Here is a 56,709-nt window from a genome sequence, read left to right on the forward strand (position 1 = left end):
CCGAACGCGTTCCACGACTCGCCGAGGGCGAGGCTGCGGGTGGCCCGGCTCAGCAGCTCCGCGTCGAAGCCGGCCGGCAGGGCCTCGGCCGGCCGTGAGGTGGACGGTGCGGCGGGTACGGGTTCCGGAGCCCGCTCGACGGGCGGCACGGTCGCCCGCGCCACGCCGGCGTCGGCCGGCTCCGCCCGGCGGATCACCAGGGAGGCGGCCGGGATCTCCACGGCGGCGGTTACCCCGCCGCCGCCGGTCGCGGCCAGCCGGACGGTCCAGCCGTGCCGGCGGGCCAGCCGCCCCACCACGAAGAGCCCGAGCACCTCGGTCGGCGCGAGGTCGAGCCGCTCCCGCCGGGTGAGCCGGGCGTTCTCCTCGGTGAGCCGTTCCGCGGTGAGGCCGATGCCGTGGTCCACCACGGTCAGCCGGGCGCCGTCGTCGGTCAGCTCGCCGGCCACCACCACCCGGGTGTGCGGCGGCGAGAAGGAGGTCGCGTTCTCCATCAGCTCGGCCAGCGCCAGCACCAGGTCACCGACGATGGCGGGCGCCGCCGAGAGGCCGGGCGGCACCTGCACGTCGACCCGGGTGTAGTCCTCGATCTCGCCGAGCGCGAGCCGGACCACGTCGGCCAGCGGGACCGGCGCGACGTGGCCGTCCGAGCCGGTGGCGCCGGAGAGCACCACCAGGCTGCCGGCGTTACGGCGCAGCCGGCTGGAGATGTGGTCCAGCCGGTAGAGGTGCTCCAGCCGGCCCGGGTCGGCCTCCTGCCGTTCCAACCGGTCGATGAGGGCGATCTGACGGCCGACCAGGTTCTGCGTACGCCGGCCGACGTGGCCGAACATCTGGGCCACGTTGCGTCGGCCGACGACCTGCCGCTCCACCAGCCGGGCGGCGGTGTGCTGCACCCGCTCGAACGCACGCGCCAGGTCGCCGATCTCGTCGCGGGCGCCGACGTCCACCGGGTCGAGACGTACCGGCGGCACCGATTCGGTCTCGTCGTCGGCCACCCGGGTCAGCTCCGCCTCGGCGACCCGGGCGACGCGCTCGGCGGAGCGGGTGAGCCGACTCAGCGGCCGGGACACCGTACGGGCCACCGTCATGCTCAGCACCACCACCAGGAGCAGGACCACGGCGGCGGCCACGGCGACCAGCCAGGCCGTGGTCAGCGCGTCCCGCTCCTCGGTACGGGTCTCCGCGATGACGTCCGCGACGACCTTCTTCTCCACGAACTGGCCCAACGTGATCATCGAGCGGACCGAGGGGAAGAGCGTGTCCAGGGTCAGGGGGGCGATCGCCTTGACCGGGTTCTGGACGCTGTCGACGAGGAAGGTCGGGCTGGTCCGCGCGGCCACCGCCGCGTCGTCCAGCAGGGCCACCTTGAGCTGCTCCGGCGTGATCAGCTTGCGGAACCGGTTGTTGTCCACGTCGAGCGCCGCCATGCAGGCGATGAACGAGCCGGACACGCGCGGGTCGCCGGTCGCCTTGACCAGCACGATCAGGGTGGCACACGAGCTGAGCGACTCGTCGGTGCGCAGCAGCGCGTCGAGCGCCAGCACCTGCCGCCCGGCCGCGGTGTCGGTGTCCACCTGGAACGGCAGCCGCAGCGCGTCGATCAGGTCGGTGTCGACGGCGGCGAAGCTGGTGAGGATCTGCTCCGGGGTGGCCCGGCCGGCGAGCACCGCGGTCCGGACGTCGGCCAGTCGGCGTACCCCGTCGAGGGCCTTGCCGACCGGCGCCGGCAGCGGCTCGGCGCGCAGGTCGGCGACCTGGTCGTCGGCGGTGGCGGACTTCTGGATCAGCTCCGTGCGGGTCACCCGCCCGAGCAGCAGCCCGACCGAGAGCAGGCGTTCCTGTTGGAGATTCTGGACCAGGCTGCCGATCCGGCTGGCGACGCGGACGGTCTCGGCGGTGTCGGCGGCCCGCTCGGCGGCGGCCACCCGGTCGAGCACCACCGGCACGGCCAGTCCCACCATGCTGAGCAGCGGAATGATCACCAGCAGGGCGAGCTTGCCCCGGATCCGCAACCTACCGAGCAGCATCGAACGGTCCCCACCCCTCGGTGTCGACGCCCCGGCCCACCGGGACCGGTCGGCGGTCGACGCCCCGGGGGACCACCGACGGGTCCGCGTGCGCCGTCGCGGGCTGTCCGGGGCCGGCCGGCGGGCGGTGCGCCTCGGTGGCCCGGCTCCGGTGCAGCGCCACGGTCAAGCCGATGAGCAGCGCCACCGCCACCCCGGCCGCGACCCGGGCCAGCAGCCGGTCCCGGTCCAGTGCGTCCAGCCGCTCCCGGAGCAGCGTGTCGAGCTGGTCGAGGATGACCGTGCGGAGCTGCTTGGCGGCGGCCTGCGCGGCGAGCCCGGCACGGCTGAGCTGGTCGGTGCTCGGCGTGGCCCGCGCGGCGCCCGGGGCGGAGAACGCGGTGAACGCCTCCAGGGAACGCTGGTAGGTGTCCAGCGGAGTGAGCACGTTGGCGCCCAGGTCGGTGCTCTCCGAGCTGTCCACCGCCGCCCGCAGGTCGGCCACCAGGTCGTTGGCGGGACCGAACGCGGACACCCGCAGCTCGGCCAGCTCGACGCCGGTCTGCACGCGCTGGGCGGCGGGCCGGGCGGGGGCCAGCCGGACCAGGTCGGCGAGCCGGCCGGCCAGCACCATCGCGGTGGGCAGGTCGCCACCGATGCCGTCCTGGAGGAAGAACGAGTCGGAGCGGGGATCGCGGATCAGGCCGGAACTTTCCCGTACCTTCCGGTAGAGGGCCAGCAGCAGGTCGTTGGCCTCGCCGTACGCCCGGTAGGCGGCCTCGGGGTCGCCGAGCCCGCGGTCCGGCAGCCCCTCCAGCTTCGCCCGCAGCCCGGCCCAGCGCTCGTGGCTGCGCAGTTCCTCGCCGACGGCGCTGTCCACCTCCGCCACCTGCTCGATGGCGGCGTTGAGCGCCGTTCGGGAGACCGGCGCCCCGTTGACCGCGGTGGACTGCGCCTCCACCAGGGCGTCGGTCACCGGNGGGCGACGACACGCCCCGGTACGGAGGGCCGCCGACGGACCCGCGGCGCGGGGACTGTCATGGTCTGTCTCCTCCGGCGACGGCGGGGCTGTCGGTGCCGGAAGGTCGCCGTACGCAGTCCCGTGCACCGGACCGGAAAAGTAGTCGAACCGGACGGCGCAGGAGCATCGGTCGTCGAGTCGGCTTCGCGTCTGTTCGGCCGGAATGACGCATCGTCGCGACGTTGAACACGCAGCGTCCGATCGGATCGTCGAGACGTGACTTCGACGATGATTTGCGCCTGTAGATGTGAATGCACGGGATCCGAACACGTCCCGCTGGGACGCTCTGGACCTGCCACGGATGACGGACGGCCCGCACCGAACGGCGCAACCGGACGGACGTACGGCGGATCTCAGGGAACGCTCAGCCGACGGGCCGTAGCGTGTGCCGCATGAGATCACCCGTCGCGCGGGCCCGGCGCGCCCTGGCCGGCCGTCCGCGCCGGATCGTCGCCGCCGTGGCGGTGGTCGTCCTGGTCGCCGCCGCCCTGGTCTGGGCGGTCCGACCGCAGCACCCGGACTTCCGGACCGAGTCGGCGGTGGTGACCGTCCGCTCCGGCCCGGCCGGGAACGAGCCGGTCGACCTGGACACCACGCTCTACCTGCCCGGCGACGCCTCCGAGGCCAACCGGGTGCCGGCGGTGCTGCTGGCGCACGGGTTCGGCGGCACCAAGGAGTCGGTGCGCTCCGACGCGGAGGACCTGGTGGCCCGGGGTTACGCGGTACTCACCTGGACCGCGCGGGGCTTCGGCCGCAGCGGCGGCCAGATCCACCTGGACAGCCCAGACTACGAGGTGCGGGACGCGCAGCGCCTGCTGGACCGGCTCGCCGCCCGCCCGGAGGTGCGCCTCGACTCCGCCGGCGATCCGCGGGTCGGCGTGGTCGGCGGCTCGTACGGCGGCGGCCTGGCCCTGCTGCTCGCGGCGCAGGACCAGCGGGTCGACGCGATCGTGCCGATGATCACCTGGAACGACCTGTCCCGCGCGTTCCTGCCGGAGAGCACCGGCAAGCCGCCCACCGAGGGTGTGTTCAAGAAGGGCTGGGCCGGCATCTTCTTCGGCGGCGGCGGCAACGCCGGCTCCGGCCCGGCCGGACTGTCCGGTGCGACCGCCGCCGTGCCGGAGGGCGCGCCCGCGTCGGCCGGTCCCGCGAGCCCGCGGCCGGGCGCCGGGCCGGGCAGCGGGTCCGGCCGGGCGCCGGGCGGTGCCGCCGACCCGTCCTGCGGTCGGTTCGCCGCCGACGTCTGCGCCGCGTACCTGCGCATCGCCACCACCGGCCGGGCCGACGCGGCGGCGGTCGAACTGCTCCGCCGCTCCTCGCCGGCCGGCGTGCTGGACCGGATCACGGCGCCCACCCTGCTGGTGCAGGGCGAGGCGGACACGCTCTTCCCGCTCACCGAGGCGGACGCCAACGCCCGCGGCATCGCCGCCGCCGGCACGCCGGTCCGGGTCGCCTGGTTCACCGGCGGCCACGACGGCGGGGCCGGGCCGACGTCCGACTCCGACCGGGTGAAGTTCCTGACCGCGCAGTGGCTCGACCACTACCTGGAGGGCGAGGGCGCGGCGCCAGGCGACACGTTCACGTTCTCCCGGATCGCCGGCTTCGACGCGCTCGACCGGGGGCTGGTCGCCACCGGCTACCGCACCGACGACTACCCGGGCGTGACCGGCCAGGACCGCCGCGAGGTGGCGTTGACCGGGCCGGCGCAGCCGGTCGCCGTTCCGCCGAACGGCAACCCGGCGGCGATCTCCGCGGTGCCGTTCGCCGGCGCGCTCGGCTCGCTGCTGGACGGCGTGGCCGGCGACATCCCCGGCCAGCACGCCCGCTTCGAGTCCGCGCCGCTGGACGACCCGGTGGACGTGGTGGGTGCGCCGACCGTACGCATCCGGGCCGCCTCCGCCACCGGCGAGGCGGTGCTCTTCGTCAAGCTCTACGACGTCGACCCGCAGGGCGCGTCGACGCTGCCGTCCGGCCTGGTCGCGCCGGTGCGCCTGACCGGACTGCCGGCCACGCTCGACGCCGCGGCGCCGGTGACCGTCACGCTGCCGGCGATCGTCCGGCGGGTCGAGGCCGGGCACCGGCTGCGGCTCGTGGTGGCGACCTCGGACCAGGCGTACGCCACGCCGGCCGACCCGGCGGTGCACACCGTGGCGCTCGCCGACGGCCCGCTGGCGCTGCCCACCGTCGACGCCGAGCCGATCCCCACCTCGGCCACGGTGTGGCGCTGGGTGCTCGTCGGTCTGCTCGCCGCGATCGTGGTCGGGCTCGTCGTGGTCGTCCTGCTCACCCGCCGCCGGCACCGTCGCCAGGACCGCTCGATCCACCCGGAGTACGCGGGCGTCCCGCTCGCCGTGCGCAACCTGCGCAAGGCGTACGCGGACGGCTTCGTCGCGGTCTCCGACGTCGACTTCGAGGTGCACCCCGGCCAGGTGGTCGGCCTGCTCGGGCCGAACGGCGCCGGCAAGACCACCACCCTACGGGTGCTGATGGGGCTGACCCAGCCGACGGCCGGGGAGATCTACGTCTTCGGCCACCGGCTGGTGCCCGGCTCCCCGGTGCTCTCCCGGATCGGCGCGCTGGTCGAGGGGCCGGGTTTCCTGCCGCACCTGTCCGGGCTGGACAACCTCAAGGCGTACTGGCGGGCCACCGGGCGACCGTGGGCGGACGCGCACTTCGACGAGGCGTTGGAGATCGCCGGCCTGGGTGCCTCGGTGCACCGGCGGACGAAGAAGTACAGCCACGGGATGCGGCAGCGGCTCGCCATCGCCCAGGCCATGCTCGGCCTGCCCGAACTGCTGGTGCTCGACGAGCCGACGGACGGGCTCGACCCGCCGCAGATCGCCGAGATGCGCCGGGTGCTCCAGCGCTACGCCACCGACGGCCGCGCGGTGCTGGTCTCCAGCCACCTGCTCGCCGAGGTGGAGCAGACCTGTACGCACGCGGTGGTGGTGAACAAGGGGCGGATCGTGGCGTCCGGCCCGGTCGAGGAGATCGTCGGCGAGTCGCCCAGCGTGTTGTTCGACGTCAGCGATCCGGACGCGGCGCGTACCGTGCTCGACCGGCTCGACGGCGTCCGGGTGCTGCCCGACGGCGACGGCGGCCTGGTGGTCGACACCAACGGCACCGCCCGCAGCGAGGTGGTGGCCGAACTGGTCCGGGCCGGCATCGGGGTGGACCGGGTGGTGCCCCGGCGTCGCCTGGAGGACGCGTTCCTCGCCCTGGTCGGCGACAACTCTCGGGGAAGCGGGGACCGGTGATGGCGGATTCTTCGACGGCGTCGACGTCGGGTGGGGCGGCGGTCGGCTACCGGCCATCGGCCACCCTGCCGTTCGGGGCGGAGTTCCGGCGGCAGGCGTCGCGGCGGCGTACCCAGCTCGGGCTGGGGTTCATGGTGCTGCTGCCGCTGATCATCCTGGTGGCGTTCCAGTTCGAGTCCGGCGGCGACGACGGCGGCGGGCGGGGCGAGTTCGCCAGCCTGGCCGACCTGGCCACCTCGGGCGGGCTCAACTTCACCCTGTTCTCGATCCTGGTCTCGGCGTCGTTCCTGCTGGTCGTGGTGGTGGCGCTGTTCTGCGGCGACACGGTGGCCAGCGAGGCGAGCTGGGGCAGCCTGCGCTACCTGCTGGCGGTGCCGGTGCCCCGGGCCCGGCTGTTGGCGGTGAAGCTGCTGGTCGCGCTCGCGTACTCCGGGTTGGCGCTGCTGCTGCTCGCGGGCACCGCGCTGCTCGCCGGCACGCTGCGCTACGGCTGGGAGCCGCTGAGCAGTCAGGTCTCCGCCGAGCTGGCCCCGGCCGACGGGTTGCTGCGGCTGCTCGGGGTGCTCGGCTACCTGGCGGTGGTGCTGCTGGTGGTGGCCGGCCTGGCGTTCCTGCTCTCGGTGACCACGGACGCCGCGCTGGGCGCGGTCGGCGGGGCGGTGCTGCTGTGGATCCTGTCCAGCATCCTGGACCAGATCACCGCGCTGGGCGGGCTGCGCGACCTGCTGCCGACCCACTACAGCAGCGCGTGGCTGGGGTTGCTGTCCACGCCGGTGCAGACCGACGACGTGGTGCGGGGCGCGATCTCGGCGATCGTCTACGCCACGCTCTTCTGGGGCCTGGCTTTCTGGCGCTTCACCCGCAAGGACATCACCAGCTGAGGCGTAAGGAGGGGGCCCCGCTTAACGCATTCGGTAGAGGAAGGGGCCCCTCTTAACCTCTTGCGCCCATATCATGGGAGCGTTCCCATGAGATTGTCCCGCTAGCAAAGAATTGATTACCTTCTATCCTGTCGAGCGCCATCCTGGACGGCGTCCCACTCTCGCCCAGGAGGTTTCCCATGGTTCCCGCACAGTTGAACGGCCCCGTGCTCTCCCTGTTCCGCATCGTCACCGGCGCGCTCTTCGTTTGCCACGGCCTGGCGTCGATCTTCGGCATATTCGGCGGCAACCCGGCCACCGGCGGGTCCGTCCCGGTCGGCACCTGGCCCGGCTGGTGGGCCGCGTTGATCCAGCTCGTCTGCGGCGTGCTGGTGCTCGTCGGACTGCTCACCCGACCCGCCGCGCTCCTCGCCTCCGGCTCGATGGCGTACGCGTACTTCGTGGTGCACCAGCCGAAGGACCTGCTGCCGATCGGCAACGGCGGCGAGCTGGCGGCGCTCTTCTGCTGGTCGTTCCTGCTGGTCGCGGTGCTCGGCCCCGGCACCTGGGCGCTCGACGCCCTGCTCTCCCGCCGCCGTGCCCCCGCCGAGGAGGACCTCGCCGCCGAGCGCGCCTCCGTCCCCGCCTGACGGCCCCCTCGCCCCTCGCCCGCTGAGATCTTGGTACGGGAGCGCCCCGCAGAGGGCGGCCCCGTACCAAGATCCGGCGCGGCAGGGGCCGCGATGCGCGGACTGGCGATCCTCCTCGGACAGCGTCGTCTCCCCGAAATCGATGGCGAGCACATGACCGAGTGAGCGGCGTAGCGCCGCGGCCTCGTCGACGCCGGTCAGGGTGGTGGGCAGGTGGATGATCCAATGCGGGTCACTCATGGCCCGGGCCGGACAAACTGCCGATGTACGACGGCCGACGTCAGGCCCTCCGTCATCGCGATAGTGCCGTTCCGGTGGGGCGCGTCGAGCAGGCAACCCGACATCGCCGTTCAGAGCGGGTTGTCGGGGACCACGACCGAGGAGGGCGGGCCGCTCGGCGTGGCCGGTTCCGTGGTCGGATCGGGATCGCGGCGTTTCCAGGCGCTGACCCCCAGCCGGCCGGTGTTGCCCAGGTCGATCGGCCCGTCCAGCTCCACCGGGTACGCGGGTCGGCCGGCCACCGGGGCGGCATCGAGTCGGGTGCCCTCGGTCGGCGTCGCGGTGGGGTCGGTGAACAGGTTGCGCCAGATCAGGGCGGCGCCGGCGTGTTCGCCGGGGCGCAGCACGAGCCGGGTGGGCGGGTCGTCGAAGCCGGAGGTGATCGGCTTGGCGCCGGGGATGATCCGCACCACGATCGGCTGCCCGTCGGCGTCGCGCAGGGCGACCGCCGGATAGCCGCGCAGCTCGTACGGTTGGTTGCCGCAGTTGACCAGGTCCAGGCCCATGGCCCGCAGCCCCATCGCGGCGCTCACCCCCAGGCCGGTGATCCGGATGCCCTCGGGGGTGCAGGCCGGGGTGGGTGACGCGGCGGGAGCATGCTCGGGTGACGTGGCCGGATCCGGCATGGGCGCGCAGGCGGTCGTCAGCGTCAGAGCCGCGAGGAGTACGGCCGGGGCCGCCGCGTTCCGCATCCGGCGATCATGTCACCCGAGCGTTGTGCGGGTTGGCCCACAGCGTGGGATCCCGGGGTGGCGCGGCGGTGAGCAGGGCATAGACTCGACCGCACAACTGCATACCTCATCCAGAGGGGCTGAGGGATACGGCCCGACGACGCCCCGGCAACCACCCGCACGCTCGATGACGAGCGACCTGCGGGCAGGTGCCAATTCCGTCCCCGCCGCACCCGGCGATGCGGGGAAAGATGAGAGGAATTTCCTCGACATGACGTCGACGCTTCCCGCCGTCTCCGGCATCGACACCACGCACAGCCCGGCCCGCGCCCTGGTCTGCCGTGCCTGTTCCGCGCGTTACCCGCTGGCCGCGCAGCACGCCTGCTACGAGTGTTTCGGCCCGCTGGAGGTCGACTACGACACCGCCGCTCTGGCCACCGTCACCCGCGAGCAGATCGAGGCCGGCCCGAACAGCATCTGGCGCTACGCCGCCCTGCTTCCGGCCGGCCAGGACCCGGCCACCCGGGTCACCCTCGACCCGGGGCTGACCCCGCTGGTGGCGGCCCCGCACCTCGCCGCCGNTCGTTCAAGGATCGGGTGGTCTCGGTGGCGCTGACCGCCGCCCGGGCGCTCGGCTTCACCCGCTACGCCTGCGCCTCCACCGGCAACCTGGCCAACTCGGTCGCCGCGCACGCGGCCCGCGCCGGCGTACCGTCGGTGGTCTTCATCCCCAGCGATCTGGAGCAGGGCAAGGTCGTCACCACCGCGGTCTACGGCGGCGACCTGGTCGCCATCGACGGCTCGTACGACGACGTGAACCGGCTCTGCGGCGAGCTGGTGGAGACCGACGAGTTCGAGGACACCGCGTTCGTCAACGTGAACGTCCGGCCGTACTACGCCGAGGGGTCGAAGACGCTGGGCTACGAGGTGGCCGAGCAGCTCGGCTGGCGGATTCCGGCGCAGGTGGTCATCCCGATGGCCAGCGGCGAGCTGCTCACCAAGATCGACAAGGCGTTCGCCGAGCTGGTGGAGATCGGGCTGGTCGAGGCGCCGGCCGACGGGTGGAAGGTGTTCGGCGCGCAGTCCGCCGGCTGCAACCCGATCGCCACCGCACTACACGACGGCAGCGACACCATCGTCCCGGTCAAGCCGACCGGCATCGCCAAGTCGCTGAACATCGGCGACCCGGCCGCCGGCCTCTACGCGCTGGAGGCGGTGCGCCGCACCGGCGGCTGGATGGAGTACGCCGACGACGACGAGATCCGCGCCGGCATCCGGCTGCTGGCCCGGACCACCGGCGTGTTCGCCGAGACCGCGGGCGGCGTGACGGTGGCGGTGCTGCGCAAGCTGGTCGAGTCGGGGAAGCTCGATCCGACCGCCGAGACGGTGGTCTTCAACACCGGCGAGGGCTTGAAGACGCTGGACGCGGTCGCCGCCGAGTCCGGCCCCACCCACCGCATCAAGCCCAGCCTCCGCGCCGCCCGAGACGCCGGCCTCCTCTCCTGACAGACCTTTGGGTGCGTCTGTCGTCGCCCCAGCGACAACAGACGCACCCGAAGTCGCGCACCGCGGCGGGCGTCACCGCGGCGGCGGGGCACGGGCGGCTCGCGTGACGCGGCACGCCCGGGCGGGGGATCGGGGACCACCAGCGGGTGACGGGAAATGTACGGGGGGTGTTGGGAAAGTGGCGGCGAGGACTTGACGGCAGGAATCGGACGGCGCAAGATGCTCGGTGCGGGAGGGCATCCGCCGGAGACTTTTCTAAGTTTTGCGACCCAACGCCGGAGGCGTTGTGCGGACGTCCCTCCCGACCAACCTCGGACAGGGCCAGCGGAAAATCGCTGGCCCTGTCGCCGTTTCCGGCCCAGGCTCGCCCTCATGAGCCTGACCGTCACCCCGCTGGACTCCGCCGACACGCCGATGCTGGACGCGGTGCACCGGATCGCGAGCGCGGCGCAGGCCGTCGACGAGCCGGACCTGCCGCCGATCTGCCGGCGGCGGTTCGAGGGCCCGCTCGGGCACCCGATGCCCGGCATCGACACGCGCTGGGTGGTCGCCCGGCTCGACGGGGTGCCCGCCGGCTGGCTCCGGCTCTACCTGCACACGATCGACAACACCGAGAACGCCAGCGTCGAGCTGGTGGTGGATCCGGCGTACCGGCGTCGGGGGGTCGGCCGCGCGTTGCACGCGCACGGCGTACGTCTGCTCCGGGAGCACGGCGGCAAGCGGCTGGTGGGCTCCGCCGCCGCGCCGCTGCCCGGCGAGGAGGGCGGGGCGTTCCCCGGCGCGGCGTTCGCCGCCGCCACCGGCGCGAAGCCGGCCCTCGCCGACGTCCGCCGCCGGCTCGACGTGGCCGCGCTCGACCGGTCCCGGCCGGTCGCGCTGCTGGCCGACGCCCAGGTGGGAGCTCCCGGCTACCGTGCGGCGCACTGGCGCGACCACGTCCCCGGGGAGTACGCGGCGGACGCCGCCCGCCTGGAGAGCCGGCTGCTGCTCGACGCGCCGATGGGGGAGTTGGAGTGGGAGCCGGAGAAGATGGACGTGGAGCGGATCCGGGGCGTGGAACGCGCGCTCGACGGCCGTGGGGTGCGCCGCTACAACACCGGGGCGGTGCATGAGGCGTCCGGCCGGCTGGTCGGCTGGACCCAGCTCACCCTGGACGCGAGCAGCACCGAACACGCCTGGCAACAGATCACCATCGTCGATCCCGGCCACCGCGGCCACCGGCTCGGCCTGCTCTGCAAGGCCGGCAACCTGGGGTACGCGCTGGGCCACGAGCCGGCGCTGCGGCTCGTCGACACCTGGAACGCCACCGCCAACGCCCACATGATCGCGATCAACGAACAGCTCGGCTTCCGCCCCGTCGCCGGCTCGGTCGACTGGCAGTTGACCCTCTGAAGTTGTGACACGCCCCTACTGATCTGGTGCCTTCCTGTTGCATGATGGCGGGCATGACGGAGACCCCGCACCCCCTGTACGACAGGCACGCCGAGACCCTCGACCGGGCGCTGACCGCCATCACGGAGCGCGGGTACTGGTCGGCCTACCCCGAGTCGCCCAGCCCCCGGGTGTACGGCGAGACCGCCGCCGCCGACGGCAAGGCCGCCTTCGAGGCGTACCTGGGTGGCGACTTCCCGCTCGACCAGGCCGGTGACGGCACCACGGTCGCCACCGAGGCCAGCCCGTTCGGCGTGGCGCTGGACGTGCGCTACCCGCACGCCGGCGCCGATCAGCTCGTGGCTGCCGCGACCGCCGCGCTGCCGGCCTGGCGCGACGCCGGCCCGAAGGCCCGCGCCGGGGTCTGCCTGGAGATCCTCGACCGCCTCCACAAGAACGTGTTCGAGCTGGCCAACGCGGTGCAGTTCACCAGCGGCCAGGCGTTCGTGATGGCGTTCCAGGCCGGTGGCGCACACGCGCTGGACCGGGCGCTGGAGGCGGTCGCCTACGCGTACGCGGAGATGACCCGCCACCCGGGGACGGCCGGCTGGGAGAAGGCCGCCGGCAAGGGCGACCCGCTGCGGATGACCAAGACGTTCCATGTGGTGCCGCGCGGGGTGGCGCTTGTCGTCGGCTGCAACACGTTCCCGACCTGGAACTCGTACCCCGGGTTGTTCGCCTCGCTCGTCACCGGCAACCCGGTGGTGGTGAAGCCGCATCCGCGCGCGGTGCTGCCGCTGGCGATCACCGTGAAGTACGCCCGCCAGGTGCTCGCCGAGGCCGGCTTCGACCCGAACCTCGTGCAGCTCGCCCCCGAGGCGGCCGACGAGAAGCTCGCCTCGACGCTGGCCCTGCACCCGGCCGTCAAGATCGTCGACTTCACCGGTTCCACCGAGTACGGCGACTGGCTGGAGGCGAACGCCCGGCAGGCCGCCGTCTACACCGAGAAGGCCGGCCTGAACACGGTGGTGATCGACTCCACCGACGACTTCGCCGGGCTCTGCCGCAACCTGGGCTTCACGCTCACGCTCTACAGCGGCCAGATGTGCACCACCTCGCAGAACCTGCTGATCCCGCGCGACGGCATCGACACCGACCAGGGGCACAAGAGCTTCGACGAGGTGGCCGCCGGGATCGCCGGTGCGGTCGCCAAGCTGACCGCCGACCCGGCCCGGGGCGTGGAGCTGACCGGCGCGATCGTGAACGACGGGGTGCTGGAACGCCTTGACGAGGTCACCAAGGTCGGCGAGCCGGTGTTGGAGTCGCGCACCGTCGAGCACCCGTCGTTCCCGGGCGCGGTGGTGCGTACGCCGACCGTGGTGAAGCTGGACGCCGCCGACACCGCGACCTACGGGCGGGAGTGGTTCGGGCCGATCTCGTTCGCCATCGCGACCGACTCGACCGAGCACAGCCTGCGCATCCTGCGCGAGACGGTGGGGGAGAAGGGTGCGCTGACCGCGGCCGTCTACTCGACCGACGAGGCGGTGCTGGACGCGGCCGAGGCGGCGGCGGTGGACGCCGGGGTGCACCTGTCCTGCAACCTGACCGGTGGCGTGTTCGTCAACCAGTCGGCGGCGTTCTCCGACTTCCACGGCTCGGGCGCGAACCCGGCGGCCAACTCCGCCCTGACCGACGGCGCCTACGTGGCGAACCGCTTCCGCATCGTCCAGTCCCGCCGCCCCGCGTGAAAGGAGGGGCCCCTTCTTAACGCATTCGGTAGAGGAGGGGCCCCTTCTTAACCCCGCCGTCAGGCGGGGCGGCGCATCTGGAGTTCGCGCAGGGCGGGGATGCGGGGGTGCGGGACGCGTACCCCGGTGTCGGTGAAGCCCAGCTTCTGGTAGGCCCGGTAGGCACGGTCGTTGCCGACCACCACCTCCATCATCAACTCCGGTCGCCCGCAGGCCCGCGACCAGGCCGCCACCGCGTCCACCAGCGCGGCGAGCAGCCCGCTGCCGCGCCGGGCCGGGGTCACGTAGACCGCGTAGACCAGCGTCAGCGTCGGCTCGTCGGGGGCGACCGTGCCCCCGGCGTGGCCGACCAGCCGGCCGCCCGGGTCGGCGACGAACTGCGCGGTGTGGTCGCCCCGGGAGACCGCGGCGACCCGCGCGGCGAAGTCGGCGTGCGGTCGCGCGGCGGCCTCGGCCACGGTCTCCAGGAAGGCGAGCGGGCTGTCCGCCAGCATCTCCAATCGGAGCGCCCGCATCCGGGCGGTGTCCTCCGGGCGGAGCCGGCGGACGGTGGTCGGGGCGTGCGCGCTGGTCATGCCGCAATGCTTACCGGATCGCTTCGAAAGCGTGCGCGCAGGTGCCACCGGTGGCCCGGATTATGCCCGATTTGCGGTCGTGCGCCGTCGTCACTCCTCGTGTAGCGTGCGATTTCGGTCACCGATTCAGCGGCCGTCGCCGATCGCCGAAAACCGGTGTGCCACCGGTGCCGGTCCGCCGGTCTCCGGGTGTTGGAACGCCGCGCAGAGTGAGGAAGTGCACCGTGGCACAAGGCACCGTGAAGTGGTTCAACTCCGAAAAGGGCTACGGCTTCATCGCGGTCGACGGCGGGCAGGACGTCTTCGTCCACTTCTCCGCCATCGAGATGGACGGCTACAAGGCGCTCGACGACGGCCAGCGGGTCGAGTTCGAGATCGCCCAGGGCCAGAAGGGCCCGCAGGCCGAGCGGGTTCGCGTCATCGCCTGATCCCGGCCCGGCCGCCGCCGGTGGCCGAACCACCCGACCGGAGGGCTGCGGTGCCGCCCCGCACCGTGGAAGATCATGAGCCGTTCCAGCCATTGCCGCTGAGGAGGGCCCATGTCCGACCTGCCCCCACCGGGCCCCACCGAGCCGGAGTCCGGGACCCCGGACGAGTCGACCCGGCCCGCGTCCACGGCCCCCGGACCGGTGCCGGGGCAGCCGGAGCCATCCGGGCCGCCCGCCCACCCCGCCCAGCCGGGCTACGGCACCGACCTGTCCGGCCCGTCGGGTGCGGGCTCGCCGTCGCACCCCGGTTGGCCGGCCCCGCAGGCGGGCTGGACCTGGCCGGCCGCCAACGCGCCGGGCGTGGCGTACCCCGGTCACCCGATGCCCGGCGCGGCGTACCCCGCGCCGCCGTCGCCCGGCGGCCCCTACGGCTGGTTCCCGGGCCTCGACCCGAACGATCCGCTGGTCACCCCGCCGTACGCCGGTGTCGGTGGCTGGTTCGCGCGGTGTGCCGCAGCGGTACGGCGGAGCTGGCGGCAGCTCGTGCCGATCATGCTGCTCACCCAGGGGGTGCCGGCCGCGGTGATCTCCGTGCTGTCGCTCTTCCTCGTCCCCACCGCCGAGCCGGTGACCGGCCCGGACGGCGCACCGGTGCTGCCCGACGGCTACCTGGAGCACATCTTCGCCTTCTACGGCGTGGTCCTGCTGGCCGCGCTGCTCTTCGGCCCGGTGCAGTGCACCGGCTGGGCCGCCGGAACGTGGGTGGTCGCCCGGCAGGCGGCGGGCGCGCCGGCCGGTCTCGGCCCCGCCCTCCGGTACGGGCTGCGCCGCGCGCTCGGCCTCTGGGGCTGGACCGTCGTCGCCTCGCTGCTGATCACGGTGGGCGCCTGCCTCTGCCTGCTGCCCGGCGTCTACGTCGGGTTCGCGGTGGCGCTGTTCGGCCCGGTCTACCTGTTCGAGCGGCAGGAGCCGATCGGCCGGGCCTGGCGGATGTTCCACCAGCGCTTCGGCATGGTGCTGGGCCGGGTGGCGCTGGTGGGGTGTGCGCTTCTCGCGGCGACCGTGCTGGATCTGGTGATCAGTGGGATCAGCGGGGTGGTGTTCGGCACCGACCCGACGGCGACGCCCGGCACCACGGTCGGGGCGGTGGTGCTGGCGGTGCTGGGCGCGGCGTTGGCCGCCCCGGCCTACCTGGCGCAACTCGTCGGACTGGTCGTCGCGTACGCCGAGCAGCGGGCGCAGGAAGGGCCGGTGAACGCGGCCCGGCTGGCGGCGGAACTCGGCTGAGCGGGGCCGTCGTGCTTGCACTCGGCTAGGGAGAGTGCTAAACAAGTCATTGGCACTCGCGTACGGTGAGTGCCAGAAGGTCGGGGCGGTAGGGCCACGGCCGCGCCGATGCCCCAGGGGTGTCGGTGTGGCACGGGGCCGGTCGTCGCGGGCTGTCCGGCCCGACCGAGGAGACGTCGTCGTCGCCAGGTGGCGACGTCCCCAAGGTGCGTACACCAGACGGCCCATCCGGGCATCCGGGTGGCCCGTGAGTGTCCAGGAGGACAACGCCGTATGGCCAAGATGATCGCGTTCGACGAAGAGGCGCGCCGCGGCCTCGAGCGGGGCATGAACCAGCTCGCCGACGCCGTGAAGGTGACCCTCGGCCCCAAGGGCCGCAACGTCGTGCTCGAGAAGAAGTGGGGTGCCCCCACCATCACCAACGATGGTGTGAGCATCGCCAAGGAGATCGAGCTCGAGGACCCGTACGAGAAGATCGGCGCCGAGCTGGTCAAGGAGGTCGCGAAGAAGACCGACGACGTCGCCGGTGACGGCACGACGACGGCGACCGTCCTGGCCCAGGCCCTGGTCCGTGAGGGCCTGCGCAACGTGGCCGCCGGCGCCAACCCGATGGCCCTGAAGCGGGGCATCGAGGCCGCCGTCGCCAACGTCTCGGAGGAGCTGCTCAAGCTCGCCAAGGACGTGGAGACCAAGGAGCAGATCGCCTCCACCGCCTCCATCTCCGCCGCCGACACCAGCGTCGGCGAGATCATCGCCGAGGCGATGGACAAGGTGGGCAAGGAAGGCGTCATCACCGTCGAGGAGAGCAACACCTTCGGCCTGGAGCTTGAGCTCACCGAGGGCATGCGCTTCGACAAGGGGTACATCTCCGCCTACTTCATGACCGACCCGGAGCGTATGGAGGCCGTCTTCGACGACCCGTACATCCTGATCGTCAACAGCANAAGCCGCTGCTGATCATCGCCGAGGACCTGGAGGGCGAGGCCCTGGCCACCCTGGTGGTCAACAAGGTCCGGGGCACCTTCAAGTCGGTCGCCGTCAAGGCGCCGGGCTTCGGTGACCGCCGCAAGGCCATGCTGACCGACATCGCCATCCTCACCGGTGGCCAGGTCATCAGCGAGGAGGTCGGCCTGAAGCTGGACGCGACCGGCCTCGACATGCTGGGCCGCGCCCGCAAGGTCGTGGTGACCAAGGACGAGACCACCATCGTCGACGGCGCCGGTGACGCCGACCAGATCCAGGGCCGGGTCAACCAGATCCGTGCCGAGATCGACAAGAGCGACTCCGACTACGACCGGGAGAAGCTGCAGGAGCGTCTGGCCAAGCTGGCCGGCGGTGTTGCGGTGATCAAGGTCGGCGCGGCCACCGAGGTCGAGCTGAAGGAGCGCAAGNCCCGGGTGGTGGCGTCGCGCTGGTGCAGGCCGGCAAGACCGCCTTCGACAAGCTGGACCTGGCCGGCGACGAGGCGACCGGCGCGCAGATCGTCAAGATCGCNNTCGTCGAGCGGGTGCGCAACCTCGACCCGGGTCACGGCCTCAACGCCGCGACCGGCGAGTACGTCGACCTGCTGGCCGCGGGCATCATCGACCCGGCCAAGGTGACCCGTTCCGCGCTGCAGAACGCCGCCTCGATCGCCGCGCTGTTCCTCACCACCGAGGCCGTCGTGGCGGACAAGCCGGAGAAGACCCCGGCCGCCCCGGCGGGCCCGGGTGGCGGGGACATGGACTTCTGAGTCCAGCTCCACCAGTACGCCGAGAAGGGGCGGGCCGCGTCAGCGGCNAGCAGGAACACGCGTCCGATCCGGGCGCCGGCCGCGCCGGAGTAGAACGGCACCGGCCCCACCCAGCCGATCTGCGCCGAGGTGAGCCCGGCCGCGGCCTGGTCGCGCAGGCAGCGGCGCAGCAGCACGCCGCCGATCCCGGAGCCCTCGGCCGCCGGGGCGGTGCCCATCGGCCCGAACCAGCTCGGCCGCGCCGACCCGTACGCGGCGAAGCCCAGGATCTCGCCGTCCCGTTCGGCGAGGTGCGCGCCGGCGTCCGGGCGGCCCACCGAGCCGGCCAGTTCGGCGTCCCAGGTGCCGCCGAACGTGGTCCGGGCGAACGCGGCCAGCGCCGGCAGGTCCGCGGGCTCGGCCCGACGTACCGTCACGCCCCGCCCGGCCAGCCGTTGTTCGGCGGCCACGGTGGGCCGCAGCGCCGCCGATCCCTCGGTCAGCTCGGCGGTCATGTTCCAGGCCGTCCGGTCCTGCCGGTAGCCGAGCCGCAGCGCGGCGCAGACCGCCGGGGTGTAGCGGACGTCGACGCCGGGCCAGGCGTAGTGCGGTGGGTTGCCGGCGAGCAGCAGCTCGGTCGCGCCGAGCGCGGCGAACCGGGTCTCCGCGGCGGCCAGCAGCGCCGCGCCGATGCCCTGGCGGCGCTCCGTCGGGGCCACCGCGAGCAGGTCGACGTGGCCGAGCCGGGGATCGGTCGCCGACCGCGACCCGACCAGCACCCCGAGCAGGGTGTCGTCGCGCACCGCGCCGAGCCGCAGCACCGGCCGGTCGGCCTCGGCCCGGTCGGCCACCGAGGCCACCACGGCCGGCGCCTCGGCCGCGTCCTCCGGCAGGTCCAGCGACCGCCGGCAGAGCGCGACGACCTCCGGCAGGCGGTCGCGGCCCAGCTCCACGATCTCGACGTCCATGGCCGCCGACCCTAGGCCATTCCGGCAGGTTTGTTAACCGTTGCGGGCCGCCCGCACCGCCGCGTACGCGTCGACCAGGCCGGCGCCGACCGTGTCCCGGGTGCCGCCGCAGGACGCGCCGGCCGGAACAGTGGCCGGGGAGGCGGTCTCGGTGAGGATCCGCCGGGTCCGCTCCAGGTCCCCGACCAGCGCGGGATTGGCCGACCACATCAGCGCCACCACGCCGGCCACCTGGGGGGTGNCGCCGCGCCGGGGGCCACCAGGTCCGGCTTCGCGGCCGTCCCGGTCGGGCCCCGGCTGGAGAACTCGGTGAGCCGGCGGGCCCGGTCGACCGCGCCGACCGTGAACACGTCCGGGTACGGTGCCGGCGGGTCGGCGATGGAACCGCAGGCCGGGCCGGTGTTGCCGGCGGCGGCCACCACCAGGATGCCGGCCGCGGCCAGCGCGGCGGTCGCCGGGCGCAACGCCCCCGGGTCGCACCCCTCCAGCGGCGGGCAGCCCCACGAGTTGGTCAGCACGTCCGGCGCGCGGTGCGGCCGGCCGTCGGTCAGCGGGTTCCCGCCCGGCGGGAACGGGGCCAGCATGAACTGGAGGCAGTCGAGGTAGCGCGCCGGACTGCCGAGGTTGCGGTCCAGGTTGACGCAGCCGACCCAGCTCGCCCCGGGCGCCACCCCGATCCCGTCGCGGCCCACCGCGCTGCCCAGCGTGTGCGTGCCGTGGCCGCCCCGGTCGGCGGGCGCGCGGCGGTGCTCCCACGGGTCGTACCAGGAGTCGTCGCCGCCCCGGAAGCCGGCCGCCAGCGTCGGATGCCGGCCGTCGACGCCGGAGTCCGAGCTGCCCACCACCACGCCGGCGCCGGTGACGCCCAGCTCCGACCAGACCCGGTCCGCGCCGATCAGCGACACGTTCCAGGTGGGGCCGGTCGGCGCGGGGGCATCGCCGCGGGCCTCCGGAGCCGCCGCGGGCAGCGGGCGCAGGCGCTGGTCGACCAGGACCCGGGCCACCTCCGGGCGGCCGGAGAGCCAGGCCCGCACCGCCGGGCCGCCGTCCGTCTCGATCGCGTTGACCAGGTAGTACGGCGTCGGGTTCAGGCGCATCCGGGTCAGCGTGCGGCGCAGGTCGCCCTGGGTGCCCTCGGCGGTGGCGACCAGCCGCCGGTACACCTCGGCGGCCCGCGCGTCCCGGCCGGCCCGACCCGGCGCACCGGCCGGCAGGCCGCTCAGGTCGGCCTGCTCGCGCAGCACCACCAGCAGCCGCTCGCCGTACAGGCCCGGCTGGCCGGGGACGACGTACACCACCGCCACGGCGGCCAGCAGCGCCCCGGCGGCCAGCGCGGCCGCGCCGCGCCGGGGCGCGCCGGCGCGGGGCCGGGCGAGCAGCACGGCGTACCCGACGGCGAGCAGGACCGCGACGGCGAACGCGGCGCCGGTGCCGACCGCGACCCAGAACGGCACGTCGCGGGTGGCCGACAGCAGCAGCGTGATCTCCTCCGGGTCGGTGAAGGCCAGCGGCCCGGCCAGCGCCAGGCCGACCAGCCACCGCACCGCCGCCGGCCCGGCCGGCCGGCCGGCGTGCCGGGCAGCGGCCTCCAGCGCGCCCAGCACGAACCCGAGCGGTGGCAGCAGGAGCAGCCCGGGCAGTTGCGCGCCGGACTGCCCGGCGCCGGCCGCCAGCAGCGTCAGCGTGACGCCGGCCACCAGGCCTCCGACCAGCACCAGCCGGACCGGCCGGGGCGTCGGACCGGCGGCGAACGCGGCCCAGAACGCGGGCCCGAGCAGCGCCCCGGCGAGCACCCCGAGCGCGGCGGCGGCCAGCCCGGCGAGCAGCGTCTCCAGCGCCCCGCCCAGCGCGCCCACCCAGACCCAGGGCAGCAGCGACGCCAACCCGGCGGCGATCGCCAGCAGCGACACCGCGCCGGGCCGCCGACCCTCGCGCCCCACCGTCGGACCGTCACTCCCGGCCGCCGCCGCCAGGGCGTCCGACCCCGGGGGTACGGCATGGTGCGGGGCCTCGGGGTGGCCCGGCGGCGGTGCGGCGTGGCCGGGCGGGAACGGGGGCACGGCCCGGCCCGGCGTGGTGCCCGGGTTGGGCGGGCGGCGGCGGGCCAACCGGTCGGCGACGAACGCGATCAGCCCGACGGCCACCGCCAGCGCGGCCAGGTACGCCTCGTGGTGCACCGGCGGCAGCGCCCGCAGCAGGGTCCCCGCGCCGAGCGCCAGCGCCCCGACCGTCCAGGCGCGGCCGGTCGCCCGCAGCGCCGGGGAGTGGGGCACCAGCGCCAGCAGCAGCGTCGGCCCGCCGACCAGCAGCACGGTGAGCGTCGCGACCACCGGCCAGACCGCCACCACCCGGTCCGGCCCGGTGACCAGCACCACCTGGTCCACCAGCCAGCCGGTGACCTGGCCGGGCACGGTGACCAGCACGGCCCAGACCCCGGTCGCCACCGCCGCGACGACCGGCCACGGCCCGGCGTCGCGCGGCATCGGCGGTGGGACGGGCGGAGCGGGCGGGCCGGTCAGCATGGTCATCACGGTACGTCCGGGGCGTGTCGTCGTGGTGGTGGGGCGGCTACCGTGGACGGGTGCGCGACCCCAACGTGTCCCGATCCGTGGCCGGCCAGCTCTCCGCCGAGCGCCGCGCCGACGACCTGCGTCGGCTCCGCGCCGAACGGTTCGACGTGCTGATCATCGGGGGTGGGGTGACCGGGGCGGGCGCCGCGCTCGACGCCGCGTCCCGTGGCCTCAAGGTCGCCCTGGTGGAGGGGCGGGACTACGCCGCCGGCACGTCCAGCCGGTCCAGCAAGCTGATCCACGGGGGCCTGCGCTACCTGGAGCAGTTGGAGTTCCACCTGGTCCACGAGGCGCTGACCGAACGCGGCCTGCTCGCCACCCGGCTCGCCCCGCACCTGGTCCGCCCGGTGCCGATCCTGGTGCCGCTGCCGGCCGAGGGCGGGATGCGTGACCTGCCCCGGCGGTTCTTCCGCCGCTCCTACTACGGCCTCGGCGTGGCCGCGTACGACGTGTTCGCCGGGCTGCTCGGCGGTGGGCGCGGGATGCCGCTGCACCGGCACCTGACCCGCGAGGGCGCCCGCCGGGTCTTCCCCAGCCTGCGGCCGGACACGCTGGCCGGCGCGATCCGCTACTACGACGGCCAGGTCGACGACGCCCGCCTGGTGGTGACGCTGGCCCGCAGCGCGGCCAGCCTCGGCGCGACGGTGGTGAACAGCGCCCGGGCGGTCGNCCCGCCGGCTCACCGGACGCCGAGTTCGAGGTACGCGCCCGCACCGTGATCGCCGCCACCGGCGTGTGGAGCGACGACATGTCGCGGATGCTCAACGACGTCGGGCTCCGTCCCGGCCTGCGGGTGCGGGCCTCGAAGGGCGTGCACCTGGTGGTGCCGCGCTCGGCGATCGTCGGCGAGACCGGCCTGATCCTGCGCACCGCGACCAGCGTGCTCTTCGTCATCCCGTGGGGCGGCCACTGGATCATCGGCACCACCGACACCGACTGGCAGCTCGACCGGTCCCACCCGGCCGCCACCGCGAGCGACATCGACTACCTGCTGTCGCAGGTCAACACCGTGCTGGACCGGCCGCTGACCACCGCCGACATCGAGGGCGTCTACGCCGGGCTGCGCCCGCTGCTGTCCGGCGAGGCGGATTCCACCTCGAAGCTCTCCCGGGAGCACGCGGTGGTGGAGCCGATGCTCGGCCTGCTTCTGGTGGCCGGCGGGAAGTACACGACGTACCGGGTGATGGCCGCCGACGTGGTCGACCGCGCGGTGCACCGGCTCGGGTGGACCCGCCCGTCGCGCACCGCCGACCTGCCGCTGCTCGGCGCGGACGGGTACGCCGCCCTGTGGCGGGACCGGGCCGACCTGGCCCGCCGGCACGGGGTGGCGGTCGGGGTGGTCGAGCACCTGCTGGAGCGCTACGGCAACCTCACCCTCGACGTGCTCGCCCTGGTCGACGCCGACCCGCTGCTCGGGTCGCCGCTGGCCGGCGCGCCGGAATACCTCGCCGCCGAGGTGACGTACGCGGCCCGCGCCGAGGGCGCGCTGCACCTGGAGGACGTGCTCACCCGGCGTACCCGGATCTCCATCGAGACCAGCCACCGCGGCCTGGAGTCGGCGGAGCACGCCGCGGAGCTGATGGGCGCGGTGCTCGGCTGGGACGCGGCGGCCCGGGCCCGGGAGGTCGCCCACTACCGGGCGCGGGTGGAGGCGGAGCGGGAGTCGCAGCTCATGGCGGACGACATCGCGGCCGACGCGGCGCGGCTCGGCGCGCCCGACGTGCGCGGCTTCGCGGCCGACCGGGGCAGCGGGCTGCCGGCCGCACCCCGGTAGCACCCCTACCTGCCGATCGACGGGTAGTGCCCGCAACCTACGGAAGTGTAGGTTTCCGGCGTGCTTCGCCCCACCTGGTCGCGCATCCCCGCCGTCGGCGTCGGCGTGCTGCTGGTGACCGCCCTGACCGGCTGCTCACTCCTCAGCGGTGCCGGCACCGCGCCCGGTCCGCGGGGCGCGGCCACACCGACACCGGCCGGGAAACGAGTCACCCTGGTGCAGAAGCTCGGCGCGGACAGCCCGGTCCGCACGCTCGACGTGGACCCGACCGGTCGGTGGCAGTGCCGCGACTGCGCCGGCGACGGCGTCGACGCGACCGGCTCGCTGAACCCGGAACAGGCGCGGCGGCTCCAGCGGATGCTGGCGGATCCGGCGCTGGCCGGCGAAACCGATCAGGCCCGGCAGTACAAGCAGGGCTGTATCGGCGTGCTGACCTCGACGCTGCTCGTCCCGCCGGGGCTGACCGTCACCATCCAGGACTGCCCGGGCGAGCCGAGACCGCCGGTCGCGTACGACGTGCTCCTGTTGCTCACCCAGACCACGCCGGCCGACGACAAGGGCTGACTCAGAGCACCTTGCCCGGGTTGAGCAGCCCGGCCGGGTCCAGCGCCGCCTTGATCGCCTGGTGCACCCGTACGCCCACCGGGCCGATCTCCCGGGCCAGCCACTCCCGCTTGAGCAGCCCCACGCCGTGCTCCCCGGTGCAGGTGCCGCCCAGGTCCAGCCCGAGCCGCATGATCTCGTCGAAGGCCCGCCGGCCCCGGTCCAGGCTCGCCGGGTCGGCCCGGTCGACCACGATGTTGGGGTGCATGTTGCCGTCGCCGGCGTGCCCGACCACGCCGATCGGCACGTCGCAGGACTCGGCGATCCGGGCCACCCCGTCCAGCAGTTCGGCCAGCCGACCGCGAGGCACCGCCACGTCGTCGATGACCAGGCCGCCGTTGCCGCCGGGGAAGGTCTCCGCGGCGAACCGCTCCATCGCCGGGTGGGCCAGCCGTCGGGCCTGGAGCAGCGCGGCGGCCTCGGTCGCGTCGGTGGCCGCGTAGACCTCGTCGGCGCCGGCCGCGGTGCACACCTCGGCGAGCCGCGCCAGGTCGTCCGCGGCCCGCGCGCCGGTGTCCACCGCCGCCAGCAGCAGCGCCTCCGCGTCGGTGCGCAGCCCCATCGGCCGGTACGCCTCGATCGCCCGCAGGTGCGTCCGGTCCAGCAGCTCCAGCAGGCTCGGGGTGAGACCCCGGGCGGCGATGCCGGCCACCGCGTCACCGGCCGCCGCCGTGGTGGGGAAGACCGCGACCAGGGTCAGCGACGCCTCGGGTGCCGGGCGCAGCGCCACCGTCACCTCGGTGATCACGCCGAGCGTGCCCTCCGAGCCGACGAAGAGCCGGGTCAGGTCGTACCCGGCGACGCCCTTGGCGGTGCGCCGGCCGGTGCGCAGCACCTCGCCGGAGGCGAGCACCACCTCCAGGCCGAGCACGTACTCGGTGGTCACGCCGTACTTCACGCAGCACATGCCGCCGGCGTTGGTGGCCACGTTGCCGCCGATCGTGGACGACTCCCAGGAGCCGGGGTCCGGCGGATACCAGAGGCCGTGCGCCCGGACCGCCCCGCCCAGCGCCGCGTTGACCACGCCCGGCTGCACCACGGCGATCCGGCCGACCGGGTCGATCTCCCGGATCCGGTCCATCGCCACGGTGCTCAGCACCATCGCGCCGGCCACCGCGTTCGCCGCGCCGGCCAGCCCGGTCCGCGCACCCTGCGGCACCACGGGTACGCCGTGCCGGCCGGCCGCCCGCACCGCGGCCACCACCTCCTCGGTGTCCCGGGGGCGGACCACCACCAGCGGGGTGCCCGACCCGCACAGGTCGGCCTCGTCCCGCTCGTGCCCGGCCAACAGGTCCGGGTCGGTCAGCACAGCGGCCTCGCCGAGCGCGGTCCGCAGGTCGTCGAGGAGGGGATGGGCGGCCATGCCGGGAAGGCTACCGGCGTGGCCGTCGCCGGGCACCCGGGGATTGTGCGCAGGCGAGACGGGTAGTACCCGCCATGGCCCGGGACCGACGACCGCCGCTCCTGCGACGGCTGACGTCGCGCGCGGGTCGCGGTGACCCCCCGGAGAACGCCGCCCTCGCCGACGAGTTGCGCGAGCGCAGCCGGGCCACCCTGCACGACCGGGTGCACCGGGTGCGGACCGCGTTCGGCCTGGCCGTGCAGGCCGGGCTCGCGGCCGGGTTGGCGTACCTGATCGCGCACCGGGTGCTGCACAACCCGCAGCCGGTCTTCGCCCCGATCTCCGCGGTGGGCACGCTGGCCGCCTCGGTCGGCCAGCGGTTCCGGCGTACGGTCGAACTGATCGTCGGGGTGGCGATCGGCGTGCTCGTCGGCGACGTGCTGATCTACTTCCTCGGCACCGGCGCGTGGCAGCTCGCGCTGGTGGTGACCTCGGCCATCCTGCTGACCATCTTCGCCGGGGCCAGCGTGGCCGTCGTGATCCAGGCGGCGGCCACCGCGGTGCTGATCGTGACGCTCAGCCCGTCCACCGAGAATCTGGAGTTCCCCCGCTTCGTCGACGCGTTACTCGGCGGCACCATCGCGTTGCTGGTCACCGCCGTGCTGCTTCCGCTGAACCCGCTCCGGGTGATCAACCGGGCCGCGCGGCCGGCGCTGAACCTGCTGGCCGACCAGCTCGACACCTGCGCCCACGCGCTGCGCGAGCGGGACCGGGGCGCGGCGCAGCGGGCGCTGTTCCGGCTGCGGGAGAACAAGGACGAGCTGACCGCGCTCGGCGAGGCGATCGAGGGCGCCAAGGAGACCATCACCATCTCGCCGGCCCGCTGGCACCGGCGCAGCGAGCTGACCCACTACGCGGAGGCGGCGGACCCGATCGACCGGGCGATGCGCAACAGCGGCACGCTGATCCGCCGCACGGTCACCCTGATCGAGGACGAGGAGCCGATCCCGGCGCCGATGCCGGACGCGGTCGCCCACCTCGCCGAGTCGGTACGCCTGCTCCGGCACGAGTTCGCCGCCGGGGAGGAGCCGGACAAGGCCCGGCAGCGGACGCTGCGCGCGGTCAGCGAGGCCGGCCGGGCGTACCACGAGGGGGTCGGCTTCTCCGGCAGTGTGGTGGTCGCCCAGGTGCGGACCGCCGCCAGCGACCTGATGGTGGCCTCCGGCATCGACCAGGAGGACGCGAACCGCCTGGTCCGCCACGCCTTCGACGAACACCACCGCACCCCCGACTCCGCCCTCACCCCCCAACCCCCCACCGCCCCACCGGTCGGTTGACCGCCCTCCTCATGATCGACGGGCGCTTCCGGTTTGGTCCGGGGTGAGTGGGGCGCGGGTGGTTAGGCTGACCGCATGGCCGACAACCCGCCCGGTGGAGCACTGCCGCCGTCCGCGCCCACCGCCCCGCCGCCGGGGGGTCCGACGCCACGGATGCCGTTGCGGCGGCTCGGCTGGCGGCGCTTCCTGGTGCTGGCCGCGGTGGTGCTGCTGATCGCGGCCGGCGCGCTGTTCATGGTCTTCACGCTGGGCGAGAGCCTGGGCGCCGAGGCGTTGCTGGTCGGCGTGATCGCGGCGATCCTGCCGGTGCCGGTGCTGGTCTCCTGCTTCCTCTGGCTCGACCGCTACGAGCCCGAACCGCTGAAGTACCTGGTCTTCTGCTTCGCCTGGGGGGCGTTCGTCTCCACCGCCATCTCGCTGCTGGTCAACGAGACCGGCGCGAAGCTGTTCGAGGACTGGGGGCTGCCCGCCGCGCTGACCGCCGTGCTGGTCGCGCCGTTCATCGAGGAGTTGACCAAGGCGGCCGGCCCGATCCTGCTGCTGATCTTCCGGCGGCGGGAGTTCTCCGGGATCACCGACGGCCTGGTCTACTGCGGGCTCTCCGCGGTCGGGTTCGCCATGGTGGAGAACATCCTCTACCTGGGCGGTTACGGCTACCGCACCGGCGTGGAGGAGTACGGCCCGGCCACCGGCGCGCAACAGGTGATCGCGATCTTCATCGTGCGCATCCTGCTGTTCGGCTTCGCCCACCCGTTGTTCACCTCGATGACCGGCGTCGGGCTGGGCGTCGCCGCGCGTACCGCCGACCGGCGGGTGCGGATCCTCGCCCCGCTCGCGGGCCTGCTGGTGGCGATGATGCTGCACGGCACCTGGAACCTGATCCCCTCACTGGCGCAGGCCACCGGGCAGACGGTGATCGTGCTCTACGGCTACATCGGCGTGATGGTGCCGATCTTCTTCGCCATGGTGGGGCTGGCCGTCTGGCTGCGCGCCTGGGAGGGTCGGCTCACCGAGCGCACGTTGCCCGACTACGTCCGGGCCGGCTGGCTCACCCCGCCGGAGGTGGCCGCGTTGGGCAGCCTGGGCCGGCGACACGCGGCCCGCGCCTGGGCCCGACGGGTGGCCGGCGACGGCGGCGTCAAGGCGATGCGCGGCTACCAGTTCGCCGCGACCCGGCTGGCGTTGCTGCGCGACGGGATGCGCCGCGGCCTGGACCGCAAGCCCGCCGAGCGGGAATGGACGGCGCGGGAGGAACGGGAGCTGCTGGACGCGATCACCGCGTACCGTTCGTTCTTCGTCGGTCGTGACCCCCAGGCTCCGGTCGGAGTCTGGGATGGGCAGCGCTACCACCTGCGTTTCCCGGACGGCTCGCAGCGCGCGGTGGAGGCGCCGGACGAGCCGGTGGTGCCGATCCCGGTGGTGCTGGCCCCGCCGCCGCCCGCGCCCGGCTGGCACGACTCGCGCCCCTCCGTCCCCTGGCACCCGCATGGCTGAGTCGGGACGCCGAGAAGGTGTCAGGCGCGGTACGTCTCCAGCATGAGGTCGGTGTAGGCCGGCATCAGCTAAAGTTTGCCACGAAGCGGTGATTTGTCAGTGACTGGCAAACCGGGGTTTCGTGGCAAAGTTGCTGAGGTCAGCTCATCAGGCCGGTGAGGAAGTCGCCCAGACCCTGGGCGATCGCCACCAGCGCGGCCCCGATCCCCCGGAACAGCTGCGCGGCACCGTCGGGCCGGAACGCCATGAAGTAGATCAGGAACACGAGGAACCCCCAGGCGAGAATCCTCTTGATCACGATCGGCATGGTCCCTCCCCAGGGCGCACTGAGGTGCCTGGGCTTCCCGCCGGGCAGCGCCGCAAACAGCGCGGCGAGGCAGGGCTACAGGTAGAGACCGGTCGAGCCGGCGGCGGTCGTCTCCACCCGCTCGGCCGCCACGGCGTGCACGTCCCGCTCNCGTAGAGCACCCGGTCCCCGGCGACGACGGAGCGGACGTTCGGGCCCACGCCGACCGCGGTGGCCCAGGCCAGTCGTTTGCCGACCGCCGCGGTCGCCGGGATCACGATGCCGGCGGTGGAGCGGCGTTCCCCCTCGGCACCCTCGTTGCGCACCAGCACGCGGTCGTGCAGGAGGCGGATGGGCAGCCCGGCGTCGAGACTCTCATCGGGGGTCACGCGAAGACGCTACCGCGTGCCGGTCGGCGGCCCTCGCCGTGGTTGGCGGGTGCGGCGGTGGGGCAATGTGTGGCGGAGCCGCCCTAGGGTGGGGCGGATGGACGTATCCTGTCCCCCCTGTGACGTGGGTGGACGGAGCTTTTGCGGGAGGTGCGCTTGAGCCGCTTCGAGCGGATGCGCGGGCGGCTCCGCCGCGCGTACGAGTCGGGCCGGGAGTCGGCCCGGTCCCGCCGGGTCGACCCGGAGGCGGCGCCTGGGGAGGCGGGTGTGGCCTCGCCCACCTCGCCGGGTCCGGTGGCGTCCCCGGCGGCGACCGTGGTGGGCGCCGAGCCGCCCGCCCCGATGCACACCTCCACGGTGAGCCGCGACGACACCGAGGTGCCGCACGCCCTGCGGATCGCCGCCGCCTGGTGCTGGCGTCTGATCGTGATCGGCATCGTGACCTGGGCGCTCCTGCGGATCGTCGGCACGATCAGCATCGTGATCATCCCGCTGACCGTCGCGCTGCTGCTCTCGGCGTTGCTCGCCCCGGCGGTCGGCTGGCTGCTCAAGGCCCGGTTCCCCCGCTCGCTGGCGACCGGCGTGGTGCTGGTCGGTGGCCTGGCCGCGGTGGTCGGCACGCTGACGCTGGTGGTCAACGAGTTCATCCAGGGTGTGCCGGAGCTGAGCGAGAAGTCCTCCCAGGGCGTCCGGCAGATCCAGGACTGGCTCAAGACCGGCCCGCTGCACCTGTCCGACAGCCAACTCGACCGCTACATCAACGAGGCGCAGAACTGGATCAACGGCAACACCGAACGGTTCACCAGCGGCGCGCTCAGCACCGCCACCACGCTCGCCGAGGTGCTCACCGGCACCGTCCTGGTGCTCTTCGCGACGTTCTTCTTCCTCCGCGACGGCAACAACATCTGGCGGTTCCTGGTGCGCCTGCTGCCGGTCGCCGCGCGCTGGAAGGTCGACGACGCCGGCCGGGCGTCCTGGGCCACGCTCGGCGCCTACGTCCGGGCCACCGTGCTGGTCGCCTTCATCGACGCCGTGGGCATCGGCATCTTCCTGGTGATCTTCGACATCCCGTTCGCGTTCCCGCTGGCCGCGCTGGTCTTCCTGGGCGCGTTCATCCCGATCGTCGGCGCGTTCCTGTCCGGCGTGGTGGCCGTGCTGGTGGCGCTGGTCGACAGCGGCCCGGGAATCGCGCTGGTCATTCTCGCCGCGGTGGTCGGCGTGCAGCAGATCGAGGGCCACGTGCTCCAGCCGCTGATCATGGGCCGGGCGGTGGCCATCCACCCGCTCGCCGTGATCATCGGCATCGCCGCCGGCGTGGTGCTGGCCGGCATCGCCGGTGCGCTGGTCGCGGTGCCACTGATCGCCGTGCTCAACACCGCGGTCCGCCGGCTCGCCGCGCGTACCGTGCCGGACACCCCACCGGACGCGGTGGTGGTCGCCTCCCAGGCGCCCTGACCCGACCCGACCCGCCGACGCCCGCGTCACCCCGCTCCGGGGAGGCGCGGGCGTCAGCTCTTCGCCAGGCGCTCCAGCGCGCCCCGGGCCACCTCCGGGCGGGTGGTGTACCAGAACGGCGGCAGCGAGCGGCGCAGGAACGGGCCGTACCCGCGCGCCGTCTCCAACCGCGAGTCCAGCACCGCCACCACGCCCCGGTCGCCGGTGGCCCGGATCAGTCGCCCGACGCCCTGCGCCAGCCGCACCGCCGCGATCGGCACGCTGACCGCCGCGAAACCGGAGCCGCCGCCCGCGTCCACCGCCGCCGCGCGGGCCGCCGCGAGCGGCTCGTCCGGGCGGGGGAAGGGCAGCCGGTCGATCACCACGAGCTGGCAGGCGTCGCCCGGCACGTCCACCCCCTGCCAGAGCGACATCACCCCGAACAGGCAGCTCTCGCGCTCCTGGCGGAACCGGCGGACCAGCAGCGGCAGCGCCTCCTCGCCCTGCAACAGCACCGGCAGGTCGGTCCGCGCGCGGAGCAGCTCCGCGGCCTGCTGCGCGGCCCGTCGCGACGAGAAGAGCCCGAGGGTACGCCCACCGAGCGCGCCGACCAGCGCCAGCAGCTCCTCGCCGGCCGCCGTGGGCAGCCCGGAGACGCTGGGGCGGGGCAGGTGCGCGGCGACGTAGAGGATGCCCTGCCGGGCGTAGTCGAACGGCGAGCCGACGTCGAGCGAGCGCCAGCCGGGCCCCTCGGTGGCCGGAACCGTGCCGATTGCCGCCCGGCTGCCCTCGGTGCTCGCCACCAGGGCCGGGCCGGACCTGCCCTCAGTGCTCGCCACCGGGGCCGGGCCGGCGGTGCGACCGGCCGCGGTCGCGGTGGCCAGCGCGGCGGCGGCCGGCGACGGCGGGGCGGGCGGCGGCGCCTCCAGCCCCAGCGCCCGCGCCACCGTGTCGAAGCGCCCGCCCAGCGCCAGCGTCGCCGAGGTGGCGACCACGGTGCGTTCGTCGTAGAGGTGGGTGGCGAGCGTGCCGGCCACCGACAGCGGCGCCACCACCAGCGCCCGGCGGCTGCCGTTCTCCGGCTTCTCCACCCAGGCCACGTCGTGGTCACCCCCCTCCAGCAGCCGCTGGGCGGTGGTGGACAGCTCGTCCAGCACGGCCTTGGCCTGCTGCTTGCGGACCGGGTCGGGGTCGTCGGCCTTCACGTCGCCGATCGCCTCCAGCGCGGCCCGGGTCGCGGAGTCGAGCAGCGTGCACGCCTCCCGCAACGCCGGCGGCAGGCCGGCGGTGAGCCGGCCGGCCGGCGCCTCGGCCAGCCCCACGGCCAGCGCGTCACCGGCCTCGGTGAGCCGGTCGGCGACGTCCGGCCGGAGCAGCGGGCGGGCCCGCCGGGTGGACCGGTCGATCAGCTCGGGCACCAGCTCGGCCTGGGCCGCCGAGGAGACGCGGTCGGCCAGCTCGTGGGCCTCGTCCACCACCAGCAGCTTGTGCGGTGGCACGATGTGCCGCCCGGCGAGCATGTCGACGGCGAGCAGGCTGTGGTTGGTCACCACGATGTCGGCCTCGCGGGCGCGGGCCCGGGACGCCTCCGCGAAGCACTCCTGCCCGAACGGGCAGCGGCTCGCGCCGACGCACTCCCGGGCCGGCATCGAGACGCTGCGCCAGACCTGGTCGTCGACGCCCGGATCCAACTCGTCGCGGTCGCCGGTGGCGGTCTCCTCGGCCCAGTCACGCAGCCGCTGCACCTGCTTGCCCAGCCGGCCGGCCTCGCCGAGCCACTTCGTGGCGCCGGGGCGGGGCGCGTCGAAGAGCGCCTCGTCCGGCTCGTCCTCGACCGAGCTGTCCAGCCGGGCCAGGCACAGGTAGTGGTGGCGACCCTTGAGCACGGCGAAGGTGGGGCGGCGGCCGAGCACCGGCTCGACCGCGTCGGCCAGCCGGGGCAGGTCGTGCTCGACGAGCTGGGACTGCAACGCCAGGGTGGCGGTGGAGATCACCACCGGGCCGTCCACGGTCAGCGCCGGGGCGAGGTAGGCCAGGGACTTGCCGGTGCCGGTGCCGGCCTGCACCAGCAGGTGCTCGCCGGAGGCGATGCTCCGCTCGATCGCCTCGGCCATCTGCTGTTGGCCGGGTCGGGCCGCGCCGCCCGGGACCGCGCCCACCGCGGCGGCCAGCAGCTTCCCGCCGTCGGGACGGCCACTGCGGCGCTTCCTGGATGCGGCGGTGGCGGTGCGGGACGGAGTCACGGTGCGACCGTACCCGCCGGCACCGACGCCGGTCCCGCCGCTCCGGCGGCGTGGCGCGGCCGGCGGGTCGCGTCCGGTCACCTGTCGATCGCGTGGCGTGGCCGGAATCGGTTAGGGTGCGAGACATGCCGAGCGACGTGGTCCGCGTGATCTACCGCAAGTACGACGGCAGCGCCCACCGCGACTACCCGGCCCGCCGCCTGGCCGAGGACGACCTCGGCGTGTGGCTCGGCGTGCCGGCCGGCACCGAGTCCGTCTACCATGGTCGGCCCTCGGTCGAGCAGATCCCGTTCGTCCTGCTGGTGCCCCGTTCCGGCTGGTGGACGGGCATGTTCAACCCGCCGCCGCGCACCAGTGAGGTCTACTGCGACATCGCCACCCCGGCCCGGTGGGAGGGCGAGGAGACGGTCCATCTGATCGACCTCGACCTGGACGTGGTGCGCCGGCGCGAGACCGGCGTCGTCGAGCTGCGCGACGAGGACGAGTTCGCCGAGCACCGGGCCCGGTGGAACTACCCGGACGACCTGGTCGTCGAGGCCGAGGCGGCGGCCCGCTGGCTGCTCGGCGCGCTCGGCGACGGGAGCGAGCCGTTCGCCACCTCGTACCGGAAGTGGTTGGCCCTGGTGGTCTGAGCCGGGGCGAAGCGGATGTAGCGGATGTGTCGGACGCTCCGTACCCATGATCGGGCCCGGCGGGTGAAGATCAGGGAATGACTGGGGTGGTGAGGCCCGAGGGCGGGTCGATGCGGACGTTGTTGCGGGTGGGGCCGGGCGCGGTGGACCTGGCGGCGATCGATCCCCGCTCGACCCCGGGGCTGCCGGCGGCGGCCGGGCACGGTCCGGCGCGCAAGGAGTGGGCCCGGGGCCAGGTGGGGCTGCTCGGCGCGGAGCTGGCCCGGCAGCAGGAGATGCTGTACGCGACCGCGGGCGCGGCCGGCGCGGGGAGCGCCACCAGCGCGCCCAGCCAGGCCGGTGCGGATCTGGCCGAGGGTCGGCCGGGTCGGGTGCTGCTGGTGCTCCAGGCCATGGACTGCGGCGGCAAGGACGGCACGGTCAAGCGGGTGGCCGGCGCGATGAACCCGCTCGGGCTGCACATCCGCTCGTTCGGCCCGCCGACCGAGGAGGAACTGCGGCACGACTTCCTGTGGCGGATCCGGCGGGCGCTGCCGCCGCCCGGGTACGTGGGCGTGTTCAACCGCTCGCACTACGAGGACGTGCTCATCGCCCGGGTGGAGGGGCTGGTCGACGAGGACACCTGGCGCTCCCGGTACGCGCTCATCAACGACTTCGAGCGGGAGCTGGCCGAGCAGGCGGTCACCGTGGTCAAGGTCATGCTGCACATCTCCTACGCCGAGCAGGCCGAGCGGCTGATGGAGCGGCTCACCGACCCGACGAAGTACTGGAAGTACAACCCGAGCGACCTGGACACCCGGGCACGCTGGGACGACTACCACGCCGCGTACGCCGAGGCGCTGGAGCGTTGCAGCACGGATGCCGCGCCGTGGTTCGTGGTGCCGGCGGACCGTAAATGGTATCGGGACTGGGCGGTGGCCCACCTGCTGCGGGAGACGTTCGCCGGGTTGGATCTGGGGTATCCGCCTGCCGATTTCGACGTCGAACGGGAGCGTGGGCGGCTGCGTGACCAGGATGGAAAGCATCCAGGTGAACAGCAGGTGAACGAGCGGTGAATCGGGCCTGACCAGGGGTGGGCCGGTCGATGCCCGGTTCCACCGTGTCCCTAGCATGCCCAGAGCAGACGCCTCTCGTAGGCGGCGGCCACCCTTCCACCGACACGACGAGGTCCGTGCTGTGAAGTTTTCCTTCCGTCCCACCGAGGGCGCCTTCTACGAGCTCTTCACCAGGGCCGCGCAGAACCTGGTGAAAGGGACCGATCTGCTCAACGAGCTGGGCCTGCCCGGTGCCGACGTGCAGTCGATCAGCGAGCGGCTGACCGAGGTCGAGCACGACAGCGACCAGATCACGCACGACCTGTACAAGAAGATCAACTCCACCTTCATCACGCCGTTCGACCGTGAGGACATCTACCGGCTGGGCTCGCTGCTCGACGACGTGATGGACCACCTGGAGGCGGTCGGGAACCTGCTCTACCTGTACGGCCTGACCAAGCTGCCGTCGCTCCCGCGCGAGCTGCACGAGCTGGTCAACGTGCTCGACCAGCAGGCCAAGCTCACCGCCGAGGCGATGCCCCGGCTGAAGTCGATGAAGGATCTTGAGGACTACTGGATTGAGTGCAACCGGCTCGAGAACGACGGCGACCAGGCGTACCGGATGCTGCTGGTCCGCCTCTTCTCCGGTGAGTACGACGCGCTCACGGTGCTGAAGATGAAGGAGGTGGCCGACGAGCTGGAGGCCGCCTGCGACGCCTTCGAGCACGTCGCCAACACCGTCGAGACCATCGCGGTCAAGGAGTCCTGATCCCGTGACACCCGAACTCATCGCCGTGCTGGCGGTGATCGCGGTCGCCATGGCGTTCGACTACACGAACGGCTTCCATGACGCGGCCAACGCGATTGCCACCAGCATCTCCACCCGGGCGCTGACGCCCCGGATCGCCCTCGGGCTGGCCGCCGTCGGCAACTTCGTCGGCGCGCACTTCGGCGCCGGGGTCGCCAAGACGGTCGGCGACGGACTGGTCACGCTACCGACCGGGGTGGAGAGCCTCGGCGTGGTCTTCGCCGGCGTACTCGGCGCGATCGCCTGGAACCTGATCACCTGGTACTTCGGCCTGCCGTCCTCCTCCTCGCACGCCCTCTTCGGCGGCCTGGTCGGCGCGACCCTGTTCGCCGCCGACGGCATCGTCCAGTGGGGCAACATCGTGGAGAAGGTCCTCCTCCCGATGGTGCTCTCCCCGGTGGTCGGCCTGGTGCTCGGCTTCCTGGTGATGCTGGCGATCATGTGGCTGTTCCGGAAGGGGCAGCCGGGCAAGCTGAGCCGCGGTTTCCGCTGGGCGCAGACCGTGTCCGCGGCCGCCATGTCGGTCGGCCACGGCATGCAGGACGCCGCCAAAACCATGGGCATCATCGTGCTGGCGCTCTACACCGGCGGTTTCCAGGAGAGCAAGACGCACATCCCCGGCTGGGTGTTCTGGACCTCCGCCACGATGCTGGCGCTCGGCACGTACGCGGGCGGCTGGCGGATCATCCGGACGCTGGGCCGGAAGATCATTGACCTCGGCCCGGCGGAGGGCTTCGCGGCCGAGACCGTGGCCAGCGCGGTGCTCTACTTCAACGCGCTGGTGCTCAAGGCCCCCATCTCCACCACGCACACGATCACCTCGGCGATCATGGGCGTGGGCGCGACCAAACGGCTCTCCGCGGTGCGCTGGAACGTGGCCGGCAACATCGTGATCGCCTGGATCATCACGTTCCCGGCCGCCGCTGCCATCGCCTGCCTCGCGTACCTCCTGGTCCGCCCGCTGTTTTAAGGAAGGGCCCCCGCTTAACGCCTCCGGTATAGCAGGGGCCCCTTCTTAACGGGGCCCCTACTTACCCGTAGGAGACGCCGATCCGGGCCTTGATGTCGTCGATCAGGGTCATGACCTCCAGCGTGGCGGCGTGCGGCACCAGCGGGCTCTCGGTCAGCCCGGCCGCCAGGCAGCGCTGCACCTCGATCGCCTCGTACTGGTAGCCGCCGCCGGTCAGGTCGGCCGGGATGGTCTCCGGCTCGGCGTCGAGCCGGTGCAGCACCGCCGATCCCGGCCGGAAGAACGGCTCCGGCAGGTCGATCCGACCGGCGGTGCCGGTGATCGAGGCGGTGATCGCGGTCGCGCCGACCATGCCGCAGCTCAACGTGGCCACCGCTCCGGAGTCCCAACCCAGGACGATGCCGGTGTTCTCGTCCACCGCCTCCGGGCTCAACCGGGCCCACGCCTGCACATGCTGCGGCGGGCCGAGCACCAGGTGGGCCAGGCTCAGCGGGTAGACGCCGAGGTCCAGCAGCGAGCCCCCGCCCAGCGCACGGTTCCGCATCCGGTGCTCCGGCGGGAACGGCCCGGCCACCCCGAAGTCGGCCCGGACGTGGGTGACGTCACCGATCGCGCCGTCGGAGATCAGCTCCAGGACCCGCAGGATCAGCGGGTTCGTGCGCATCCACATGGCCTCCATGAAGAAGACCCCGCGGGCGCGTGCCGTCTCGACCAGCTCGGTGGTGGTGGGCAGGTCCAGCGTGCAGGGCTTCTCCACCAGCACGGCCTTGCCGCCGGCCAGGCAGGCGAGCGCCGCCTCGTGGTGCGCGGCGTGCGGCGTGGCCACGTAGATCGCGTCCAGGTCCGGGTCCGCGGCCAGCTCGGCCCAGGAGGCGTACGCTCGCGGCACGTCGTGCTGTTGTGCGAACTTCTCGGCGCTCTCCCGGGTACGCGATCCGACCGCCACCAGTTCGGCACCGGGCACCAGCCGCAGGTCGGCGGCGAAGCAGGCGGCGATGTGTCCGGTGGCCAGAATTCCCCAACGCGTCATGCCCGAACGCTATCCCGGCCCGTTACGCCGCCAGCAAGGTGATCCACCCGTCGGGATGGCAGGGCCTGGCCGGCCACTTCCGCGACCAGCGCGTGCCCATCGCTGCTGAGCCAGGTGCTGACGCTCGTGTCGGCCGAGACACCCTGCCCCGTCAGCGACAGCACACCGGCCCGCCGATGTGCACACGGAGCGTCATCGTTGCCGAGTGTGACGGTCCCTGGTCCGATCGGGGCGGGGGTGCTGCCCCTGGGGCAGGCACAATGGACATTTGCCGCCCTGGTCGCCGCCAGCGATGTTGCCCTGCGGCCGCCTTTGCTCTGCAGCCATGAACGCAGCGGTCATCGACGGTTGCGGTTGCGCGATTGGCTGCAGAGCAAAGGGGGTGGAAGGTCATCCATGTGGAAGAGGGCTCGGTTACGGACGGTGATGAACCGAGGGTCAGCTTCCGGGGATCGACCGCCGCGGCTGGGAGCAGGGAATCGCGGACATCGTGCCGGTCTGCCCCGTGCGGATCACCCGGCCCGGTTCCTCCACGGGATCCGGCCCGCACCGGTCTGCCGTACCCGGAACTAGGCTCGGGTCATGACGATCGACGGCTTCGCCGCACCCCCCGCCCTGGTGGAGCACGCCCGCCGGTTCCACGCCGAGGGCGGCGTGGCCGCGGTGCCCCGGGTCGCCGCCACCGTGCTGCTGCTCCGCCCGGCCGGCGGCGACGGCTTCGAGGTCTACCTGATCCGGCGGTTGGCGGCGATGACGTTCGGCGGGATGTACGCGTTCCCCGGCGGCGGGGTGGACCGCTCCGACTCGGAGGCGCACCTCGGCTGGGCCGGGCCGGGGCCGACGGGCTGGGGGGAACGGCTCCGGCTCGACGCGGCAGCCGCGCAGGCGGTGGTCTGCGCCGCTGCCCGCGAGGTCTTCGAGGAGGCGGGCGTGCTGCTGGCCGGCCCGGACGGCGGGACCGTGGTCGGCGACGTCAGCGGCGACGACTGGGAGGCCGCTCGGCAGGACCTGGTGGGCCGGCGTACCGGGTTCGCCGACCTGCTGGCCGGGCGCGGCCTCACGCTCCGGTCCGACCTGCTGCTGCCGTGGAGTCGGTGGATCACTCCCGAGTTCGAGCCGCGCCGCTTCGACACGTACTTCTTCGTCGCCCTGCTGCCCGAGGGGCAGCGGACCCGCGACGTGTCCGGCGAGGCCGACCACACGCTCTGGCTGCGCCCGGCGGACGCGCTGGCACGGGCGGAGGCGGGGGAACTGACCATGCTGCCGCCGACCATGGTCACGCTCGCCGAGGTCGCCGCCGGCGGCGACCTGAGCGGCGTGGCCCGCGCGGCGGCGCGGCGCGATCCGGGTACGCCGATCATGCCGCGAATCGCGGACCTGGACGGGCCCACGCCGCGCTTCCTGCTGAGCTGAGCGAGGTTGTTAAGAAGGGCCCCCTGTTATGCAGAATGCGTTAACCGGGGGCCCTTCCTTGCACCTCAGCCGAAGCGGCCGGTGATGTAGTCCTCGGTCTTCTTCTGGCTGGGGTTGCTGAAGATCTTCTGGGTGTTGTCGTACTCGATCAGGCGGCCCGGGTCGCCGGTCTTCTCGATCGAGAAGAAGGCGGTGCGGTCGGACACCCGCGCTGCCTGCTGCATGTTGTGCGTGACGATGATGATGGTGAACTTGTCCTTGAGCTGGAACATCAGGTCCTCGATGGCCAGCGTGGAGATCGGGTCCAGCGCGGAGCAGGGCTCGTCCATCAGCACCACCTGCGGCTCGACCGCGATCGTGCGCGCGATGCAGAGCCGCTGCTGCTGACCGCCGGAGAGACCGGCGCCGGGCTTGGCCAGCCGGTCCTTCACCTCGTCCCACAGGTTCGCCGAGCGGAGCGCCTTCTCGGCCGCCTCCTCCAGGATCGACTTGCGCCGGACGCCGTTGAGCTTCAGGCCGGCCACCACGTTCTCGAAGATGCTCATGGTGGGGAACGGGTTCGGCCGCTGGAAGACCATGCCGATCATCCGGCGGACCGCGGTGACGTCCACGTCGCGGTCGTAGACGTCCTGGCCGTCGATGGTCAGGTTGCCCTCGACCCGGGCGCCGGGCAGGACCTCGTGCATCCGGTTGATCGACCGCAGGAAGGTGGACTTGCCGCAGCCGGACGGGCCGATCAGGGCGGTCACCGTCTTCGGCTCGACGGTCAGGTTGATGTTCTCAATCGCCTTGAAACCGCCGTAGTAGGCGGTGACGTTGGCGGCTTCGACGCGCTTGGCCATGGTGGCGGTACCTCCGGGGTTCATCGGCCGAGCCGGTTTCGACGGGCCAGCAACTTCGCCGCGACGGTCAGCACGAGGACCAGGGCGACCAGGGTCAGCGCCGCGGTCCACGCCCGGGCCGGCGAGTACTTCGACGCCTCACCGGCCTGCTGGTAGACGAAGAGGGCCAGCGACGACTGGTTGTTCTCGAACGGGTTGAAGTTGATCGCCGCGCCGCCGCCGGCGACGAGCAGCACCGGCGCGGTCTCGCCGGCGGCCCGCGCGATGGCGAGCATGATGCCGGTGACGATGCCGGGCAGCGCGGTCGGCAGCACGACCCGCAGGATGGTCTTCCACTTCGCTACGCCGAGCGCGTACGCGCCCTCGCGCAGCGGCGCCGGCACGAGCCGGAGCATCTCCTCGGTGGAGCGGACCACGGTGGGCAGCATGAGCACGCTCAACGCCAGCGCGGCGGCGAAGCCGGAGAAGCCGGGTCGGCCGTCGTTGAACCACGGCGACACGATCAGCACCCAGAAGGCGAGCACGAACAGGCCGGTGACGATCGACGGGATGCCGGTCATCACGTCCACGAAGAAGCGGATGGCGAACGCGAACCGGCCCCGGCCGTACTCGACGATGTAGATCGCGCAGAGCACGCCGAGCGGCACCGTGATCAGGGTGGCGATGCCGACCTGTTCCAGCGTGCCGATGATCGCGTGGTAGGCGCCGCCGTTGGCGTCCCGCGCCCCGATGTTGTTCATCGAGGTGCCGAAGAAGTCGGCGTCCAGCCGCTCGGCGCCCTTGCTGACCAGCGTCCAGACCACCGAGGCGAGCGGCAGCACGGCCAGCACGAAGGCGGAGTGGATCAGCGCGCTCCAGAGCCGGTTGCGGGCCGAACGCCGGCCCTCCACCGCGTTCGCCGCGCCGAAGAGGCCGGCCAGGTAGAGCAGCACGGCGACGACCACGACCAGGACCGGGCCGCCGATGCCGGCGCCGTACACCAGGCCCGCCGCGAGCAGCAGCGCCGCGACGGCGATGACGGGCGCGGCGTACGCGGGGAGCCGCCGGGCCCGCAGCGTGGTCGGCTGGGCCGGCGGGCGTGCGCGGCGCGGGGTGAGAGTAGTGCTCATGCGGCCGACTCCGTGAACTCGCGCCGCCGGTAGATGATCGCCCGCGCCGTGATGTTGACGACCAGGGTGATCGCGAACAGCACCAGGCCGGAGGCGATCAGCGCGCCGCGGCCGGTGTCGTTCGCCTCGGCGAACCGGTTGGCGATGTTCGCGGCGATCGAGTTGCCGCCGCTCTGCAGGACGTTGAACGAGATGGCGTACGTCGAGCCGAGCGTCAACGCCAGCGCGATCGTCTCGCCGAGCNGACCGCGGTACGGACCATCTCCCAGCGGGTGGCGCCGAGCGCGAGCGCGGCCTCCTCGTTGGCGGTCGGGGTCTGCCGGAAGACCTCGCGGGAGAGCGAGGTGACGATCGGCAGCACCATGATCGCGAGGACCAGGGAGCCGAGCAGGATCGAGCTTCCGTACGGTCCCTCACCGAAGATCGGGATCCAGCCGAAGTACTTGTTCAGCCAGGCGGAGAGGTCGGCGACCGGGCCGGCGAAGTAGTCGCGGCCCCAGAGGCCGAAGACCACGCTCGGTACGGCGGCCAGCAGGTCGATCAGGAAGCCCAGGCCGTTGCCGAGCCGGCGCGGGGCGTAGTGCGACAGGTAGAGGGCGATGCCCAGTGCGACCGGCACCGCGATGAGCAGCGCCAGCAGCGAGCTGAGGACGGTGCCGAAGGCGAGCGCGCCGATGCCGAACTTCGGCGGGTTCTCGTTCGGGTACCAGCCCTCGAAGGTCCAGAACGACTCGGTGTTGGCCCGCAGCGCCGGCACGGCCTTGGCGATCAGGAAGATCGCGATGGCCGCGATGATCACCAGCACGGTGGTGCCGGCGGCCAGGGTCAGGCCGCGGAACGCCCGTTCCGCGCCGAAGGCCCGCGCCCGGGGCAGGGCCCCGCCGCCGCCCAGGCCGTCGTCGGACCGACCGGGAGATCCGGTGTGCTCGGCCACACGCGCCGAGGCACCGGCGGGCCGCTCGTGGCTCGTGGCCACGGGGGTCNGTCACCCATCTGCTCGCTCGCTTCGCGTTGAGGAGGTGTCGATCAGGGCGTCAGGCGAGGCTCTTGACGGCGGCCTCGACCTTGGTGCGGACCTCGTCGGGCAGCGGGGCGTAGCCCAGCTCGACCAACTCCTGCTGGCCCTCGGCGCTGGCGGCGTAGCCGAGCAGGCCCTTGACCAGCGGCAGCTTGTCGGCGGCGAGGCCCTTGCTGCAGACGATCTCGTAGGTCGCCAGGACGATCGGGTACGCCCCGGCCTCCTTGGTGTTGTAGTCGATCGACATCTTCAGGTCGTTGCCCTGGCCCTCGAACTTGGCCCCGGCGATGGTCTTGCCGGCCGACTCGGCGGTCAGCTCGGTGAACTCACCGTTGCCGTTCTTCACCTTGGCCGTCTTCAGGCCGGAGTTCTCGGCGTACGACCACTCGACGTAGCTGATGGTGCCGTCGGTGCTCTTGACCTTGCTGGCCACGCCGTCGGACTTCGCCGCGCCGACGCCGCCCGGGGCCTTCCACACCTTGGAGTTGCTCAGCGTCCAGTCCGCCTCGGCGGTCTTCGACAGGTACTTGGTGAAGTTGTCGGTGGTGCCCGACTCGTCGGAGCGGTGCACCGCCTGGATCGCGGTCGACGGCAGCTTCGCGTCCGGGTTGTCGGCCTTGATCGCGGCGTCGTCCCACTTGGTCACCTTGCCGGCGAAGATCTTCGCCAGGGTGGCCGGGCTGAACTGGAGGTTGTCCGCGCCACTGACGTTGTAGACGACCGCGACCGGGCCGATGACCATCGGCAGGTTGAGCGCCTGGCCGCCGGCGCACTTGGCGTCGGCCTGCGGCTGCTCCTCCGGCTTGAGCGCGGAGTCGGAGCCGGCGAAGTCGGCGGTGCCGGCGATGAACGCCTGGATGCCGGCGCCCGAGCCGCTCGGCTCGTAGTTGATCGTCGTGCCGGAGCATTTCTGCTGGTACGCCTTGATCCACTCAGCCATGGCGTTCTTCTGCGCGGAGGAGCCCTGCGCGTTCAGCGTGCCGGTGGCGCAGTCCGCGGCGGCGGCGGATCCGGAGGCGCCGGCGGCCGGCTCGTTGTTGTCCGAGCCGCAGGNAGCGAGACAGGCGATGGCGCCGTGCCGCTGGAGCTTCACTGGAGGGGTTTCCCTTCACGTCTTTGGTCAGGTCGCCCGGTGCGCCGGGGGCCGGCGCCGGTGGGGCTGACTCGAAAGTTAGAAGTGCCAGGTGGACGGTTCGCCGGTCGGAAGTGAACGCGGGATGAACACGTCCGGCCGGCGAGGTGGCCGTACGCTGAGGTGGGCCTGTCCATTTCGTGAACTGGCAGCCTGCTATCGCTTTTAGTGTGATTTATCCGGGCGGCCGTTATCGTGCCGAGTTCTCGGCGTGACACTCCCGTGATCGCGTTTCGAGGGCCGCCGCCCGGTCGTCAGCTCCGCTGATAGTTGACGTGCGCGGACCAGCGGGCGAAGCCCAGCCGCTCGTAGAGCGCCACCGCGCCGGTGTTGCTCTCGTCGACGTAGAGCATCACCCGGTCGAGCCCCCGCTGATCGCGCAGGTGGACCAGCCCGGCGGCGGTGAGCGCCCGGCCCAGCCCGCCACGGTGGACCGACGGGTCGACACCGAGCACGTAGACCTCGCCGATCCGGGCCGACCCGGGCCGCTCGTGCACCTTGGTCCAGTGGAAACCGAGCAGCCGGCCGCTGGCGGAGTCCACCGCGAGCAGGAAGCCGGCCGGGTCGAACCACGGCTCGGCGAGGCGTACACCCAGGTCGTCCCGGGTCCACCGGCCCTGCTCCGGATGCTGCGCGAACGCCGCGTTGTTGACCGCGAGCCAGGCCTCGTCGTCCTCGCCCGGCCGGAACGCGCGCAGTTCGACGCCCGCGGGCAGGCGGGGCTCGGGCAGCTCGGCGGTCAGCGGCCGGCGGAGCTGCCAGAGCACCCGGGCCCGGGTGAAGCCCAGGTCGACCGCGAGCGCGGCGGCCGACGGGTGGTCACCGTGCGCCCAGGCGCGCAGCGGCGCGGAGGTGGCGGCCAGCACGCCCCGGGCCAGCGCCCGACCGGTGCCCCGTCGCCGGTGCGCCGGGTGCACCACCAACTCCACGCCGACGCCCTCGGCCGGCGCGGTGGTGTCCAGGTGCGCGTACCCGGTCAGGGTGCCGTCGGCGGCGCGGGCGGTGAGGTGCACGGCCGGCGCACCGGGGTCGCGCAGCCGCAGCAGCACGTGTTCGTCGAGCGGGTCGGCGCCGTCCGTGTCGCCGGCGGCGCGGGCCAGCGCCAGCACCTCGGCGACCTCGGTCGCCGCCAGCCATTCGGCCCGGGTGACCCGGTCGGGCGGACCCGCTGGACCGGTCGTCGGCTCGGTGCTGCTCATCCGAGTCACGGTAGCGGCCGGCGGGCCACCGTTCGCGCCGGGCCAGCGCGCGGGTCGGTGGCGCTCGTCACGGTGCGCCGGTCGGCATCGGTTCGAGCTGGAACCGAGCCAGCAGATCGGGGAGCAGTCGCTGCAACGCCGTGACGGTGCCGGAGCGGTCCCCACCCGCGTCGTGCATGAGCACGATCGCGCCCGGCCCGGTCTGCGCGCGGACGGTCGCCTCGATGACGGCCGGTCCCGGCGTCTTCCAGTCCGAGGGGTCGACGCTCCAGTGCAGCGGTACGAGGCCCAGCTCGGCGCAGATCGACGCGACCGGCCGGGTCCAGGCGCCGCCCGGTTGGCGGTAGTAGGCGATCCGGGCGTCCGGCGCGGCGGCCAGGATCGCGTCGTTGGTGCGCAGCAGGTCCGCCCGGATCGTCGCCGGGCTGCGCTTGCCGAGGTCGACGTCGTGCCGCCAGGAGTGGTTGCAGATGGTGTGCCCCTCGGCCACGATCGACCGGATCAGGTCGGGCTGGCTCTCGGCGTTCTCGCCGACGACGCAGAACGTGGCCTTCACGCCGTACTGGTCCAGCAGGGCGAGGACCTGCGGGGTCCACCGGGGGTCGGGGCCGTCGTCGAAGGTCAGCGCGACCCGGGCGGAGCCGGTGGCGGTCCGGGCGCCGTAGGGACCCGACTCGTCGGGCCCGCTCGGCGCCTCGCCGCCGCCGGGCCGGCCGGTGTCCGGCGTGGCGGGGACGTCGCTGCTCGGCGGCTGGTCGGCGTAGTGCGGCGCACCGGTGGAGGTGGCCACGCTGCCGTCCACCGGATGGCGCTCGGGCACCAGACTGCGGCCCAGCGCGAACGCCGAGGCCAGAATCCCGGCGATCACCGCGGCCGCGAGCCCGGTCGCGCGCAGCGCCCCGCCGGACATCAGCGGCACCGGCCGTTCGCCGCCCCCGTAATCACCGCACGCACCGCCGCCCCCTCTGCCCAACAATCCGGCAGTCAGGATATGACCGGCCTGACGGGCAAAAGGGGCATACGGGAAAAGCTGCCCCGGTGGGGGAGGGTGTCGGTCAGACCGGCAGCGGGGCGGGCTCCGACTCCGGCAGCGAGCGCGACGGCGGCACGACGAACTTGTAGCCGACCTGGCGGACCGTGCCGATCATCGACTCGTACTCCGAGCCGAGCTTGGCGCGCAGCCGGCGGACGTGCACGTCGACCGTGCGGGTGCCGCCGAAGTAGTCGTAGCCCCACACCTCACGCAGGAGCTGATCCCGGGTGAACACCCGCCCCGGGTGCTGGGCGAGGAACTTCAACAGCTCGAACTCCTTGTAGGTGAGGTCGAGCGGCCGGCCCTTCAGCTTGGCGGCGTAGGTGTCCGGGTCGATGTTCAGCTCGCCGGCCCGGATCGAGCCGCCGGCGCCGGCGACGGCGTTGTTCAGCCGGCCCACCGCGAGCCGCAGCCGGGCCTCCACCTCGGCCGGGCCGGCCCCGGCCAGGATCACGTCGTCGACGCCCCAGTCGGCGTTCAACGCGATCAGGCCGGCCTCGGTGACGACCGCGACCAGCGGCACGCCGAGCCCGGTGGCGTGCAGCATCCGGCAGGTGGCACGCGCCTCGCTCAGCTCGGAGCGGGCGTCCACCAGCACGGCGTCCGGCGTGGGGCCGGCCACCAGTGTGCGGACGTCGCGGGGTGCGGTGCGGACCGAATGCGGCAGCAGGTCGAGCGCCGGCAACACCGCCGACGGCTCACCCGCCCGTGCGGTCACGAGCAGCAGGAGCTCCACGATCACCTCCGTCCCGGCGGCCCTTCGGCCGCGCGCGACCAGCAGCACGCCCGGGTGGGGGCGGCACTGTGAACTTGCGTGGGTCCCGGCGTCGCTGACGGGCGGGGTAACGGGTTGAGCCTAACCGATCGGTCCGCCGTGACCAGCGTGTCTTTTCCCGTTTGCCCCTTGCGCCCCGATCGCGGCGCAGGTTTTAACGTTGCCGAAACCGTGACCTCCGCGGAACCGCCCGGGTCTGGCACGATCGGGACGTGTTTCCCTCCACCTCGCGCGACACCGGCCGTGACCCGTGGGCCGACGGCCCGCCCGCCGGGCCGTCCGGCCCCGACCGTGGCCACCCGCCCGCCCCGCGCACCGGTCCCGCGGAGGAGGACGGGGAGCGGCGCGAGCGGACCGGCCCGCGCCGGCTCCGCAAGGGCGGCCCGGGCCGGCGGCCCGACGACGAGACGGACGAGCCGGACGAGGAGGACGTGCCGCCGGTGGAGTTCCGCCGGCCGCTGGCGCTGACCGTGGCGGGCTTCGCCACGCTGCTCGGCGTGGGCCTCGTGCTCGGGGCGCAGACCGCCGGCCCCGGACATCGGCTGCCCTTCGCGATCATCATCTTCGGCGTCCAACTGCTCTACGTGCTCGCCTGGACGATGGCCATGCGACCGCCCGCGCTGCTGGTCGTCGCGCTCGTCAGCGCCGGCACCGCGGCCATCGCCGACGTCGCCGCCGTGCAGTCGGACATCGCCGGCCTCGCCCCGCTCGGGTACGCCGCCGCCGCCGGCCTCCTGCTCGGCGTGCTCGGCCAGCTCGTCCGCCGGGTGGACCGGGTCCGGGTGACCGACTCGCTGGGCGGCACCCTGCTCATCGTGGTGGGGGTGGTCGCCTTCGCCTCGCTGATCGTGCTCAGCCGGGTCCCCAAGGGCACCCAGGCGATCACGGTCTGCCTCACCGCCGCCGGGGTGGCCCTGACCGTGGCGCGGCTGACCGACGCGGTGGCGCCGTGGCCCCGGCTCGCGCCACAGGTGCCGCGCGGCGCCGCCGGCGTGGTGGTGGGTGCCATGCTCGGCACGCTGACCAGCGCGGTGCTCGGCAGCTACCTGGTCGGCTTCACCCCGACCAGCGCCGCGCTGGTCGGGGTGGTCACCGCGGCCACCGCCGTGCTGGCCGACCTCGCCGTCGGGTACGCCGAGGCGGGCCGGATGATGGCCGGCGAGCCGCCGACCATGTGGGCCGCCCGGCACATGCAGGGGCCGCTGGGTGGCTTCGCGCTGGCCGCGCCGGCCGCGTACGCCATGTGCGTGCTCTTCCTCTGATCCGGTTGGGACAACCGCGCCCCGGGTAAGTACGGTTGCGCCCGCGAGGCGTGGTGAACGGTGGCGAGGACTGGAGGCGGCGTGGCAGAGGCGTACCCGGCGGAGGGCCGGCCCCGTCGCCGGGGCCGGAAGGTGCTGATCGGTTTCGTCGTCCTGCTGCTGGTGCTGGTCGGCCTCCTGGTCGTCGCCGACCGGGTGGCCGCGGGGGTCGCCGAGCGGGCGATCGCCGACCAGGTGCGGCAGGAGATCGCCAAGCAGGACGCGCAGTCCGCCGCCCCCCAGGTCGAAGTGGGCGGCTTCCCGTTCCTCAACCAGGTGCTCGCCGGCAAGTACGAGCGGATCTCGATCAAGCTCACCGACGTGCGGGGCGACGTGCAGGGCGACGCGGTCGAGTTGCCGCGGCTGGACGTGGACGCCCACGACGTCACCGCGTCGCTGGACACGCTCCGCTCCGGTCGGGGCGACGTGGTGGCCAAAAGCGTCGACGGGCGGGGCACCGTCACCTACGACAGCCTGGCGAAGCTGCTGGACCGGCCCGGCCTGACGCTCGGCGAGCGCGGCGGCAAGCTGGCCGTCACCGCCCCGGTGGACATCCTCGGCGTCAAGCTGACCGTGAACGGCACCGCCGACGTGACCGTGGCCGGTGGCAAGGTGGCGCTGCGCTTCAACGACCTCGCCGCCGACGGCCTGCCGAACGTGCCGCTGGCGCGGACCCTGCTGGCCAACTACGCCCGCGGCATCTCGGTCGACGTGCCGCTGCCGGAGCTGCCGTTCCAGCTCAACCTGCGCAAGGTCGAGCCCCGGCCGGAGGGCCTGGTGGTCACCGCGGACGCCGCCGACGTCCCCATCAACTCCGCCGGCTGACCCGTCAAGCTTCGCCGGCTGAGGGGTTTGTCTCGTCCCGGATGCTGGTCGGGTCGGTAGCGGGATCCTCACCTGCTGGTAGTCTCCTTCCCCATGGGGACCCTCCTCACCAAACGGCGCGCGGTCGACCTGTGCCGCGTGGCCACCTGCCTGTGTCGCCCCGCCATCTGACGGCGGGGCTGTCTCCGGCCGCCCAGCGGCCACCGGCAAAGAGGGTCCGTAACACCCCCTTGAAACGCCCGGCAGCGGCGCCGTCGCACGTACCCGTGATCCGTTCCTAGCTCTGGGTCCCGCGCGTGGTGCGACAACCACCGACTCCGATCTCCGCGCGCAGGCCACCACCCATCCTCACCAGGGAGTGATCTGATGAGTCGCGACACCGCACTCGTCTCGGCCGAGTGGGCCGAGAAGAACCTCGACGCCCCGGGCGTCGTCTTCGTCGAGGTCGACGAGGACACCTCGGCCTACGACACCGGCCACATCGCCGGNTCAACCAGGAGCAGTTCGCGGCGCTGCTGTCCGAGCGGGGCATCGGCAACGACGACACCGTCATCCTGTACGGCGGCAACAACAACTGGTTCGCCGCGTACGCGTACTGGTACTTCAAGCTGTACGGCCACCGTGACGTCAAGCTGCTCGACGGCGGCCGCAAGAAGTGGGAGCTGGACGCCCGTCCGCTCGTCACCGAGGCGGTCGAGCGCCCGAAGACGCAGTACGTGGCGCAGACGCCGGACATCTCGATCCGCGCGTTCCGCGACGAGGTGGTCGACGCCATCGGCACCAAGAACCTGGTCGACGTGCGCAGCCCCGACGAGTTCGCCGGTCGCCTGCTCGCCCCGGCCCACCTGCCGCAGGAGCAGGCCCAGCGCGCCGGGCACATCCCGACCGCGATCAGCGTGCCGTGGTCCAAGGCGGCGAACGAGGACGGCACGTTCAAGTCCGACGACGAGCTGCGCAAGATCTACGCCGACGCCGGGCTGGACGACGGCAAGGAGACGATCGCGTACTGCCGGATCGGCGAGCGTTCCTCGCACACCTGGTTCGTGCTCCAGGAGCTGCTCGGGCACCGCAACGTGAAGAACTACGACGGGTCCTGGACCGAGTACGGCTCGCTGGTCGGCGTGCCGGTGGCGCTCGGCGACGAGCCCGGGGAGGCGTGACCATGTCCACCGCTCCCATCGCGCCCAGCGCGGCCGGCTGCGCCGCCCCGGATCAGGCCGCGCCGCTCCCGGCCAGCCTGGACCTGGAGAAGGAAACCGTCATCACCGGCCAGGTGCTGGCCGAGTCCGGCGAGGCGGTGGCGGGCGCGTACGTCCGGCTGCTCGACTCGACGGGCGAGTTCACCGCCGAGGTGGTGACGTCCGCCGCCGGCCAGTTCCGGTTCTTCGCCGCGCCGGGTTCGTGGACGCTGCGGGCGCTCTCCCGGCACGGCAACGGCGACACCGCCGTCACGGCGACCCGAGGCATCAACGAGGTAACCATCACCGTCGCGGCGTAAGGAGGGGCCCCTTCTTAACGCCTCCGGTATAGGAAGGGCCCCCTCTTAACACCTCCGCACCGCGTGCGTCGGCTCGGGCCGGTTGCCCCGTTCAGGGGTGACCGGCCCNACGTGCAGCCGTCCGGGTGGTCGATCCGTCGGACGCAGCGCCGCCGCCGACCGAGTCGCCGGTCGCAGAAGACCTGGGTCCGACGCACCCTCCTCGGACACCGTCGTCTCGCCGAGCACCAGTTCCGGCAGGAACGCCAGCGACCGACCGATCGCACGGGCCAGCAGCCGCGCCGCCGGCAGGTCGTCGGCGGCCACGGTCAGGTGTACGACGTACCGCTCCCGCTCGGTCGCGGCGGTCACCGGTGCACCACCTGGGGATCGAACCGCTTCCACGATCCGCCTGGTGTTCGTGCGCCTTGAGGCGCTGGAAGTGATCGACCGGCATCAGGGCAAGGGTGTCTTCGTGACTGACCCGGCGACCTGGCTGCGCAAGCCGTGACGGAGGTCGCCCAGCGACAAGATCCACACCAGTTCGCCGAAGTGGCGCCTTCCTGGCAGGACGATGCCACCACTTCACCGAGCTGGCGACGCCGCCGCTCACCATCCCATCGGTCGAGAGCACGGTCCCGCTGGTCAGGACTCGCGTAGATCTTGGTGGAGTGCGTCGCCCCAGGCGGCTCCACCCGACCCCTGGACCGGGCTACCCCAGGTGAGAAGACGGCCCAGCTCCGAGCGTCGGGGTGACAGCCGCCGCTCCGGCGGGTGGGTGGGTCGGCGGGCCGTGACACCATGGCCCGGTGAGTGCCGTCCCGCCGGGGTACGCCCCGCCGTCCCGACCCGACCAGCAGACGTCCGGCCGGCGCCGGCAACGCTGGCTGGTGGCCGCCACGGTGGTGTGGGCCGTGCTGCTCGCCGGCCTGACCTGGTGGTCGGTGCGCAACGATCCGCCCACGGTCAAGGAACAGCGTTCGCTGAGTCAGGCCGGGCCGGTGGTCGACCGGGCGATCGGTGAGCTGACCGCCGCGATCGGTGCGGACGGGGTGCCGGCGCTGCTGCCGGACCGGCTGGAACGGGGCTGCCGGGTGACGCCGCTGGACGACGGCACGTCGCTGGAACGCGGCATCGAGGTGGCGATCGCCGACGGCGACGTCCGTGACGTGCTGCGTCGGGTGGCCGACCGGCTGCCGCCGCGGTGGCGGGCGGGCGTCTCGACGTACGACGGCGAGCCGCTGCTGCGCGCCGACGCCGGTGACTTCGTCGCGGTCGAGGGCCGATCCGGTGGGCCCGGGCGGGTGCTGCTCACCGCCGCCACCGGGTGCCGGCCGGCCGGCGCGGGCTACCGGGCGCCGACCGCCGACGCCGCCGGGGAGTCCGCCGTGCTGGCCCGCGCGCTGGGCCGCTGGGGCCGCGCCGCCGGGGCGATCCAGGTGCTGGCCGCGCCCTGCCCCGGCGGCGGGACCGCCCGCACGGTGCGCGGCGAGGCGTCCGCGGCGGCGGACCAGCCGCTGGCCGCCGCGTTCGGCGCGGGCGCCGCGCCGGTCGAGGACACCGCCGACCGGTACGCCCGGCCGGGTGACCCGGCGGTGCTGGCCGAGCGGGTCGACGAGCGGATCCGGGTGGCCGTCACCAGCCCCTGCCCGGCCTGACCCGGGCGGGGCCGGCCTGACGCGCCTGATCCAGGCCCGAGCTGGCCTGGACCGGGCCGAGTCGGCCCGAACGGCCGGGTCTTGCCTTGCGCGCAGTCGTGGGTCCATCCGACGCCGCCCCACGGGCTGCGTCGGCTGGGAGCCGCTCACGGGCTGCGTCGGCTGGGACCCGTCCACGGGCTGCGTCGGCTGGGAGCCGCTCACGGGCTGCGTCGGCTGGGACCCGCTCACGGGCTGCGTCGGCTGGGACCCGCTCACGGGCTGCGTCCGCCGAGGTGATCGCCGGGTCAGTCCGTGGGGACCGCGCCGGTCGGGCCGGACGCCTCGCCGGGGTCGGTGCCCGGCAGCGGTGGCTCGTGGTCGGTCCGGGCGCGGCCGAGGGCGTCGACCCGGCCCCAGGCGCCGGGGATGTTCAGCAGCTCGATCCGGCCCAGGCCGGCCGGCACGTACGGGTCGATGATCAGATGCTCGTCGTGCGGTTCGAGGCCGAGCATGACCCGGAGCAGGAGCAGCGGTGTCCCTGCCGACCAGGCCTGCGGGCTGCACGCCGTGGGGTACTCGACCGGGTAGCCGGTCAGCCGCCGGTCGTAGCCGGCGAACGCCTCCGGCAGGCGGCCGCCGAAGAACTTGCTGGCGTCCAGCAGCACCTGGCAGATGCGGCCGGCCTCCTCGCGTAGCCCGTACCGCCACAGCCCCCAGGCGATGAGCGAGTTGTCGAACGGCCAGACCGTGCCGACGTGGTAGCCCACCGGGTTGTAGCGGCCCTGTTCGGTGGCCAGGGTGCGGACTCCCCAGCCGGAGAAGAGCCGGGGCCCGAGCAGGTGCGCGGCGACCGTGGCGGCCCGGTCCTCGGGGACGATCCCACTCCACAGCAGGTGTCCCATGTTGGAGGCGAGGGCGTCGACCTGCTTGCCGTCGGCGTCCAGGGCCAGCGCGTAGTACTCCCGGTCGGCGATCCAGAAGTCGCGGTTGAATCGTTCCTTGAGCGCGGCCGCCTCCCGTTCCAGCCGGTCGGCCAGCGTCGGGTCGCGCCAGAACTTGCGGGCCATCCGCGCGCCGCGGATCTTCGCGTCGTACGCGTAGCCCTGGTGTTCGCAGACGGCCCGGGGGAAGCCGGGGAGCCGGCCGTCGGCGTACGAGATCGACTCTGGGGAGTCCTTCCAGCACTGGTTCGGCAGCCCGGTGTCGGAGTTGCGGCTCTGGTACCAGACGTAGCCGTTGCCCAGCAGGTCGGCGTAGCTGTCGATCCAGTCGAGTGCCGCCCGCGCCGCGAACTCCAGCCGCCGGACCAGCTTGGTGTCCCCGGTCCAGCGCTGGTACTCGTCGAGGAGGATGACGAAGAGCGGGGAGGAGTCCGCCGAACCGTAGTAGGGGGAGTGGGGCTGGTCCTCGAACCCGGCCGACTCGCCGTAGCGCAGCTCGTGCAGGATCTTGCCCGGTTCCTCGTCCCGGAAGTCGTCCAGCCGGCTGCCCTGGAGTCCGGCCAGCACGCCGAGGGTGGGCGGGATCACCGTGGGCAGGAAGGGCAGGGCCTGGAGCGCGGCGATCATGCTGTCCCGGCCGAACAGCGTCATGTACCAGGGCAGACCGGCGGCGAGCAGCGGCTGGCCCAGCGTGATCGAGTGGTAGCGCAGCGCGGCGAGGTCCTGCAGGCTGACGTGGTAGGCGGTGCTGAGCGGCTCACCGTCGCAGGCCAGTCGGGGCGCCTGGCGGATGAGTTCCTCCCGCTCCTGCCGGACGTCCGCCGCCGGCCGGTTCGCTTCGATCGGCAGGGATTCCCGGAAGTCCTTCCCGTACGCGCCGAGGATGTGCATCCGGACGCTGAACCGGGCCCGCCACTCGCCGTGCGGCCCGACCCAGGGGCGGAACGTCATCCCGTTCTGGTCCACCGTGACGTCGCCCTCGGTCTCGACGGAGATCACGGTCTCCCGGTGGAACGACTCCCGCCGGTAGACCAGGCGCAGTCTCCGCTCCTCGGTCAGCACCGTCGTCTCGCCGACCTTCAGCCGGTCGTGCTTGATGTCGAGCAGGTCCGCGAAGTCGCTGGCCATCTCGATCCGGATGGTCGGGACGACCTCCTCGCTGGAGTGGTTGAGCAGGGTCAGCGTCTCCGCGAGCTGACCGTCGATGGCGCGGTGCCGCAGCACGGAGAGCTTCGCGTCCGCGTAGTGGGTCGGCTCTCCCGGCACCAGGAAGTAGTGCGTCTGGAAGGTGCTCCGTTCGTCGATGGACAGGGCGTACAGCCGCTCGTCGTTGAGCGTGAGCACCCAGGTGGAGAGGAAGCGGGTGTCGAAGGAGAAGAGGCCGGTCGGGAACGTCAGCGAGTTCTCGATGTCGCCCCGGCGGTCGGTGACCATGAAGTTGTTTCCGTCGAGAATATGAATCAGGAAGGTCATTTCCGGTCACCGTGCCGCATCGCCAGCAGGCGGGGGTCGTGGCTGCCCGGCATGTCCGGGAAGAAGCGCCGGAAGGCCAGGAACAGGGCCACGTCGCCGCCGAAGGTGGTCTCGTTGCGCAGGACCGTGGCGATCGGGTTGCTCCGGCCGCTGGCGAGCTGCTCGAAGACCTCGCGCGGAAGCTGCCACACCGCGTCGGCGTCGACCATCTCGCGGGCCGCCTTCACCAGCCGCCCGGAGAACGTGACCAACCAGTGTTCGCTGATCCCGTCGTCGGTCAGGTCGACCCGGAGGGTGCCGGTCATCGGGCCGGGCATGGCCGCGGGTGCGCGCAGGCTCAGCGAGTTGAAGAAGGTCTCGGCGACGTTCGTCACCACCGCATCGTATGGACAAATGGGGCAGCTCGGGCGTGATCCGCGTCAGTAGACCAGGGCCTGCGCACCCTCGGTCATGATCTCCTCGACGAAGACCGCCGCTCCCGCGATCCGGACCCCCGGCACGACGTCACCCGGGCCGATGTCGCGCCGGGCGGCGCACTGGGTGCAGGCGGTCACCCGGCCGGTGGTCAGGACGACGTGCAGCAGCTCGCCCAGCGGCGCGGAGTGCGGCAGCTCGAACGTCTCCGCCCGCCCGGGGAGCGCGAACCAGGTCGACTCGCCGGTGAGCCAGAGCGACACGTCCACCCCGGCCGCGGCCGCGGTCGCGGCGACGGTGAACGCCTGGGCGCAACGCTCCGGAGCGTCCGCGCCTGCGGTGGCCTTGACGACAAGAGTGCGCGTCATGCCGCCCAGCATAGGATGGCCCGGATGGTTACCGAGATCGGGTTCGTCAGCCTGCTCGTCGCCGGTCTGGGCGCGCTCGCCGGTGGCCTCGTGTACGTCGCCGTCCGGATCGCAAGAGGTAAGTGGTGAACCTGTGAGTGACAATCCGCTTCAGCCCCCGTGGCTGAACGCGCCGCCGGTCGAGGAGTACCCGTTCGAGGAGAGCCACGATCTGCGTGTCGGCCCGAAGCTGCATCCGAGCCTGGACGGGCTGCTGCCGTACATCGGGGTGTGGCGCGGTCGGGGTCGGGGTGGTTACCCGACGATCGAGGACTTCGACTTCGGGCAGGAGATCCGGATCAGCCACGACGGCCGGCCGTTCCTGTTCTACGAGTCCCGGGCCTGGATCCTGGACGAGCAGAGCCGCCCGGTCCGCCCGGCCGGGCGCGAGGTGGGCTGGTGGCGTCCGGTGCTGGACGGTGACCGGGTCACCGACGAGATCGAGGCGCTGATGAGCGTGCCGACCGGCGTGATGGAGCTGCACATCGGCAAGCGCAAGGGCACCCAGATCGAGTTCGCCACCGACGCGGTCGTCCGCACGGCCACGGCGAAGGAGGTCACCGCCGGCGCCCGCCTGTTCGGCATCGTCGAGGGCGCGTTGCTCTACGCCCAGGAGATGGCCGCCGTGGGCCACCCGCTGAGCCCCCACCTCTCGGCCCGCCTGACCCGGGTAGCCGGCTGACCTCCCACCTCGACCGGGCCGGGGCCGGGGTCAGGGGAAGGCCAGGAGGGATTGCAGGTGGGGGGTTCGCGGGGAGCGGGGGCGGGGTAGTCCGTTCAGGGATGTGATCTCGGTCAGGCCGCGTAGGGAGCTGGTCAGCCAGATCGCCTCGGCCTCCTGCAGCTCGGTCGGGGTGGGCAGGTGCTCGCCGGCCGTCAGGCCCAGCTCGGGGGCACGGGTGAGCAGGTGCTGGGCGGTCACGCCGGGGAGCACCCCGGTCGCCGCCGCCGGCACCGTGAGCAGGCGGCCGGCGCGCAGCCACACCACGTTCGCGCTGGGCGCCTCCAGCACATAGCCGTCGGTGGAGACCCAGAGCACGTCGTCCACGCCGGCGCGCTGCGCCCAGCGGCGGGCGGCGGTGTTCGGCGCGTACGAGGTGGACTTCAGGCCGGTGGGCAGCCAGCCCAGCTCCGGACGGGAGCGGGCGGCCACCCCGAGCGGCAACGTGGCCACCGTCACCCCGTCCCGACGAGCCCGACGGGCGGCGGCCGGCACCTCGCCCAGCGTGGCGTAGACCGTCGGCTCGCCGCCGCCCTCCGGCCCGCGCGTGCAGACCAGCCGCAGCGCGCCCTCGGTCCCGACCGGCCAGCCGGCGCACACCGCGTCCAGCAGCTCCACCAGCGCGCCGACCGGGGGCAGCGGCAGGTCGATCGCCGTCGCGCCGGCCCGTAGCCGGGCCAGGTGGGCGTCGCGCAGCCAGGGACGGCCGGCGCGCAGGTGCAGGGTCTCGAAGAGGCCGTCGCCGTGCAGCACGCCCCGGTCGTCGCCGCGCAGCACCGGCTCGCCGGCCGGGACCAGTCCTCGGCCGAGCACCGCCACCCGGGTCGCCTCCACCGGCGCAGCGTAGCGGCGTACCCCGGCGGCGACCGGGACCGGCGCGGCGGCCGAACTATGATCGGAGGGTGTCCGACTCCTCCCTCGCGGAACTGCTCCGCTCGCGCGGGCTGCGGCTGACGGCGCAGCGGCAGCTGGTCCTCCAGGCCGTCCTGGATCTGGGGCACGCCACCCCCGAGCAGGTGCACACGGCGGTCCGCGAGGTGGCGGCCGGCGTCAACATCACCACCATCTACCGCACGCTGGAGCTGCTGGAACGGCTCGGCCTGGTGACGCACACCCACCTGTCGCACGGTTCGCCGACCTACCACGCGGCCGGCGAGCACCAACACGTGCACCTGGTGTGCCGGGAGTGCGGGGCGATCGACGAGATCTCCCCGGACATGCTCCGGCCGGTCGCCGACCAGCTCGCCGGGCAGCGCGGATTCCAGGTCGACATCGGGCACGTCGCGCTCTTCGGGGTCTGCGGCCGGTGCGCACAGGACGGGGACGAGAAATGATCGACATCGCGGGCGCGGTGACCACCGACGCCATCGACGAGCAGACCCGGGACCAGCCCGAGCCGGCCCACCGGGAGGCCGGCGTCGGGCCGGTGGCCGCGCACTACGGCGACCCGATGCGCGAGCAGCGCGTGCTGGCCACCGGGGTCGGCCTGGTCGACCGCTCGCACCGGGGCGTGGTCGCGGTGCCGGGCGAGGAACGGATCGGCTGGCTGCACACGCTGACCAGCCAGCACCTGGCCGCGCTGGCCCCGTGGCAGGGCACCGAACTGCTGGTGCTCTCCCCGCACGGGCACGTCGAGCAGCACGCGCTGGTCGTCGACGACGGCGAGACCACCTGGCTGGACACCGAGCCGGGCATGACCGGCGGCCTGCTGTCCTACCTGGAGCGGATGCGCTTCTTCAGCAAGGTCGACCCGCGCGACGCCACCGCCGACCACGCGCTGCTCTCACTGGTCGGGCCGGCGGCCGCCGACGCGCTCACCACGCTGGGCGTCACCGGGCTGGCCGCCCCCGACGTGGTCGCGGTGCCGGGTCCGAAGTTCCGTTCCGGTGAGCTGCCCGCGCGGCCCTCCGTGGTGTACGACGTCGCGCCGCTGCCCGCCGGCGGTTGGGCGCGACGGGTGGCGCTCGGCGTCGACCTGCTGGTGCCCCGCCCGGCCATGGCCGACGTGGTGGCCGGGCTGCGGGGGGCCGGCGTGCCGGTGGCCGGGCTGTGGGCGTACGAGGCGACCCGGGTGGCCGCCCGCCGGGCCCGGGCCGGGGTGGACACCGACCACCGCACCATCCCGGCCGAGGTGGACCTGATCGCCCCGGCCGTGCACCTCGACAAGGGCTGCTATCGGGGGCAGGAGACGGTGGCCCGGGTGCACAACCTGGGCAAGCCGCCGCGTCGGCTGGTGCTGCTGCACCTGGACGGCGTGACCACCGACCAGCCGCCCGCCGCCGGTACGCCGGTGACGCTGGACGGCCGGACCGTCGGTTTCGTCGGCACCGCGGTGCACCACTTCGAGCTGGGTCAGATCGCGCTCGCCGTGCTCAAGCGCACCACCCCCGACGACGCCCGTCTGATGGTGGCCGACTCCGCCGCCGCCATCGACCGGTAAGGAAGGGCCCCCTGTTAACGCCTCCGGTAGAGGAAGGGCCCCTGCTTAACACGTCGCTCGCGGGAAGACTTGCGGTGGGCGGGGGTCTAGGATCCCGGGGCATGACGACTGGGACGTTGATCACGGTGGCCCCGACCGGCGCGGAGTCGGCGAAGGCGGAGGTGCCGGCGCTGCCGGTGACGCTCGACGAGCTGCTGTCGACCGCCAAGGAGTGCGAGGCGCTCGGCGCGGCCGTGATCCACGTCCACATCCGTGACGACGC

General features: G+C 73.4%; 45 protein-coding genes, 11 pseudogenes and 1 riboswitch (1 of these 57 only partly in view). Of the genes and pseudogenes, 31 read left to right on the forward strand and 25 right to left on the reverse strand.

Going from position 1 to position 56,709, the window contains the following annotated elements:
- Nucleotides 1–2,030 (reverse strand): sensor histidine kinase (locus B1205_RS32200; RefSeq protein ID WP_303395034.1); only part of this gene is annotated, 2,030 nt, incomplete at its 3' end.
- A complete protein-coding gene (locus B1205_RS22785; protein WP_254910141.1) occupies nt 2,017–2,985 on the reverse strand; it encodes a hypothetical protein in 969 nt (322 codons plus the stop codon). The genes B1205_RS32200 and B1205_RS22785, both read right to left, overlap by 14 nt.
- A 437-nt stretch (nt 2,986–3,422) precedes the next feature.
- Between B1205_RS22785 and B1205_RS22790 the strand changes: the two genes are divergently transcribed.
- The 3 genes from B1205_RS22790 to B1205_RS22800 all read left to right on the forward strand — a co-directional run bounded on the left by B1205_RS22790 (nt 3,423) and on the right by B1205_RS22800 (nt 7,797).
- Complete coding sequence (locus B1205_RS22790) at nt 3,423–6,287, forward strand: alpha/beta fold hydrolase (protein WP_089157462.1); 2,865 nt, start codon at nt 3,423–3,425, stop codon at nt 6,285–6,287.
- A complete protein-coding gene (locus B1205_RS22795; protein ID WP_089157463.1) occupies nt 6,287–7,168 on the forward strand; it encodes an ABC transporter permease subunit in 882 nt (293 codons plus the stop codon). Before B1205_RS22790 ends, B1205_RS22795 begins: the two co-directional genes overlap by 1 nt.
- Nucleotides 7,169–7,347: 179 nt before the next feature.
- Nucleotides 7,348–7,797 carry a DoxX family protein gene (locus B1205_RS22800; RefSeq protein ID WP_089157464.1) on the forward strand — a complete coding sequence of 150 codons (450 nt, stop codon included), beginning with the start codon at nt 7,348–7,350 and terminating at the stop codon, nt 7,795–7,797.
- A gap of 350 nt (nt 7,798–8,147) precedes the next feature.
- Here B1205_RS22800 and B1205_RS22805 read toward each other — a convergent pair whose 3' ends face one another.
- A complete protein-coding gene (locus tag B1205_RS22805; RefSeq protein ID WP_089157465.1) occupies nt 8,148–8,768 on the reverse strand; it encodes a DUF4232 domain-containing protein in 621 nt (206 codons plus the stop codon).
- A 103-nt stretch (nt 8,769–8,871) separates the two neighbouring features.
- A riboswitch (SAM riboswitch) is annotated at nt 8,872–9,005 on the forward strand.
- 13 nt (nt 9,006–9,018) lie between these two features.
- Here B1205_RS22805 and thrC point away from each other — a divergent pair.
- The 3 genes and pseudogenes from thrC to paaN all read left to right on the forward strand — a co-directional run bounded on the left by thrC (nt 9,019) and on the right by paaN (nt 13,372).
- Nucleotides 9,019–10,253, forward strand: a pseudogene (thrC, locus tag B1205_RS22810) (threonine synthase).
- Nucleotides 10,254–10,625: 372 nt separating this feature from the next.
- Nucleotides 10,626–11,645 carry a GNAT family N-acetyltransferase gene (locus tag B1205_RS22815; protein WP_089157466.1) on the forward strand — a complete coding sequence of 340 codons (1,020 nt, stop codon included), beginning with the start codon at nt 10,626–10,628 and terminating at the stop codon, nt 11,643–11,645.
- A 53-nt stretch (nt 11,646–11,698) separates the two neighbouring features.
- Entirely contained in the window at nt 11,699–13,372 is a 1,674-nt protein-coding gene (gene paaN / locus B1205_RS22820; protein WP_176308750.1) for a phenylacetic acid degradation protein PaaN, read from the forward strand.
- 59 nt (nt 13,373–13,431) lie between these two features.
- Here the strand turns inward: paaN and B1205_RS22825 are convergent, their stop codons facing one another.
- Complete coding sequence (locus B1205_RS22825; protein WP_089157468.1) at nt 13,432–13,947, reverse strand: GNAT family N-acetyltransferase; 516 nt, start codon at nt 13,945–13,947, stop codon at nt 13,432–13,434.
- A 224-nt stretch (nt 13,948–14,171) separates the two neighbouring features.
- Between B1205_RS22825 and B1205_RS22830 the strand changes: the two genes are divergently transcribed.
- From B1205_RS22830 to groL, 3 genes and pseudogenes are all read left to right on the forward strand, one after another.
- On the forward strand, nt 14,172–14,375 hold the full coding sequence (locus B1205_RS22830; protein ID WP_067305333.1) for a cold-shock protein: 204 nt from the start codon (nt 14,172–14,174) through the stop codon (nt 14,373–14,375).
- A 111-nt stretch (nt 14,376–14,486) separates the two neighbouring features.
- Complete coding sequence (locus B1205_RS22835) at nt 14,487–15,662, forward strand: hypothetical protein (protein ID WP_089157469.1); 1,176 nt, start codon at nt 14,487–14,489, stop codon at nt 15,660–15,662.
- A gap of 273 nt (nt 15,663–15,935) precedes the next feature.
- Nucleotides 15,936–17,394: pseudogene (groL, locus tag B1205_RS22840) on the forward strand (chaperonin GroEL).
- A gap of 53 nt (nt 17,395–17,447) precedes the next feature.
- Here the strand turns inward: groL and B1205_RS22845 are convergent.
- Nucleotides 17,448–18,341: pseudogene (locus B1205_RS22845) on the reverse strand (GNAT family N-acetyltransferase); the annotation flags it as partial.
- Between the two features lie 33 nt (nt 18,342–18,374).
- Nucleotides 18,375–20,869 (reverse strand): annotated as a pseudogene (locus tag B1205_RS22850) (S8 family serine peptidase).
- Between the two features lie 68 nt (nt 20,870–20,937).
- Here B1205_RS22850 and B1205_RS22855 point away from each other — a divergent pair.
- Nucleotides 20,938–22,685: pseudogene (locus tag B1205_RS22855) on the forward strand (glycerol-3-phosphate dehydrogenase/oxidase).
- Nucleotides 22,686–22,745: 60 nt separating this feature from the next.
- Nucleotides 22,746–23,249 carry a hypothetical protein gene (locus B1205_RS22860; RefSeq protein WP_089157470.1) on the forward strand — a complete coding sequence of 168 codons (504 nt, stop codon included), beginning with the start codon at nt 22,746–22,748 and terminating at the stop codon, nt 23,247–23,249.
- Between the two features lies 1 nt (nt 23,250).
- Here the strand turns inward: B1205_RS22860 and B1205_RS22865 are convergent, their stop codons facing one another.
- The gene (locus B1205_RS22865) at nt 23,251–24,651 is read right to left on the reverse strand and encodes an FAD-binding oxidoreductase (RefSeq protein ID WP_089157471.1); all 1,401 of its coding nucleotides are present in this window, start codon (nt 24,649–24,651) and stop codon (nt 23,251–23,253) included.
- 74 nt (nt 24,652–24,725) lie between these two features.
- Here B1205_RS22865 and B1205_RS22870 point away from each other — a divergent pair, with 74 nt between their 5' ends.
- Both B1205_RS22870 and B1205_RS22875 read left to right on the forward strand, forming a co-directional pair.
- Nucleotides 24,726–25,967 (forward strand): FUSC family protein, encoded by a 1,242-nt coding sequence (locus tag B1205_RS22870; RefSeq protein WP_089157472.1) that lies wholly within the window; start codon nt 24,726–24,728, stop codon nt 25,965–25,967.
- 75 nt (nt 25,968–26,042) lie between these two features.
- Nucleotides 26,043–27,461, forward strand: coding sequence for a PrsW family intramembrane metalloprotease (locus B1205_RS22875; protein WP_176308751.1), 1,419 nt, complete (start codon nt 26,043–26,045; stop codon nt 27,459–27,461).
- Nucleotides 27,462–27,600: 139 nt separating this feature from the next.
- Here the strand turns inward: B1205_RS22875 and B1205_RS30010 are convergent, their stop codons facing one another.
- Entirely contained in the window at nt 27,601–27,768 is a 168-nt protein-coding gene (locus B1205_RS30010) for a hypothetical protein (protein ID WP_176308752.1), read from the reverse strand.
- Nucleotides 27,769–27,843: 75 nt separating this feature from the next.
- Nucleotides 27,844–28,136: pseudogene (locus tag B1205_RS22880) on the reverse strand (co-chaperone GroES).
- Nucleotides 28,137–28,310: 174 nt separating this feature from the next.
- Here B1205_RS22880 and B1205_RS22885 point away from each other — a divergent pair.
- Nucleotides 28,311–29,591: an AI-2E family transporter gene (locus B1205_RS22885; RefSeq protein ID WP_089157531.1), complete on the forward strand. Its 1,281-nt coding sequence runs from the start codon at nt 28,311–28,313 to the stop codon at nt 29,589–29,591.
- 53 nt (nt 29,592–29,644) lie between these two features.
- On the opposite strand, the pseudogene B1205_RS33550 reads toward B1205_RS22885, so the two are convergent.
- Both B1205_RS33550 and B1205_RS33555 read right to left on the reverse strand, forming a co-directional pair.
- Nucleotides 29,645–30,331, reverse strand: a pseudogene (locus tag B1205_RS33550) (ATP-dependent DNA helicase); the annotation flags it as partial.
- 147 nt (nt 30,332–30,478) lie between these two features.
- A pseudogene (locus B1205_RS33555) lies at nt 30,479–31,813 on the reverse strand (ATP-dependent DNA helicase); the annotation flags it as partial.
- Between the two features lie 125 nt (nt 31,814–31,938).
- On the opposite strand from B1205_RS33555, the gene B1205_RS22895 reads away from it, so the two are divergent.
- From B1205_RS22895 to B1205_RS22910, 4 genes are all read left to right on the forward strand, one after another.
- The gene (locus B1205_RS22895) at nt 31,939–32,445 is read left to right on the forward strand and encodes a DUF402 domain-containing protein (protein ID WP_089157473.1); all 507 of its coding nucleotides are present in this window, start codon (nt 31,939–31,941) and stop codon (nt 32,443–32,445) included.
- Nucleotides 32,446–32,522: 77 nt separating this feature from the next.
- Nucleotides 32,523–33,500: a PPK2 family polyphosphate kinase gene (locus B1205_RS22900; protein WP_089157474.1), complete on the forward strand. Its 978-nt coding sequence runs from the start codon at nt 32,523–32,525 to the stop codon at nt 33,498–33,500.
- 121 nt (nt 33,501–33,621) lie between these two features.
- Nucleotides 33,622–34,248 (forward strand): DUF47 domain-containing protein, encoded by a 627-nt coding sequence (locus B1205_RS22905; RefSeq protein WP_089157475.1) that lies wholly within the window; start codon nt 33,622–33,624, stop codon nt 34,246–34,248.
- Nucleotides 34,249–34,252: 4 nt separating this feature from the next.
- Nucleotides 34,253–35,257 (forward strand): inorganic phosphate transporter, encoded by a 1,005-nt coding sequence (locus B1205_RS22910; protein WP_089157476.1) that lies wholly within the window; start codon nt 34,253–34,255, stop codon nt 35,255–35,257.
- 61 nt (nt 35,258–35,318) lie between these two features.
- Here B1205_RS22910 and B1205_RS22915 read toward each other — a convergent pair whose 3' ends face one another.
- The gene (locus tag B1205_RS22915) at nt 35,319–36,287 is read right to left on the reverse strand and encodes a Gfo/Idh/MocA family protein (RefSeq protein WP_089157477.1); all 969 of its coding nucleotides are present in this window, start codon (nt 36,285–36,287) and stop codon (nt 35,319–35,321) included.
- 582 nt (nt 36,288–36,869) lie between these two features.
- On the opposite strand from B1205_RS22915, the gene B1205_RS22920 reads away from it, so the two are divergent.
- Nucleotides 36,870–37,700 (forward strand): NUDIX hydrolase, encoded by an 831-nt coding sequence (locus B1205_RS22920; RefSeq protein WP_089157478.1) that lies wholly within the window; start codon nt 36,870–36,872, stop codon nt 37,698–37,700.
- Between the two features lie 65 nt (nt 37,701–37,765).
- Here B1205_RS22920 and pstB read toward each other — a convergent pair whose 3' ends face one another.
- From pstB to B1205_RS22955, 8 genes are all read right to left on the reverse strand, one after another.
- Nucleotides 37,766–38,542 carry a phosphate ABC transporter ATP-binding protein PstB gene (pstB, locus tag B1205_RS22925; protein ID WP_089157479.1) on the reverse strand — a complete coding sequence of 259 codons (777 nt, stop codon included), beginning with the start codon at nt 38,540–38,542 and terminating at the stop codon, nt 37,766–37,768.
- Between the two features lie 20 nt (nt 38,543–38,562).
- A complete protein-coding gene (gene pstA, locus B1205_RS22930; RefSeq protein ID WP_089157480.1) occupies nt 38,563–39,651 on the reverse strand; it encodes a phosphate ABC transporter permease PstA in 1,089 nt (362 codons plus the stop codon).
- Entirely contained in the window at nt 39,648–39,869 is a 222-nt protein-coding gene (locus tag B1205_RS33560) for a hypothetical protein (protein ID WP_441338543.1), read from the reverse strand. Before B1205_RS33560 ends, pstA begins: the two co-directional genes overlap by 4 nt.
- Nucleotides 39,866–40,627 carry a PstC family ABC transporter permease gene (locus B1205_RS22935; protein ID WP_441338544.1) on the reverse strand — a complete coding sequence of 254 codons (762 nt, stop codon included), beginning with the start codon at nt 40,625–40,627 and terminating at the stop codon, nt 39,866–39,868. Before B1205_RS22935 ends, B1205_RS33560 begins: the two co-directional genes overlap by 4 nt.
- Before the next feature lie 58 nt (nt 40,628–40,685).
- Nucleotides 40,686–41,762: a phosphate ABC transporter substrate-binding protein PstS gene (gene pstS, locus B1205_RS22940; protein ID WP_089157481.1), complete on the reverse strand. Its 1,077-nt coding sequence runs from the start codon at nt 41,760–41,762 to the stop codon at nt 40,686–40,688.
- Nucleotides 41,763–42,055: 293 nt separating this feature from the next.
- Nucleotides 42,056–43,000 carry a mycothiol synthase gene (gene mshD / locus B1205_RS22945; RefSeq protein WP_089157482.1) on the reverse strand — a complete coding sequence of 315 codons (945 nt, stop codon included), beginning with the start codon at nt 42,998–43,000 and terminating at the stop codon, nt 42,056–42,058.
- A 67-nt stretch (nt 43,001–43,067) separates the two neighbouring features.
- Nucleotides 43,068–43,910, reverse strand: coding sequence for a polysaccharide deacetylase family protein (locus tag B1205_RS22950; RefSeq protein ID WP_089157533.1), 843 nt, complete (start codon nt 43,908–43,910; stop codon nt 43,068–43,070).
- 145 nt (nt 43,911–44,055) lie between these two features.
- Nucleotides 44,056–44,775: a winged helix-turn-helix transcriptional regulator gene (locus B1205_RS22955; protein ID WP_217809859.1), complete on the reverse strand. Its 720-nt coding sequence runs from the start codon at nt 44,773–44,775 to the stop codon at nt 44,056–44,058.
- 245 nt (nt 44,776–45,020) lie between these two features.
- On the opposite strand from B1205_RS22955, the gene B1205_RS22960 reads away from it, so the two are divergent.
- From B1205_RS22960 to B1205_RS22975, 5 genes and pseudogenes are all read left to right on the forward strand, one after another.
- The gene (locus tag B1205_RS22960) at nt 45,021–46,070 is read left to right on the forward strand and encodes a hypothetical protein (RefSeq protein ID WP_089157483.1); all 1,050 of its coding nucleotides are present in this window, start codon (nt 45,021–45,023) and stop codon (nt 46,068–46,070) included.
- 81 nt (nt 46,071–46,151) lie between these two features.
- Nucleotides 46,152–46,934, forward strand: coding sequence for an LmeA family phospholipid-binding protein (locus B1205_RS22965; protein ID WP_089157484.1), 783 nt, complete (start codon nt 46,152–46,154; stop codon nt 46,932–46,934).
- 93 nt (nt 46,935–47,027) lie between these two features.
- Nucleotides 47,028–47,105 (forward strand): Ms5788A family Cys-rich leader peptide, encoded by a 78-nt coding sequence (locus B1205_RS33135; RefSeq protein ID WP_325050676.1) that lies wholly within the window; start codon nt 47,028–47,030, stop codon nt 47,103–47,105.
- 195 nt (nt 47,106–47,300) lie between these two features.
- Nucleotides 47,301–48,094, forward strand: a pseudogene (locus B1205_RS22970) (sulfurtransferase).
- A gap of 2 nt (nt 48,095–48,096) precedes the next feature.
- Nucleotides 48,097–48,432, forward strand: coding sequence for a DUF1416 domain-containing protein (locus B1205_RS22975; protein WP_089157485.1), 336 nt, complete (start codon nt 48,097–48,099; stop codon nt 48,430–48,432).
- A 14-nt stretch (nt 48,433–48,446) separates the two neighbouring features.
- On the opposite strand, the pseudogene B1205_RS32205 reads toward B1205_RS22975, so the two are convergent.
- Nucleotides 48,447–48,783, reverse strand: a pseudogene (locus B1205_RS32205) (hypothetical protein).
- Nucleotides 48,784–48,811: 28 nt separating this feature from the next.
- On the opposite strand from B1205_RS32205, the pseudogene B1205_RS22985 reads away from it, so the two are divergent.
- A pseudogene (locus B1205_RS22985) lies at nt 48,812–48,922 on the forward strand (GntR family transcriptional regulator); the annotation flags it as partial.
- Between the two features lie 298 nt (nt 48,923–49,220).
- A complete protein-coding gene (locus tag B1205_RS22990) occupies nt 49,221–50,069 on the forward strand; it encodes a hypothetical protein (protein WP_089157486.1) in 849 nt (282 codons plus the stop codon).
- Nucleotides 50,070–50,356: 287 nt separating this feature from the next.
- Here B1205_RS22990 and B1205_RS22995 read toward each other — a convergent pair whose 3' ends face one another.
- The 3 genes from B1205_RS22995 to B1205_RS23005 are packed head-to-tail and all read right to left on the reverse strand — an operon-like array spanning nt 50,357 to nt 53,259.
- A complete protein-coding gene (locus B1205_RS22995) occupies nt 50,357–52,465 on the reverse strand; it encodes an amylo-alpha-1,6-glucosidase (protein ID WP_089157487.1) in 2,109 nt (702 codons plus the stop codon).
- Nucleotides 52,462–52,839 (reverse strand): SCP2 sterol-binding domain-containing protein, encoded by a 378-nt coding sequence (locus tag B1205_RS23000; RefSeq protein WP_089157535.1) that lies wholly within the window; start codon nt 52,837–52,839, stop codon nt 52,462–52,464. The genes B1205_RS22995 and B1205_RS23000 overlap by 4 nt, the downstream gene beginning before the upstream one ends.
- Nucleotides 52,840–52,884: 45 nt before the next feature.
- Nucleotides 52,885–53,259 (reverse strand): DsrE family protein, encoded by a 375-nt coding sequence (locus tag B1205_RS23005; RefSeq protein ID WP_089157488.1) that lies wholly within the window; start codon nt 53,257–53,259, stop codon nt 52,885–52,887.
- Nucleotides 53,260–53,271: 12 nt separating this feature from the next.
- On the opposite strand from B1205_RS23005, the gene mtfM reads away from it, so the two are divergent.
- Together mtfM and B1205_RS23010 are read left to right on the forward strand one after the other, a co-directional pair.
- Nucleotides 53,272–53,376 (forward strand): small membrane protein MtfM, encoded by a 105-nt coding sequence (gene mtfM, locus B1205_RS32795; protein ID WP_013288813.1) that lies wholly within the window; start codon nt 53,272–53,274, stop codon nt 53,374–53,376.
- 4 nt (nt 53,377–53,380) lie between these two features.
- The gene (locus B1205_RS23010; protein ID WP_089157489.1) at nt 53,381–53,968 is read left to right on the forward strand and encodes an FABP family protein; all 588 of its coding nucleotides are present in this window, start codon (nt 53,381–53,383) and stop codon (nt 53,966–53,968) included.
- A 30-nt stretch (nt 53,969–53,998) separates the two neighbouring features.
- Here the strand turns inward: B1205_RS23010 and B1205_RS23015 are convergent, their stop codons facing one another.
- Nucleotides 53,999–54,841 (reverse strand): aminotransferase class IV, encoded by an 843-nt coding sequence (locus B1205_RS23015; protein ID WP_089157490.1) that lies wholly within the window; start codon nt 54,839–54,841, stop codon nt 53,999–54,001.
- Nucleotides 54,842–54,909: 68 nt separating this feature from the next.
- Here B1205_RS23015 and B1205_RS23020 point away from each other — a divergent pair, with 68 nt between their 5' ends.
- The 3 genes from B1205_RS23020 to B1205_RS23030 all read left to right on the forward strand — a co-directional run.
- On the forward strand, nt 54,910–55,341 hold the full coding sequence (locus B1205_RS23020; RefSeq protein WP_089157491.1) for a Fur family transcriptional regulator: 432 nt from the start codon (nt 54,910–54,912) through the stop codon (nt 55,339–55,341).
- The gene (ygfZ, locus tag B1205_RS23025) at nt 55,338–56,447 is read left to right on the forward strand and encodes a CAF17-like 4Fe-4S cluster assembly/insertion protein YgfZ (RefSeq protein ID WP_089157492.1); all 1,110 of its coding nucleotides are present in this window, start codon (nt 55,338–55,340) and stop codon (nt 56,445–56,447) included. The genes B1205_RS23020 and ygfZ overlap by 4 nt, the downstream gene beginning before the upstream one ends.
- A 101-nt stretch (nt 56,448–56,548) precedes the next feature.
- On the forward strand, nt 56,549–56,709 hold the 5' end (the start) of the coding sequence (locus tag B1205_RS23030) for a 3-keto-5-aminohexanoate cleavage protein (RefSeq protein ID WP_089157493.1). Its footprint extends 667 nt past the window's final position; 161 of the gene's 828 nt are visible here — the first part of the coding sequence; its start codon is at nt 56,549–56,551; the stop codon falls past the right edge of the window.

It is taken from the genome of Micromonospora sp. NBS 11-29 (assembly GCF_002140155.1).
Classification (GTDB): domain Bacteria; phylum Actinomycetota; class Actinomycetes; order Mycobacteriales; family Micromonosporaceae; genus Micromonospora.

What these genes read in the sequence shown, in the direction of transcription:
- B1205_RS22790 (WP_089157462.1), top strand. Translation starts at nt 3,423, where the DNA reads ATGAGATCACCCGTCGCGCGGGCCCGGCGCGCCCTGGCCGGCCGTCCG.
- B1205_RS22795 (WP_089157463.1), top strand. Translation starts at nt 6,287, where the DNA reads ATGGCGGATTCTTCGACGGCGTCGACGTCGGGTGGGGCGGCGGTCGGC.
- B1205_RS22800 (WP_089157464.1), top strand. Translation starts at nt 7,348, where the DNA reads ATGGTTCCCGCACAGTTGAACGGCCCCGTGCTCTCCCTGTTCCGCATC.
- B1205_RS22805 (WP_089157465.1), bottom strand. Translation starts at nt 8,768, where the DNA reads ATGCGGAACGCGGCGGCCCCGGCCGTACTCCTCGCGGCTCTGACGCTG.
- B1205_RS22815 (WP_089157466.1), top strand. Translation starts at nt 10,626, where the DNA reads ATGAGCCTGACCGTCACCCCGCTGGACTCCGCCGACACGCCGATGCTG.
- paaN (WP_176308750.1), top strand. Translation starts at nt 11,699, where the DNA reads ATGACGGAGACCCCGCACCCCCTGTACGACAGGCACGCCGAGACCCTC.
- B1205_RS22825 (WP_089157468.1), bottom strand. Translation starts at nt 13,947, where the DNA reads ATGACCAGCGCGCACGCCCCGACCACCGTCCGCCGGCTCCGCCCGGAG.
- B1205_RS22835 (WP_089157469.1), top strand. Translation starts at nt 14,487, where the DNA reads ATGTCCGACCTGCCCCCACCGGGCCCCACCGAGCCGGAGTCCGGGACC.
- B1205_RS22865 (WP_089157471.1), bottom strand. Translation starts at nt 24,651, where the DNA reads ATGGCCGCCCATCCCCTCCTCGACGACCTGCGGACCGCGCTCGGCGAG.
- B1205_RS22870 (WP_089157472.1), top strand. Translation starts at nt 24,726, where the DNA reads ATGGCCCGGGACCGACGACCGCCGCTCCTGCGACGGCTGACGTCGCGC.
- B1205_RS22875 (WP_176308751.1), top strand. Translation starts at nt 26,043, where the DNA reads ATGGCCGACAACCCGCCCGGTGGAGCACTGCCGCCGTCCGCGCCCACC.
- B1205_RS30010 (WP_176308752.1), bottom strand. Translation starts at nt 27,768, where the DNA reads ATGCCGATCGTGATCAAGAGGATTCTCGCCTGGGGGTTCCTCGTGTTC.
- B1205_RS22885 (WP_089157531.1), top strand. Translation starts at nt 28,311, where the DNA reads ATGCGCGGGCGGCTCCGCCGCGCGTACGAGTCGGGCCGGGAGTCGGCC.
- B1205_RS22895 (WP_089157473.1), top strand. Translation starts at nt 31,939, where the DNA reads ATGCCGAGCGACGTGGTCCGCGTGATCTACCGCAAGTACGACGGCAGC.
- B1205_RS22900 (WP_089157474.1), top strand. Translation starts at nt 32,523, where the DNA reads ATGACTGGGGTGGTGAGGCCCGAGGGCGGGTCGATGCGGACGTTGTTG.
- B1205_RS22915 (WP_089157477.1), bottom strand. Translation starts at nt 36,287, where the DNA reads ATGACGCGTTGGGGAATTCTGGCCACCGGACACATCGCCGCCTGCTTC.
- B1205_RS22920 (WP_089157478.1), top strand. Translation starts at nt 36,870, where the DNA reads ATGACGATCGACGGCTTCGCCGCACCCCCCGCCCTGGTGGAGCACGCC.
- pstB (WP_089157479.1), bottom strand. Translation starts at nt 38,542, where the DNA reads ATGGCCAAGCGCGTCGAAGCCGCCAACGTCACCGCCTACTACGGCGGT.
- pstA (WP_089157480.1), bottom strand. Translation starts at nt 39,651, where the DNA reads ATGAGCACTACTCTCACCCCGCGCCGCGCACGCCCGCCGGCCCAGCCG.
- mshD (WP_089157482.1), bottom strand. Translation starts at nt 43,000, where the DNA reads ATGAGCAGCACCGAGCCGACGACCGGTCCAGCGGGTCCGCCCGACCGG.
- B1205_RS22950 (WP_089157533.1), bottom strand. Translation starts at nt 43,910, where the DNA reads ATGTCCGGCGGGGCGCTGCGCGCGACCGGGCTCGCGGCCGCGGTGATC.
- B1205_RS33135 (WP_325050676.1), top strand. Translation starts at nt 47,028, where the DNA reads ATGGGGACCCTCCTCACCAAACGGCGCGCGGTCGACCTGTGCCGCGTG.
- B1205_RS22975 (WP_089157485.1), top strand. Translation starts at nt 48,097, where the DNA reads ATGTCCACCGCTCCCATCGCGCCCAGCGCGGCCGGCTGCGCCGCCCCG.
- B1205_RS22995 (WP_089157487.1), bottom strand. Translation starts at nt 52,465, where the DNA reads ATGACCTTCCTGATTCATATTCTCGACGGAAACAACTTCATGGTCACC.
- B1205_RS23005 (WP_089157488.1), bottom strand. Translation starts at nt 53,259, where the DNA reads ATGCTGGGCGGCATGACGCGCACTCTTGTCGTCAAGGCCACCGCAGGC.
- mtfM (WP_013288813.1), top strand. Translation starts at nt 53,272, where the DNA reads ATGGTTACCGAGATCGGGTTCGTCAGCCTGCTCGTCGCCGGTCTGGGC.
- ygfZ (WP_089157492.1), top strand. Translation starts at nt 55,338, where the DNA reads ATGATCGACATCGCGGGCGCGGTGACCACCGACGCCATCGACGAGCAG.